Below are 53828 nucleotides of genomic sequence, written 5' to 3'. Positions count from 1 at the left end.
CCTCAAGGCGCTGCGACGCCAGAAGCAGGTGGATCCCCAGCGAACGGCCGAGCCGTCCGATCGCGACGAACAGGTCGATGAACTCCGGTCGCGAGGACAGCAGTTCGGAGAACTCGTCGATGATCACCAGCAGCGACGGCAACGGCTGCAGCGGCGTGCCGTCCGCGCGCGCCTTCTCGTAATCGCGCACCGACGCGTAATTCCCGGCTGCGTGCAGAAGTTCCTGCCGCCGCAGCAGTTCGCCGTTCAACGCGTCCGCCATGCGGTCGACGAGCGCGAGGTCGTCGGACAGGTTCGTGATCACCGCGCAGGTGTGCGGCAGGTTGGTCATGCCCGCGAACGTCGCGCCGCCCTTGAAGTCGATCAGCGCGAGGTTCAGCTTCTCCGACGAATGCGTGACGGCCAGCGCGGTGACCAGCGTGCGCAGCAGTTCGCTCTTGCCGGACCCGGTCGCGCCGATCACCAGCCCGTGCGGGCCCATGCCGCCCTCGGCGGATTCCTTGAGGTCCAGCTCGACCGGGCGGCCGTCGGGGTTCACGCCCAACGGGATCCGCAGCCGGTCGCGCGCCGGGCGCGGGGCCCAGGTGACGGTCGTGTCGGTGTCGCGCGGGTCGCCGATGCCGAGCAGTCCGGCCAGCCCGAACGTCGAGGACATCGGCTGTTCGCTGACCACCGCGCCGCCTTGGTGCAGCGGCGTCAGCATCCGGGCCAGCGCTTCGGCCGCGCCGTGGTCGAGCCGGTCCGGCATGCCGAGGAAGCCGAGCCGCGCTTCGGTGCCGTCGAGCACCACCATGCCGAGCTGATCCGGTGCGACGTGCAGGCTCAGCAACCGGTCGGTCGACGTCGCGCGCGGCTGGTCGCCGCCGATCTCCAGCACCGTGACGCCCAGCCTGCCTTCCTCGGCCAGCAGCCGCGGTTCGCCGTGGGAGTCGCCGCCGTCGACGACGAGCACGATGTGCGGCAGGTCCGCGGCCTCGCCACGACGCGAGAACGCCGGACGGTCGCCGAGATCAGGGCCGAGCAGCTTCGCGAGTTCCGCGGCGCCGCCGGCGAACAGCCGCCGCGGGCCGGTCGCGTCGGAGAGCACCGGCGCGGTGGCGTGCGGCAGCCACTTCGCCCATTCCCAGTCGTGCGAACGGTCCGGGGCGACGCAGAACGCCACGCGCAGGTCGGCCGGGGAGTGGAACGTCACCAGCTGCGCCAGCACCGCGCGGGTCATCCCGAGCACCTCGAACCGGCGGCCGGACAGCGTCGCGGCCGCGTAGGAACGCAGCGAGATCGAAACCGGCAGGCCCTCGACGGTCGAGAAGGTCTGGATGAAGTGCTTGAGGTTGGTGGAGGAAACCGGGTCCAGCTCTTCCAGCGGCGCGATCTGCGGCGCGCGCAACGGCGTCGCGAGCGGCTGCGGGCCGGTGGCCGCGCGCACCATCGCGAACGACCGGTCGCCGCGGCGGCGGTCCCAGTGCTGGTCGGTTTCGACGTAGGCCCACAGATCCGCCGGATCCGGCTGCTGCGCGATCAGCGTGGCGCGCTGGGAGTCGGCGACCGCGCGCACACGCGTGCGCAGACCGGCGAGATACCGCTGGTAGTCGCGGCGCTCCTCGTTGATCTGCGCCTTCTTCGCCATGCCGCCGCGGCCGAGCGACATCACGATCATGCCGCCCATCGCGGTGACGAACAGCGCGCCGAAGATCCAGGTCATCACCCCGCCGTCGCGTCCGATGTAGACGAACGACATCGCGCCCATGCCGAGCATCATCGGCAGGAACATCATGAGCTGCAGCACGCCGCCGGAGCCGCTCTTGGGCAGCATCGGCGGGGACTGCAGCATGATCTCCCCGGGCTGCTCGCCGAGCAGGCCGAGGCGGTCGCGGGCGGAACTCATGCCCCGTATTTTGGCCGTCTGCTGTCCGGTCGCGGTGGGTACTTTTGCCGTCCGCTCGCCCGGCGGCGCGAACCTAGGCTCTGCGCAGACGCCCCGCACCGGTGCGTCGTTCGCGGGAGACCGGGAGGGAGCGCCATGGGCACGACCGGCGAGTACCGGGCCGAGCCGGAGGCCATGCGCTCCACAGTTGGCAACGTGGGCGCCGTCATCGCCCACGGCATCAACGCCGTCGCGGACCTGGAAAAACTCGTCCTGCAGCCGACGACGTTCGCCAGCTTCGGCAGCGTCGTCGCGGCGGCGAACGAGGCGCTGCACTCGCAGCAGGTGACCGCGGTGCGCTCGCTGCTGCAAGTGCTGCAGGAGATCAACGGCCTGGTCAAGCACAGCGCGGATGCCTACCAAAGCGCCGACGAAGCAGTATCCGAGGGCTACGGCGGCGACCATGCTCGGTCTTCTGGGGCGTCGCTGGCGTCGATCTGGGGCGCCCCGCACGCCGCGCACCTGGCCGAGGCGGCGATCACCGACAGCGCCGGCGCGCACGGCGAACCGTCCTCGGTCGGCAACGTGCTGCGTTACCTCGGCGACGCCGACCTCGGCAGGCTCGCCGAGCATCCGCTGACCGACGCCCGGTTCCACGGCGTCGCGGACTTCAACGACTGGCTCGCCGGCGACGCCGACAACCAGGCGCGCGTCGGCCTGATCGAGGTTTATTCGGGCACCGCCCGCACCTTCGGCGACGTGCCCGGCGGCGTGCACAGCGGCGACGTCGTCGTGGTGGAGCCGCTGCTGCTCGCCGGCCGGCATCCGGTGATCGGCGTCGCCGGGGACGGCGGCGCCCTCTACAACCATGGCCTGCTCGATCCGGGCCTCGGCGGACTGGCCAAGGTCAGCGTGTACCGGCCCGCCTCCGTCTGACCCCGAACCCCGACCAAGTGAGGTCCGATGCTCTTCCCGAACTCCAGCGCGATGGACGCCACCGCTTCAGGCGGAGGCCCGATCACCGTGCTGCCGCAGATCGTCACCGGCCAGCCGGAGCAGATCGCGAAGCACGTCCTCGACCTGCTGCACAAGGCCGCCGAGCTGACCTCGCTCTACACCGAGCTCAGCAAGGCCGCCGACCAGCTCGGCAAGGTCTGGTCCGGCGGGGCGTCGGAATCGGCGCTGCAGAAGATCTCCCACTCGCTCGACCAGCTCACCAAGATCATCAACGTGATCGAGAAGGGCGCCGAACTGCTCGGCGTCTCGGGCACGCTGGTGAAGACGGCGCAGGAGGCGTACCGGTCGGTGGTCGCGGCGGTGAACCCGACTGTCGCGTCGCTGATGTCGAACTGGTGGACCTACGGGGCCGCGGTCGCGCTTTCCACTGCCACGAGCGCCACGCTGCGCGGATTCATCACCGCGGTCGGCGGACTGCTGAAGGCGCTCGGCGCGGGGGACCTCGCGAACCAGATCACCCAGGTCGCGACGATCATCGGCGACCTCGAAAAGCTGTTCCACCACGGTTCTTCCGACGCTGACGGCTCGGCGGGCAACGCGGCGTTCTCCGGTACGCCGGTCACCGCGCCGCAGATGCCCGCGCCGGTCGCGAGCGCGTCCGGGCAGGCGGCGATCGGCGGCAGCGGAGGGGGAGTGCCCGGCGGCAACCCGTCGTTCACGAACTACACGCCGCCCGCGCTGTCCACCGGCGGCTGGCCGGCCGGCAGCGGAACCGGCACTGGGGCTTGGCCGTCCGGCGGCGGTGCCGGGGCGGGGGCCAACCCGGGGAACAGCTGGATTCCCGTGGATCCGGCACCGGCTCCCGCGCCTTCGGTGCCGGGTCAGTCGACCGGTGCGCACGAGGTCGTGATCCACACCGACCTGAACACCGGGCAGTCGACCGTCGAGGCCCCGGCCGGGCAGGACGTGGACATCGATGTCGACGTCACCTACCAGGGCAAACACTTCCAGCAGCACGTCGACATCGACGCGAAGGGCGCGTAGCCGGTGGCCGTGGACGCGTCCGGCGTCGTCAGCTCGGTGCTGTCGAACTACCGGCAGGTGCTGGTCGAATACCAGCGCCGGGTCACCGGCGACCCGGCAGCGCTTGAGGCGGCGGCGAACCGCTGCGGCACCAACGCGTCCACGATTACCGGCAAAGCCACCGAAATCGCGGACGCTGCCACGGCATTGCACGCTGACTGGGACGGTGCTGCGTACACCGCGTACGCGACAGCAGCGTCCAATGTCGCGCATGCGCTGACCGAAGACGGCACGAAGCTGGCCGATCAGGGCAAGCGATTGTCGATGGCCGGACAGCTGTTGCGGTGGGCGCGCTCTGGGGCCGACTCGGTTGTTTCGCAGTTCGATCAGTACGGCGCGCAGCTGATCAACCAAGCACGGTCGGCGGATCCGAACGCGGTCGGCGCTTTTATCGCTGCGGCAAGGGATTTGGGCGAGCAGGCGGTCACGGCGGCCGGGCAGGTCGCCGACGAGCTGTCGGACGCGTTGGCGGAATCGTTCCCCGCGCCGTGGGCCGGGCCGATGAGCAAGCCGGGCAAGCTGGGCAAACGCGGCTACGGCCCGTTGTCCTGGGTCAGCGGCGACACGCTCGACGGACGCAAGCGGCCGCGTTCGGTGCCGTCGTGGTTCGGCAATTCCGGCTGGAAGAAGCTGACCTGGAACGGCCTCGAAGGCACCCGCGCGCCGAAGAAGGCCGACACGCCGTTCGGGCAGCCGAAGCAGAAGAGCGCGATCGCCCGCGCCACCGAGATCACCTACTCCAAGACCGCGCACGAGCAAGACGGTTTCATTCCGGAGTACGACGGGAAAATCTCCTCGCAAGGCTGGGACGCGAAGGCGTCCGGCCACGCGGAACTGGGGTTCCGGGAGGATATCGGGACCAGCGGAAGCTATGGCGCCGCGCACGGCAGCGCTCGCGGTTCGGCTTTCGCGGGCGGGGAGGTCAGCGCTTCGGGGCAGCTGGGACTGCACGGGCTTGGCGTGCACGCCAACGCTTTCGCCGGCGGCAAGCTGGAGGGCCAGGTCGCGGCGGATGTCGCCGGGGTCGGCGTCGGCGCGAGCGGGAGTGTCCAATATGGACTCGGCGCTCAGCTCGACGGCCAGTTCGTCTATGACAACGGGCATCTGAAGATGAACTTCAAGGCCGGTGCCGCGCTGGGGCTCGGCGCCGGGCTCGGCGCGAAGATCGACATCGACCTGCCGAAGGTCGGCGCGGCGGTCAGCGAATACGGCGGCGCGGCGGTCGACGCGGTCGGCGACGCCGCGAGCCAGGCAGCGAACGCGTTGGGCGGGGCTTGGGACGATGCCGCGCAGTATGTGGGCTCGTGGTGAGTGCCATGGCGGACCTGGTGACGCTCCCGCTGGGCTTCGACGTCCCGCAGGGCTGGACGCCGGTGCCGCCGATCGCACCCGGGCTGGTTTTCGTCGCGGTGCACCCGAAACCGGTCGCGGAGTTCACGCCGAACATCACGCTCGGCATCCAGCAGCGCCAGGATTCCCCGCCGATGACGGACATCGCCGACGAGGCCGTCGAACGGCTCGGCCGGACGATGGCGCTGCTGGACGTCCTCGACCGGCAGGAGGTCGGCGGCCCCGCCGCGCCCGGCTGCACCCAGACCTTGCGGATGCGCACCGGCGAAGGCCAGGATCTGCTGCAGATCCAGGTGTTCCTGACCGTGCCCGGTCCGGCCGGGCGGGTCGTGCTGGAACTGGTCTGCACGGCCGATCCGCAGGACGCGCGCACGCTCGTCCCCGACTTCCGGAAGTTCGTCGCCAGTGTGCACGTCCGCCGGGAAACCCCGCAGGAGAAGGAGAACGACGGTGACTGAACCGGATGCCGTGCCGGACATGGACGAGCTGCTCGCCCAGGTCCGCAAGCAGACCGAAGAGGTGCAGCGGATCCAGCGCACGGTCGAGGCGATGGAGGTCAAGGCGGCTTCGCGGCAGAACGAGGTGACCGTGACGCTGCGCGGCGACGGCCGGTTCACCTCGGTCGACATCGACCAGCGCGCGATCCGCGAGTACGACGCGCGCACGCTGTCGGAGATCGTCCTCGAAGCGGTGAACGCCGGCCTGCAGAAGCTCGCCGAGGCGAGCAGCGCGAAGTTCGCCCCGGTGATCGAGGCGTCCAGGTCCCAGCAGTGAGCGCGCCGGCCGTCGCCGGGTCGACCCGGCGCGTCACGATCGTCACCCCGCGCGCCAGGGTGGACGTCGCGCTGCCGCAGCAGAGCACGTTCGCCGAACTGGTGCCGCAGCTGGTCCGGCTCGCCGGGGCGGCCGGGCAGGCGCCGGCCGAGCATCCGGGCTGGGTGCTGGCGCGGCTCGGCGGCGCGCCGCTCGCGCTCGGGCTCACCGTGGCCGCCGCGCAGGTGCGCGACGGCGAGGTGCTCCACCTGACCCCGCGCGAACGTCCGCGCGGCCCGCTGTTGTTCGACGACGTGGTCGACTCGATCGCGAGCATCGGCGAATCCGCGTCGAGCGCGTGGGGGCCGAAGGTCGCGCGGCGGGCCGGGATCACCGCGGCCGCTCTGCTGTTGTTCGCGGGCGGGCTGCTGATCCAGGCGTCGCTGGCGGGCAGCGTGCTCGCGCCGATCGGCACCGGGCTGCTCGCGATCGTGCTGCTGCTCGGCGGCGGTGCGCTGAGCCGGGCGTACGGTGATTCGGGCGCGGGCGCGGCCGGTGCGCTGGCCGGGGTCGGCGTGGCATTCCTTTCCGGGATCTCGTTGCTGCCGCCGCATTCGGTGTTCTCGCTCTCCGCCGGACCGCTTGCCGCGGGGCTCGCCGCGGTGACTGTTTACGGGGTGCTGGCCGCGGTTTCGGTGGCGGACCGGCTGCCGTTCTTCGTCGCGATCGTCGGCTCGGCCGGGATCGGCGCGATCGCGACCGGCGTGGTGTTGCTGACCGGCGCGAAGCCGGTTGCCGCCGCGGCTGTCGCGGCAGTGCTGGCGACCGCGTTGGCGGCTGTCGCGCCGATGCTGGCGCTGCGGCTGGGCCGGATGCCGCTCCCGCGCGTGCCGGACGACATGGAATCCTTCCGTGCCAACGAACAACCGTCGCTCGGCGTGGAAATGGCCGGGCGGACGACGTACGCGCAGGCGTTGCTCACCAGTTTGCTGGTGGCGCTCGGGCTGGTGGTCGTCGGCTCGTCGATCGTGCTCGCCACCGGCGGGCCGTGGGAAGCCGGGCTGGCCGCGCTCGCCGGGACGGCGTGGATCCAGCGTTCGCGCGCGTATGCGGGCCGTACGCAACGGCTGGTGCTGGTCGGCTTCGGGCTCGTCGCGTTGCTGACCGCGGGTTTCTGGCTGATCGCGGGCAACCAGCGGATCGCGCTTCTCGCGGCCGGGCTGGCGCTGGTGCTGGCCGCGGTGGTGTCGTTGTTCTACGCGACGCGGGTCGCGCGCGGGGTGCGGTCGCCGTACTGGTCGCGGTTGCTGGATATTTCCGAGTTCCTGGTGCTGCTGTCGCTGGTGCCGTTCGTGGCGTTGATCGCCGGAGTGTACGAGGCGGTCAGCGGCTGAGCGGGCTGGCGGCTTTCAGCGTCCGAAGCACCGGCGCGGTTTCGCAGGAGCGGATGCCGGGCAGCGCGCCGAGCCGGTGGGTGAGGTAGCGGTGCAGGGCGGGGGGATCGGCGCAGAGCGCGTGCGCGAGGAGGTTCGTCGGCCCGGTGGTCGCGGCGACGACGGCTAGCTCGCGATGGGTGGCGAGTGCGGTGGCGACGGCGTCGAGATCGGCCGGGGCCACGGCCATCCACAGCAGCGCCTGCGTGGTCGCGCCGAAGAGCCGGGCGTCGATTTCCACGTCGAAATAGAGGATTTCCGCCGCGCGCAGGTCGGCGATCCGGCGGGCGACAGTCGCGGCGGACCAGCCGGTGACCGCTGCGAGTCCGGTTTGCCCGAGGCGGCCGTCTCGCTGGAGCGCGGTGAGCAAGGGCTCGTCGGCGGCGGTCGCTTGGGCAGGCGTGGCGCGGGTTTCCGGTTCCAGCCGACGGCGTTGGGCGTCGGTCAGGACTTCGGCGCGGCCTTGCCAGGCGGTCGGCCCGCCGTGGTACAGGTGCAGCAGCTGGTGCGCGGAGACGGCGGTGATGCCGGTCGTGCGCGGGATGTCGTTCAGCAGCAGGCCGTGCTCCGGGGCGGACCCGTTGGCGGTCTGCACGATGACGCAGATTTCCGTCCCGCCGCCGGCGAGTTTGACCCAGGTCGTGTCGGTGCGCCGGACGAGCGCGTCGGCGACCCGCTGTGCGACCGCCGGGACGACGGTGAGCCGCACGAGCCACTGCGTCTGCCCGGCGCGATGCGGCGCGGCGAGCCCGACGACGCGCAGTCCGGCTTCAGCACGCAGCCGCCGGTAGCGGCGCGCGACGGTCTGCGTCGAGACGCCCAGGACGGTGCCGATCCGCGCGAACGGGGCGCGGCCGTCGATCTGGAGCGCGTGGACGAGGGCGTGGTCGAGGTCGTCGAGCATGGCTTGATTCTGCATCACACTGTCCTGAGTGGAAGATTTCTGCTCGTTCGCGCTGGTGGCTGGAATCTTGCCTTGCCGCTGCCCAGGCTGGCGGCATGAACGATGCACGCCGCTGGGCCGCGCTGGCGGTCCTGCTCGTCGCGGAAGCGATGAACCTCCTCGACACCACCATCGTCCAGGTCGCCGCGCCCGCGGTGCACGCCGAACTGGGCGGCGCGATCTCCTTCTACACCGTCGGATACACGCTGCCTTTCGCGCTTCTGCTGATCACCGGCGGACGCCTCGGCGACCTTCTCGGCCGACGCCGCGTTTTCCAGTTCGGCATGGCCGGGTTCGTCCTCGCCTCGGCCCTGTGCGCGGCCGCGACCACGCCCGGGTTCCTGCTCGTTTTCCGCGCTCTGCAAGGGGCTTCGGCCGCCTTGGTGATCCCGCAGACGATCGGGCTGATCCGCGTCCTGTTCGACGGCTCGGCCCGCGCGCGGGCGCTCGGCATGATCGGCCCGGTGATGGGACTGGCCGCGGTGAGCGGTCCCGTCCTCGGCGGGCTGCTGACCGACGCCTGGTCGTGGCGGTCGGTATTCCTGGTGAACATCCCGCTCGGACTCGCCGTGCTCGCCGCGTCCGGCCTGCTCGCCGAAGACCGGTCCGCCGCCCGGCCGCGGCTCGACCTGCTCGGGACCGGCCTGGTCGTCGTGGGCGCCGGGCTGGTGGTCTACCCGCTCCTCACGCGGTGGAATGGGTTCCTCGTCGCCGCCGGAGCAGTTGTGCTCGCTGTTTTCGCTCTGCAGCAACGGTTTCGCGGCGGTCTGATCGAGAGCAGCCTCTTCCGCGGCTGGGGATTCCCCGCCGGGCTGCTGACGTCAGTGCTGTTCTTCGCGGTGATGACCGGCCTTACCCAAGTCGTCGTCCTGTTCCTGCAACTGACCCAGCACGCCGACGCCCGCACCGCCGGCCTCTCGTTGCTGCCGTGGTCGTGCGGCCTGGCCGTATCGTCCGTTGTGGCCGGACGCTGGCTCGTCCCGCGCCACGGCCCCCGGATTCTCTTTGCCGGCGTGGGATTCCTGGCCGCGGGCATCACCGGGATCGCGCTGGGCTGGCCGTTGCCGCTCCCGCTGGCGGTCGCCGGAACCGGGACCGGGTTGTTCACCGTGCCGTTCTTCACCGCTGCGCTGGCCCTCGTCCGTCCCTCGGAGACGGGGTCGGCGGCGGGCCTGCTGAACGCGGTGCAGCAGCTCGGCGGAACCATCGGAGTCGCGGTGCTGACCGCGGTTTTCCTCGCGACCGATCTGACCGTCGCGTGCTGGACGGCCGTCGGCCTGACCGTCGCGGCCGGGCTGACCGCGATCGGGCTCACTCGCGGAACGCGCGAGCCGTCCCGGGCCGGAGTGTGAAAGGGCGGCGGAGGTCGAGGCCGCTGCGTTCGCCGATCAGGCCGATCGGTGGATTCCAGCAGGCTGCGAGCGTGCAGAACGCGCTGGTCGAGCAGCCATTGCCACGGCGTGGTCCCGGTGGCTTCGTGGAAGCGGCGGACGAACGTGCGCGGGCTGAACCCGGCTTGGCGGGCGAGCTGCCCGAGGGTGAGCATGCCTCCAGTATCGCGCTTGACCTTGTCCTTGGGGCAAGGTGGGAAGCACGATGACGGCACCCTGCGCGCGCTCGCCGACGAGGGCGACGAGACCGCGCTGGAGCGCCTCGCCGACACCCGCGGCGACCTGGCCGAACTGCTCGACGAGGGCAGCGAACACGCCGGACGCTTGCTGACCAGCCGGGCGGTGGCGAACCGCGACCTGCGGGAGCTGCGGCGGCTGTCGGACGCGGGGAGCGGCGAGGCGGAGACGGAACTGGAGCGGCTCCTTCGCGCCGGCTGACTCGGGTTGTCAGGTCCGTGAAGGGAACCCCCTCACGGACGTTCCACACCACGGTTGAGGCCGTGGATCTTCCGCGTCACCGGAATCGCCAGCAGACAAGCCAGCACCCCCGACCCGAACAACACCGGATAGTTCGTGCTCGCGCTCGAACCGAACGACAGCAGCGCGGGCCCGTAGACCGGAACCAGTGAACTGGGCAGCGTGAGAGCGATGTTCACCACCCCCATCTCGCGAGCCGCCTCCCCGTCCCCGGACAGCAACGCGGCCGGGACCGCGAAATGGCCGCAGAAGTACCCGCCGAGGCCGACTCCCGCGATCGCGGCGCTGAGATAGAGCATCGGGACGCTCCGCGCGACGATCATGACCGCCAGCGCCAGTGCCAGCATGACCGCCGACGAGATCATCATCAGCCCGCGCCTGCCGAACCGGTCGGTGATCCAGCCGCCGGCCAGGCTCGCGGGCAGTGCGATGCCGAAGGCGATCAGGTTCACGACGAACGCTGAGTGCGCGATCTCGCCGCCGCCGACGCCCAGCACGTCGGACAGGTAGTAGACCAGGTACGTGGTGAAAGTCGAGAACCCGGCGGACAGCAGGAAAACCATCAGGCAGGCCCAGGCGAAGGGCGGGTTGTGCCGGGGCCGGAACGAGAACATCCTGGCGATGTCGCGCTTCGCGAACGGAGTGCGGGCGGCCGGGTCGAGGCGCCGGTCGGGCAGGACGGCGCACAGGATGACGACGGTGATCGGCGCGGCGATCGCGGGAAGCAGGAACATCCAGAACGGCGGCAGTCCGGCGACGGCCTGTGCGACGAAGCTGCCGCCGATCATCGCGATCGGGAAGCAGACGCCCATCAGCGCGCTCACCACGCCGCGCCGCTCGGGCGGGATCTGGTCGGGCAGCAGCGCCACCAGCGCGGCGAGTCCGGCGTTGAACAGGACCTGGGTCAGGCACCAGCCGAGCACGACCGTGGTCGTGGTCGTGGCGAACGCGACGACGAGCAGTCCCGCGGTGCCGCCGAAGATGCCGACGATCAGCCAGGGTTTGCGCATCCCGAACCGGGACGTGGTGCGGTCGGACAGATGGCCGAAGAGCGGATTGGAGATGACGGCGAGCAGTGCGCCGAGGCCGAGCGCGAGCGCGAGGGCCCCGACCTTGTGCTCGGGGTCGATCTGCTGGAGCCGGAGGGCGACGGTGACCGACGCCGGGGTGATGAGGGCGAAGTAGCAGCCGAGCAGCGCCGCGATGTAGGCGACGACGAACTTCGGGCCTGCGGTGCGAACGGACCGGTCCGCACTGACCGTGTGCGTCATGGCTTTCTCCGAGAGGGGATCGGTTCCGCGGGTCGCCGGGGCGACGCAGACGCCACCCGCGGTGGCGGTTCCGACGTTCTCGGGCGTGAGACAGCAAGGATGTTCGCTTCGGCGAAGCGCGCTGTCAAGCCCGGATTCCCTTCAGCGACCGGATCCCGGACGGCGAAAGCGTGTGTTCCACCGCCGACACGATCCCGCCCGCGACGCCAGCGTGCCTGCCGAGTTCGCTGTGCGTCAGCACCAGGTTCCGGGTGGCCAGCGGCAGCGCGCGCCGGTAGACGACGCTGCGGATCCCGGCGAGGACGTCGTCGCCCGCCGCGGTGATCAGGCCGCCGAGGGCGATCGTGCGGGGGTTGTAGAAGTGCACCAGCATCGCGACGACTTCGCCGATCGTTCCGGCCGCGGTGCGGATGTGCCGCACCACCGTCGGTTCCCCGTCGCGGAGTGCGCGGGCGAGGTCCTCAATGGACTCCAGTGCGGGCAGTTCGGCCTGGACGAGGCGGAGCACCGCTCCGGCGGAGGCCACGGCTTCGACACAGCCGACGTTGCCGCATTGGCAGACGGTGTGGTCGTCGCCGGGGACGCGGACGTGCCCGATGTCCCCGGCCGCGCCGTCGGACCCGCGGTGGATGCGCCCGTCCGCGAGCACGAGGCCGCCGCCGATCCCGGTGCCGATCTTGAGGAACAGCAACGGATTCGCCTCGGCGGGCCGGGCTCGCGCCTCGCCGAGCGCCATCAGGTTCACGTCGTTGTCGACGAGCACGGCGCAGGAAAGCCGTTCGCCCATCACCTGCCCGACCGGGAACCGGTCCCAGCCGGGCATGATCGGCGGCCGCACCGGGGAACCGGTCCGCGCGTCGACCGGGCCGGGCAGACCCATGGCGAGCGCCGTGACCTCGCCGGGCTCGACCTCGGCTTCGCGGAGCAGCTCGCGCAGCCGGTCGGTCAACGCGTCGAGCGCGGCTTCGGGGCCCTGCTCCAGCGCTAGCGGGAACTGCTGCTCGGCGAGGATCGTCTGCGCCGTGTCGGCGACGGCGACCCGGGTGCTGTGCGCGCCGAGGTCCGCCGCCAGCACCACTCCCGCCCGCGCGGCGAGCCGGAGCCGGTGCGCCGGGCGGCCGCGGCCGGCATGCGCCGCGGTGCCCGATTCGGCGAGGACACGGGAGCGCAGCAGCGAGTCCAGGTGCCCGTTCAGCGTGGACCTGGACATACCGGTGGAGCGGACGAGCGCCGCGCGCGTGTCCGCCGAACCGGACGCGACGAGCCGGAGGATCTGGCTGTGCGCCCGGTCGGCGGCGTCGTCCTCCGGGGCGGGCGGGGAGGAGAGCCGGACGGGAGCCCAATCGGTCATGATCCGGATGGTAGACCATTAATGGCCGCATTTTTGACTGAAAGTGCACTTATTTTTGACTTGATCCGACATAAACCCGCGACTTAGCGTGGGGCTACGACGGAGCAGGGCGTGAGACCCCCAGCCACGTTTTCGCAGGTGAAAGGACAGCAATGGCGGAGCAGGACCCCCAGGGAAAGCCTCGGCGAGGCGTCGCCGTGCTCGGCGCGGGGATGATCGCCGCCGTGCACCGCCGGGCCGCGCTGCTGGCGGGTGCGGAGGTGACGGGGGTACTGGCCTCGACCCCGGCGCGGTCCCGCGAGGTCGCGAGCCGATGGCAGGTGCGCGCCGGATACCGGGACCTCGCCGAGGTGCTCGACGACGACCGGGTCGACGTCGTGCACGTCTGCACTCCGAACGCCACCCACGCCGAGTACGCCGAAGCCGCGCTGCGGGCCGGAAAACACGTGATCTGCGAGAAGCCCCTCGGCGTTTCAGCCGGCCAGGCGCAGCGGATGGCCGGTCTCGCCGAGCGAAGCGGGCTGGTGGCCACCGTGCCGTTCGTCTACCGCTACCACCCGATCGTCCGCGAACTGCGGGCCCGGGTGCGGGCGGGCGAACTCGGCGACCGGCTGCTGCTGGTGCACGGGAGCTATCTGCAGGACTGGATGCTCTCGCCCGACGCGTCGGGCTGGCGGGTCTTCGCGGACTCCGGCGGGCCGTCCCGGGCGTTCGCCGACATCGGGTCGCACTGGTGCGACCTCGTCGAGTGGATCACCGGCGACCCGTTCGCCGAACTGACCGCCGCGACCTCGGTCGCCGTGCACGACCGGCCGGGCGCGGGCGGGGCCAGCTTCACCGGTTCCGGTTCGGGAGCCCGGGTCCCGGTGCGGACCGAGGACTCCGCGACGCTGCTGCTGCGCACCGAATCGGGAGTGCTGGCCTCGACGACGATCTCCCAGGTCGCCGCAGGACGGAAGAACCGGCTGTGGTTCGAACTCGACGGCTCCCTCGGCAGCGCGGTCTTCGACCAGGAGACGCCCGAGTCGATCTGGCTGGGCGGCGCGGACGAATCCCGGATCGTGGTGCGGGACAACGGAACCGGCTCTGCGGAACAACGCAGGCTGTCGCAGTTGCCCGCCGGGCACGCGCAGGGCTACGCCCAGTGCTTCGAAGCGTTCGTCGCCGACACCTACGCGGCCATCGACGGAGACGCGCCGGAAGGACTGCCGGGCTTCGCGGACGGGTTGCGTTCGGCGCGGCTGGTCGACGCGGTGCTGCGCTCGGCCCGTGAGGGATCGTGGACGAAGGTGGAACGATGAAACTCGGAATGCTGACCGCGTGCCTCCCCGGATGGGACCTCGACCGGATCGCGAAGTGGGCCGCGGGCGCGGGGTACGAAGCACTCGAAGTGGCCTGCTGGCCCTCGACCGGCGGCCGCGATTTCGAAGCCTCCCACCTGCCGGTGGCCGATTTCGGGCCGGAACAGGCGGAGCGGACCCAGGAGCTGATGGCGCGCCACCGCCTCAGCATTTCCGCACTGGCCTACTACGAGAACAACCTGCATCCGGATCCATTGCGGCGCGCGGAAATCCACGCTCATCTGCGAGCGTCGATCGACGCCGCGCAGGCGCTCGGTACCGGGCTGGTCGGCACCTTCGTCGGACGGGACCCGGGCCGGTCGGTCCGGGAGAACCAGGCCGAGGCCGAGACTGTCTTCCCGGCGCTGGTCGAGTACGCGGGGGAGCGCGGGGTCCGGCTGATCGTCGAGAACTGCGTGATGGAGGGCTGGCATCCGGACGGCTATCCGGGCAATCTCGCCTACTCGCCCGAGCTGTGGGAGTGGATGTTCGGGCTGGGCCTGTACCTGAACTGGGATCCCTCGCACCTCACCTGGATCGGCATCGACCCGGTGGAGACCATCGCCCCGTACGCCGGCCGCATCCTGCACGCCCAGGCCAAGGACGTCGAACTGGATCCCCGCGCCCGGCAGCGCTACGGCTTCTTCGGCAAGACCGCCAAGAACGACCCGTGGGAGACCGGCTGGTGGCGCTACCGGATCCCCGGCCTCGGCCAGGTCGACTGGGCGAAGGTCGTCGACCGGCTGCACGAGCACGGGTTCGACGGCACGCTCTCGGTCGAGCACGAGGATCCGGTCTGGGGCGGCACTCCCGGGCGGGTCACGCGCGGGCTCGAAATCGCGCACCGGACGCTGCGGCCGCACGTGATCGAAACCCCGGAGGAAGCGTGAACGACGTGCTCATCGTCGGCGGCGGGCTCATGGGCGCCGCCGTCGCCCGCGAACTGCGCGACGCCGGCCCGGCCGTCCGCATCGTGATCGCCGACGGCGGTCCGGTGATCGGCCCGACCCCGGGCCAGCACCTGCACGACGTCGCTGACGCTGAGATCTGGGAGCGCTACAACCAGCGCGTCGCCTCCGGCATCCAGGGGTTCTACACCGGCGTCGGGCCGACCGCGGACGTCGGCGGCTCCCTCGCCGATGTCGAGCCCGGCATGTACCACCTCACGTCGCTCGGCGAGGACGCCGCGGAGATGCCCGCCGCGTCGATCGCCTGGAACGCGGGCGGAATGGGCGTTCATTGGACGGCCGCCACCCCCGCTCCGTGGGGCGAGGAGATACCGTCCTTCGCGGACTCCGAAGAATGGCGGAGCGACCTCGACCGGGCAGCCGAACTGCTGCGGGTCAACCGGAATCCCTTCCCGGACACCGAGGCCGGGAGCGTGGTGACCGCGACGATCGAGAAGCTCTTCGCCGACGTCGACGCCCCCGGCCGCAGCGTCCAGCCGATGCCGATGGCGGCTCAGCGAGACGCCGCGGGGGTGCTTCGCCGCACCGGGCCCAACGTGATCTTCCCGCCGATCGCCGACGCCGCGACGGATCCGTGCTTCACCCTCCTGACCGAGACGCGCGCGATCCGGCTGATCCACGAGGGTGGCAAGGTGCGCGGCGCCGTCGTGCAGGACGTGCGGACCGGTGCCACGCGAGAGATCCGGGCAGCTGCCACTGTGGTCTGCGCCGACACCATGCGCAGCCCCCAGCTGCTGTTCGCCTCCGGGATCCGGCCGCCCGCGCTGGGCCGCTACCTCAACGAACACGCCTTCCTCACCGGACGCGTGCTCGCCGATCCGCGGCGGCTCGGGTTCGACCTGTCCGCGCTGCCCGCGCAAGCCGACGGCGAGATCATGATCGGGCACTACTGGCAGCCGCACAGCGGGGCCGCGCAACCGTTCCAGGCCCAGATCGGCGTCCAGGCGTTCACCGCCGAGGACGGCACGCGGCTGGCCTGCCAGGTCGGGACGAGCCTCTACATCCCGACCGAGATCAAGGCGGACAACCGGCTGGAGTTCTCCGCCGAGGAGACCGACGCGATGGGCATGCCGCGCATCTCCGTCCGGTTCGGCTGGTCCGGCCGCGACCGCGAGCTCATCGAGCAGGCCCGGCGCACGCAGCAGGCGCTCGGCGACGCGCTCGGCTCGTTCGACCCGGCGACCGAATCGGCGCTGCTGGACCCGGGATGCTCGCTGCACTTCACCGGAACGGTCCGGATGGGGCCCGCCGACGACGGGTCCAGCGTCTGCGACCCGGACTGCCGGGTGTGGGGCTTCGACAACCTTTTCGTGGCAGGCAACGGCGTCGTGCCCACCGCCCTGGTCTGCAACTCGACCTTGACCGGCATGACCACCGCCGTGCGCGCGGCCCGCGCCGTGACGGCCGCGCTCGGCTGAAGACGGGAGTTTCCATGACGCTCGACCGTTCCCAGTTCGCCATCAACACCCTGCAGTGGACCGACCTGGCCAAGGGCTGGGAGTACGACGACCCGGCTTTCCTCGGCAAGCAGCCGCGGGTGCTTGCCGAGGCCGCCGAATCCGGGTTCGCCGCGGTCATGATGGAAGTCCTCCCCACCCAGACCATCCGGGCCTATCGCGAGCTTCTCGCCGAGAACGGCCTGCGGGCGGCCCCCGGCTATCTGCAGGTCCCGCTGCCCGAATCGCACGGCGTGACGCTCGAACCGGGTTCGGCCGCGGAGTTCCGCTGGTTCGACGGCGTGCGCCGGCGCGCCGACGAAACCCACGCGCTCGGCCTCGACACGCTCTTCCTTTCCGCCGAGATGGTCACCGGCGGCGGCATGCCCCGCTTCGACGAGGCGGCGGGCGTGGGCCACGCCTTCGACCGGGCGCGGCTGGAGCGCTACACCGACCTCCTCGGCCGGGCGGCGGAAATCCTGACCGCGGAAGGGATCCGGCCCGCGTTCCACAACCACGTCGGCTCCTGGGTCGAGACGCGGGAGGAGATCGAGCACGTGCTCGCCGCGATTCCCGAGTCCGTGCTCGGGGCGGGATTCGACCTCGGGCACCTCTTCTGGGCGGGCGCGGACGTCCGCGGAATGCTGCGCGAGCACCGCGACCGGATCGCCGCCCTGCACCTCAAGGACCTCGACGTCGACCGCGTCCGCCGGCTGCGGGCCGAACCCGGGCCCTACACCCGTTCGACCGACGATCTGTTCCTCGAACCGGGACGCGGCGGCGTGCCGCTGCTCGAGTACCTCGGCGAACTGCCGGACGCGTTCGGCGGCTGGATCGTCGTGGAGGTCGACCGTCCGTCGATGGAACCGCTGGCCAGCGCACGGGCCAGCTGGAAGTGGGTCGAGAGCAACTTCCCGGCCGTCTGACGGCGGTGCCGCTCGCCCCGCTCGGAGCTCAGGTGAGGGCGAGCGGCAACGTCCGCCGCACCGCCGCCGCATGCCCGCCATGCAGCGGAACCACCGAAATCCCTTGCGGCACCGGCGCTTCCTCGGCCCTCGTGCCCACCCGGACGGTCAGCTCCAGCTTCTCCCGCCCGCCCGGCGTCCGCCGCAAAGTCGCCGACGTGGCGGTGAACGCCGCCTCCGGCACCGCCACCGCCACCGTCCGGGCGAGACCCCGTGAAGACCGTGGCGAGTAACACGCCTGCGTGAGCCCGCCCCACTTCCACGCGCGCCAGAAATCCCCGTCGGACTCCGGGTTTCCGGTCGAAACGCCCAGCGCCACCCGAAGTTCGTTGGTCAGCTCGCCAGCCTCCAGCACGGTCGACGGGTAGCCCGCCTCCGCGAGCGCCACCATCAAGCTCAACGCCGCACTCGCCGTGCTCCGCAGCGCCCCCAGCTCGCCGCCGCCGCGGGCGAGGGCGGCGATCGGCGCGTCCTCCGGCCGGTACCGCACCGCGAGCCAGCGCACCCGGTACACCTGCGAATCCCTTGGCACCGCCCACGTCAGCAGCTGCACGGCGGCCAGCGGGATGTCCGTGTTCTGGAATGTTGTGCGGAGGACGGCCAGCAGTTCGTCCGTCGAAGGCTCCCCGGCGCCAGGCGTGAGGCGGACGATCGCGCTCCAGCCGCCCTCGACCTCGGCGACGCCGAATCGGTTGCCCGCGCGGTCGACGTGCTGACGCACCTTCACCGGACCGGCGATGCGCAGCAAGGCGTCCGGGCTGTCGCGGCGGCTGTCGTGGCGACGCAGGCGATGCGCGAGCCACGTCCACGCCCAGCAGGCGAAATGCCGTCCGGCGACTCGCACCGACGTCGTCACCACCAGCAGTCCGGCCAGCGCGGCGACGGTGATCCGCATCGGCTGGGCCAGGCCGGGCACGGTCAACGCGAGCAGCAGCGCCAGCGCGGCGATCTCCCACCCGGCCGCCTGCACCGGGCGGATCGGCAGCAGCCACGGCCACGGCGCGGTGCCCGGAATCCCGGCGGTCCCGGGGGTGCGGGCATGAGCCGGGGCAGGCGGCGCGGACACGGACAACGCATTCCCCTCTTCCCCGGGCAGCGACCCGGCCCCGCGAACGCTAGCGTCCCCGCGCGGGCGCGTGGGCGTAAAAATTACCCTCGTGCGCGTCCGGGGAGCGCTCTAGCCTGCGCGGGAAGCGGATGTGATCTCCAGGGGGCCGGGACAGCGTGTGGACGCAGCGGGACCAGATCCAGGCGTATCAGTTCCTGCGCCGCCGTCTCGTGTCCGCGCTCGTCGCGGCGGACGCCAACCATCCGGTCTCGCCCAGCCGCCGTCTCGTGCTCGGCACGCTGCTCGGCGTCGGCGCGGCCCTGCTCGTGACCGCGGTGTTCGGGGTGATCGGCCTGGTCAGCCCGTCCGGCGGGAAGGACTGGCTGGCCGGCGGCAAGGTGATCGTCGAAGAGGACAGCGGGGCGCGTTTCGTGCTCGGCGCGGACGGCGCGGTGCACCCGGTCCTCAACTACGCGTCCGCCCGGCTGCTGGCCGGCGGCAACGGCCATGAGACCGTCACCGTGCCCGCCGAGAAGCTCGGCACGGCCCCGCGCGGTACCCAGATCGGCATCGTCGGCGCGCCGGATTCCTTGCCCAGCACGCTGATCGCCACCCCGTGGGCCAGTTGCAGCCGCACCACCCAGGACGCGCCCGCTTCGGCGGAACCGCTTGTCGCCGTGCTGCTGGAACCGGCCGCGTCCGGGGTCGAGCTGCCGCGCGATTCGGGCGTGATCGTCCGCGTCCCGCAGGGCGGCCGGTTCCTGCTCGCGGGCGGCCACCGGTACCGGCTGAGCGACGAAGCCGCGGCGGCCCTGCAATTCGACAGCTATCCGACGATCGCCGTGTCCGCGCGCTGGATCGACACCGTGCCCGCCGGCCGCGATCTCGGCGAGATCCCCGTCGACGGCGCGGGAAACCGCGGTCCGCGCGTCGGCACGCAGGAGACGCGCGTCGGCCAGGTGCTGTCGGTCGTCGACCCGATGGCCGGGCCCGCCGACGCCTCGACCTACTACCTCGTCCGCCCGGACGGTCTCGCACCCGTCGGCCAGACCGAGGCCGCGCTGCTCGTCACGACCCCGGCGAACGAACCGGCGTATCCGGGCCGTCCGGAACCGGCGCGGGTGCGCGCCGCGGACGTCGCTTCGGTGAAGAAGGTGAGCGAATCCCGCTCCGGCGGCGCGGATCCGGCGGCGTACCCGGACCGGATCCCCGGGAAAGCGCCGATCACCGGCAGCGCGGTGACCCTGTGCGCGCAGAACGGCCGCGTGACGGTCTCGGCGGACTTGCCGGTCCCGCCCGGCGCCCGCGCGCTGCCGGTGCAGAGCCGGACCGACGCCCGGGTCGCGGACGTCGTCTACGTTCCGCCCTCGCGCGGCGCGGTCGCGACCGATCCCGGGTCCGGCACGATTTATCTCGTCACGGACACAGGACGAAAATATCCGGTGGCGAACGGGACGGCGCTCGCGTCGCTGGGCTACGGTTCGGGGTCCGGGCATCCGGTCGCGGGCGGGCTTCTCGCGCTGATGCCGACCGGTCCCGCGCTGGATCCCGCCGCGGCCGGGCAGCCTGCGGGAACGGGGTGAGCGAGCCGGTGACCACGACAGCGCAGCGATCCAGCGACGTACCGGACCACCCCGAATCCCCGGCTCCCGGCCGTGTCCAGGTCGCCGTCATCGAAGACCACCCGCTGTACCGCCGTTCGGTGGAACGCGTCCTCGTCGAGGCCCCGGACGTCGAACTGGGCGCGGTGGTCGATTCGGTCGCCCGCTTCCACGTCGCGCGTCAGCCCGCCGGGAGCGTCGTGCTGCTCGACCTCGGCCTGCCTGGCGTCGCCGGCGCGGCCGCCGTGCTGGAGGTCGCCGAGCTGGGCCATCACGTGCTGGTCGTGTCCGCGCAAGCCGAGCCGGAGACGGTGCTGGCCGCGATCGCCGCCGGGGCCAAGGGATTCCTGTCCAAGGACGTCGACGTCGACGAGCTGCTGATCGCCATCCGCGCGGTCGCGGGCGGCGGCGCGTACGTGTCGGCCGTGGTCGCCGGAATGATCATCAAGGACAACACCGACCGCCCGGTCACGCGGCCGGAAATGGAGCTGTCGCCGCGCGAAGTGCAGGTGCTGCGGCTCGTCGCGGCGGGCGAACGGGACGTCGACATCGCGCGGATCCTCGGCATCGGCGTCCGCACCGTGCGCGGCTACCTCGACCGGATCCGCGACAAGACCGGCGAACGGCGGCGCCCCGGCCTGGTGAAGGAAGCGATCCGCCGCGGCCTGGTGGGGAAGGAAACAGTGACGTGAAAGCCGACGAGGGGCGGCGCCGGAGCGGACCCATCCAGGTCGGGGTGATCGAAGACCACCCGCTGTACCGGGACGCGGTCGCGCGCGTGCTGAACGAGGCCCCGGACGTCGAACTGGGCGCGGTAGCCGACTCCGTGGCCCGGTTCGCGGTGCAGGACCAGCCGAAGGGCAGCGTGGTCGTGCTCGACCTGAAACTGCGCGGCGTCCAGGACGCGGCCGCGGTGCTCGAAGTGGGGCAGATGGGGCACAAGGTGCTCGTGGTGTCCGCGCACGCGGAACAGCCCGAGGTCCTCGGCGCGATGCAAGCCGGGGCGAAGGGCTTCCTGTCGAAGGACGTGGACGGGGACGAACTGCTCCGCGCGATCCGGACGATCGCGGAGGACAACGCGTACGTCTCGCCGACCTTGGCCGGGATGATCATCCAGGACAGCGACGAACGGCACGCGGGGCCGAAGATCGTGCTGTCGGAACGGGAAAAGCAGGTCCTGCGCCTGGTGGCGGCGGGGGAGCGGGACGTCGACGTCGCGGAGATCCTGGACATCAGCGTCCGGACGGTGCGCTCGTACCTGGACCGGATCCGGGACAAGACGGGGGAGCGGCGCAGGGCGGGGTTCGTGCGAGTGGCGATCCGGGAAGGGCTGCTGCGCTGAGGGCGAGAGATCCGGCCCGGGCCTGCGACTACGACCTCGCGGTGTCGTTCGCCGGGGAAGGCCGCGAGTTCGTCGAGGCTGTCGTCCGAGAGGTGGCCGAAGCCGGTTACCAGGTGTTCTCCGACCAGGACGAGCAGGTTGCGCTCTGGGGCGAAGACCTGACCGAGTACCTGCCGAAGATTTACGAAGAACGCGCGCGGTACGCCGTGATGTTCGTTTCCCGGCATTACGCGGCCAAACCGTGGACGAGGTTCGAGCGTGCTGGTGCGGGCGATCGATCAGCCGGAACCGTATTTGCTTCCGGTGCGCTTGGCCGCGACCCAGTTCGACGGGGTCCGGGACAGCATCAGCTACCTGGACGGAAACCTCGTCGGGACGAGCGGCGTCGCGAGCGCGATCTGCACGAAACTGGCAGCGCCGCGGCGGCGGGTTCACCGGCTACGTTCCGCGCAACGAGCACGAAGCCACGGTGCTGATCGGCGAACGCCCCGCCGGATGGGAACTCGCGACAGTGATCAGCGTGACCAGGAACTTCGCCGCGGTGCTTTCCGGCAACGCGCATCTCTCCGCGTTCGGGGCGCCAGGCGAAGCCGGGGACGTGCCGAGAATAATTCACCTGGCCAGCCGGTACGTCGCCGTCTATCAGTCCTTCCTGGAATGGTCCTATCGGCTCCGCGGCTACGCCACCCCGTCGGATGAAGCGCACGAAGTCTTCGCCGCCCTCGCCCGCTACGCCGACCAGCTCGTGGAACGGCTGAGATCTTTCGTCTACGAGTTCCGCGACCGAGCCGGCGTCAGCCCGGTTCGATCGCGCCCTCGAAGCGTTCCAGCGCCACCAGCGGAGCTGATCCCCGCTACAACCGCCGGTTGGCCACCGCTCCGGTAGCCGCCCGCGCCTTCCCCGCGACCTCCGGATCGACGTCCACCACCAGCATCTCCGCCCCGGCCCCAGCCTGCGCCTGCACGCGGCCGAACCCGTCCGCCACCAGCGAATAGCCGATCCCCGTCGGCGCCTTCGGATTGACCTCCGTGCCGGTCGCGGCCGGATCAGCCTGCCCGCAAGCCGCCACCCAGCACCCGGAGTCCAGCGCCCGTGCCCGCACCAGGACCTCCCACTGCTCTCGCTTCCCGGCCCCCGCGCCCCAGGAAGCCGGAACCGCCACCACGTCCGCCCCGTCGTCGGCCAGCCGCCGGAACAGCTCCGGGAACCGCAGGTCGTAGCAGGTAGCGACCCCGAACACGGTCCCTTCGGCGGAGAACGTCACGACCTGCGAACCCGGCGCGACGGTATCCGATTCGGCGAATCCGAACGCGTCGTACAGGTGGATCTTGTCGTATCCCAGATGCTGCCCCAGCCCGGTGACCAGCAGCGTGTTCCGCACCCGCCCGTTGTCCGCCGGCGTGAACATCCCGGCGATCACCAGCACGTCGTGCTCCGCGGCGATCGAGGCCACCGCGGCGGCCCACGGGCCGTCCAGCTGCTGCGCGACCGGGGCGAGCGGGCGGCCGAAGCGGGCCATCGCCGCCTCCGGGAACACCACCACGCGGGCTCCGGCGGCGGCCGCGGCCGCCACGCCGGAGCGAACCGTTTTCAGGTTTTCGTCCGGGTCGTCGCCCGAGTTGAGCTGGCACAACGCGATCCGGGGCACACGAGCCTCCCTGGTCCGGGGACAGCGGGTCGGCATCGAGTATCCCTGCCGGGAGCGCGCGGGCCACCTCGTACCCTGGTGTCCATGTTGAACCGCACCGACCTGCGCGGGCAGGTCCCCTCCGCTGCCGAGCTCCGTGCCGCGCTTCCGCGCGCCGAGTACGACGTGGACGCGGCGCTGCATCAGGTCCGGCCGGTCGTCGAGGCGGTGCGAGACCGCGGGGTCGAAGCGGTCCTTGAGTTCACCGAGCGGTTCGACAAGGTGCGCCCGGAGACAGTCCGGGTGCCCGCCGAGGAGCTGTCGAAGGCACTGTCCGAGCTGGACCCGCAGGTCCGCGCCGCGCTGGAGGAGTCCATCAAGCGCGCCCGGAAGGTGCACGCGGACCAGCGCCGCCAGGACGTCACGACGCAGGTGGTCCCCGGCGGCACGGTCACCGAGCGCTGGGTGCCGGTCGACCGCGTCGGCCTGTACGCGCCGGGCGGGCTGGCGGTGTACCCGTCGACCGTGGTGATGAACGTCGTCCCGGCGCAGCTGGCCGGCGTGCGCTCGCTGGTCGTGTGCTCGCCGCCGCAGGCCGCGTTCGGCGGGCGGCCGCACCCGACGATCCTGGCCGCGGCCGCGCTGCTCGGCGTGGACGAGGTCTGGGCGGCCGGCGGCGCGCAGGCGGTCGCGCTGGTCGCCTACGGCGGCGTCGACACCGACGGCGCCGAACTGGCCCCGGTGGACATCGTCACCGGTCCGGGCAACATCTTCCTCACCGCGGCCAAACGCCTGGTCCGCGGCGTCATCGGCATCGACTCCGAGGCCGGTCCGACCGAGATCGCGATCCTCGCCGACGAGACGGCCGACCCGGCGCACGTCGCCGCCGACCTGATCAGCCAGGCCGAGCACGACCCGCTGGCCGCGAGCGTCCTGGTGACCACGTCCGAAGAGCTGGCCGGAGCGGTCGAGGCAGAGCTGGCCGCGCGCGTTCCCGCGACGAAGCACTCGGAGCGGGTCGGCCAGGCGCTGGGCGGAAAGCAGTCCGGCATCATCCTGGTGTCCACTGTGGACGACGGACTGCGCGTCGTGGACGCGTATGCCGCGGAGCACCTGGAAATCCAGACCGCGAACGCCCGCGAAGTGGCCGCGCGGGTACGCAACGCCGGGGCGGTTTTCGTCGGCGCGTACGCCCCGGTTTCGCTGGGCGACTACTGCGCGGGCTCGAACCACGTGCTGCCCACCGGCGGGTTCGCCCGGCATTCCTCGGGCCTGTCGGTGCAGAGTTTCCTGAAGGGGATCCACGTCGTGGACTACTCCGAGGACGCCCTGCGCGAGATCGCCCCCCGCGTCGTCGCGCTCTCCGAAGCCGAAGACCTGCCCGCGCACGGCGAAGCCGTCACCGCACGTTTCGAAGGAGACGGCCGATGACCGAAGCCACCCCCGGCGGCGAGGTCACCCTCGCCGAACTCCCGCTGCGCGAAGACCTGCGGGGCCGCACCCCGTACGGCGCGCCGCAGCTGGACGTCCCGATCCGGCTCAACACCAACGAAAACCCGTACCCGCCGCCGCCCGAGCTGGTCGACGACGTCGCCGAGGCCGTGCGTGCCGAAGCCGCGTCGCTGCACCGGTACCCGGACCGCGACGCGGTGGCGCTGCGCACCGATCTGGCGGACTACCTCACCGTGTCCACCCGGGTCGTGCTTTCCGAGGCCAACGTGTGGGCGGCGAACGGGTCGAACGAGATCCTGCAGCAGATCCTGCAGGCGTTCGGCGGTCCCGGGCGCACCGCGCTGGGCTTCGAGCCGTCGTACTCGATGCACCCGATCATCGCCACCGGCACGCGCACCGACTGGCTGCCGGTGCCGCGCCGCGCGGACTTCTCGCTCGACACCGAGCAGGCGGCCAAGGCGGTCGCCGAGCGGAAGCCGGACATCGTGTTCGTGACCAGCCCGAACAACCCCACCGGCGGGTCGATCCCGCTGGAGCAGCTGCGCGGCGTGCTCGACGCGGCTCCGGGGATCGTCGTGGTGGACGAGGCGTACGCGGAGTTCTCTTCGCAGGCCAGCGCGATCGAGCTGATCGCGGAGTACCCGGCGAAGCTGATCGTGTCGCGCACGATGAGCAAGGCGTTCGCCTTCGCGGGCGGACGGCTGGGCTATCTCGCCGCCGCGCCGGCCATCGTGGACGCGCTGCAGCTCGTCCGGCTGCCCTATCACCTTTCCGAACTCACCCAGGCGGCCGCCCGCGCCGCCCTCCGGCACGCCGACGCCACCCTCGCGTCGGTGCACCGGCTCTCCGCCGAACGCGACCGCGTCGTGGAAGCCTTGCTGGGCTTGGGATTCACCCCGGTGCCGAGCGACGCCAACTTCGTCCTCTTCGGACAGTTCGGCGACGCGGCGGCCAGCTGGCAGTCCTATTTGGACCACGGCGTGCTGATCCGGGACGTGGGCATCGAAGGGCACCTGCGGGTGACCGTGGGCACCCCGGAAGAGAACGACGCTTTCCTCGAAGCGAGCAAGGAAGTCCAGCGATGAGCCGCGTCGGCAAGGTGGAGCGCACCACCAAGGAATCGTCCATCCTGGTCCAGCTGGACCTCGACGGGACCGGGCAGGTGGAGATCGCCACCGGGGTGCCGTTCTACGACCACATGCTCACCGCCTTCGGCGTGCACGGCTCGCTGGACCTGAAGGTCGACGCGACCGGCGACGTCCACATCGACGCGCACCACACCGTCGAGGACACCGCGATCGTGCTCGGCCAGGCGCTGCGCCAGGCCCTCGGCGACAAGAGCGGCATCCGCCGGTTCGGCGACGCGTGGATCCCGATGGACGAAACCCTCGCGCACGCCGCGATCGACGTCTCCGGCCGGCCGTACTGCGTGCACGTGGGAGAACCGGAGCAGTTCAACGCCTTCGCCATCGGCAACAACTACCCGTTCGTCCTGACCCGGCACGTCTTCGACTCGCTGGCGTTCCACGCGCAGATCGCCCTGCACGTCCGGGTCATCCACGGCCGCGACCCGCACCACATCGCGGAGGCGGAGTACAAGGCCGTGGCGAGGGCGTTGCGGGCGGCCACGGAACCGGATCCGCGGGCGGGCGGGATTCCGTCCACGAAGGGCGTGCTTTAGCGGTTCACACGCGGAACACCGTGCGCGGCGCGGCGTAAGCCACCGGACCGGGAAAGTGTTCGGCGGCAAGGCGAACCGCGTCGCGTGCGGTGACCGTGTGGCCCAGATGCGTGAGCACCAGCCGTGCGGCTCCGGCAGCCGCGCGGCCCGCTTCCGCCGGAGTCAGGTGTTCCGCGGACGGCTCGATGCTGTCCGCCTCGCACAGGAACAGATCCGTCCCCTTCGCCAACGCCGAGAGCGCCGCGCACGGCCCGGTGTCCCCGGAGTACGCGAAAGTCCGCTCCCCGTCGGTGATCCGCACCCCGAACGCCGGAAACCCGTGCGACACGGCCACCGTCTCCAGCCGCAGCCCGCCGGCCCGGGTCCGATGCCGGTCGTGCAGTTCCCGGACGGCGAACGCCTCCTCGATCGGCGCGCGGCCGGTGTTGCTCAGGAACGCGGAGATCCGCGCCGCTGTCCCCGGCGGGCCGTAGAGCGGGATCGGCCGCCGCGGGCGCAGATCCGCGAACAACAGTGCGTACACCGCCGGCAACAGATCCGCGACGTGGTCCGCGTGCAGATGCGAGATCCAGATCGCGTCCAGTTCCGCCGGCGAGACGTGTTCCTGGAGGGCAGCGAGGGTGCCGGGCCCGGCGTCGAGCCAGACCGCGGTGTCCTCGTGGCGCACCAGGTACCCGGAGCACGGGGCGTCCGGGCGCGGGTACGGCGTCGCGCTGCCCAGTACCGTCACGGTGAAAGCCATGTGGCACGCTAACCCCTGTGAGCAAAGAGCTGATCGCGGTCCTGCTGCTGGCCCTCGGCGGCTTCCTGGCCGGCGGGGTCTACTCGCTGTGGAAGACCGCGAAGTTTTTCGCCGTGGTGCTGGGCATCGCGGCGGTGCTGGCGATCGGCGGGGCCATCGCCTGGCTCGTCAGCTGAGCGCCGACCGCGTCCGGTCCCGGAAACCGGCGGAGCCCCGGCTCACAGGACGGAGGTCATCCCGCCGTCGACGCAGACGATCTGACCGTTGACGAAATCCGACGCGGGCGAGCAAAGAAACAGCAGCGTGCCGACGAGGTCCTCGGCCCTGCCCCAGCGCCCGGCCGGGGTCCGCGTCCGGATCCACGCGCTGAACTGGTCGTCGGCGACCAGCGCGGCGTTCAGTTCGGTGTCGAAGTATCCGGGGGCGAGGCCGTTGACCTGGATTCCGGAGGGGCCGAGGTCGGCGCACATGCCCTTGGTGAGCATTTTGAGCCCGCCTTTGGCCGCGGTGTAGGGCGCGATGCCGGGGCGGGCGAGTTCGCTTTGCACCGAGCAGATGTTCACGATTTTCCCGCGGCCGCGCGCGGTCATCCGGCGGGCGGCCTCCCGGCCGGCGAGGAACGCACTGCTGAGATTGGTTTCCAGGATCCGGTGCCAGTCTTCGGTCCGGAATTCGGTGAACGGGGCCCGGTGCTGCACGCCGGCGTTGTTGACGAGGATGTCGAGCGGGCCGGCGCGGCGTTCGATGCGGTCGAGGCCGGCGGCGACCGCATCGGGATCGGTGACGTCGAACGCTTCGGCCAGCACGGTCGCGCCGGTGTCGCGGACCATCGCCCGGCGGGTTTCGTCCACCGCGGCCGGGTCCCGGCCGTTGAGGACGACGACGCAGCCCGCTTCGGCGAGGCCGTGGGCGAACGCTTTTCCGAGGCCGCGGCTGGATCCGGTGACCAGGGCGACTTTCCCGCGAACATCGAAAACCGGGTGGCTCATCGCGGCGCCTCCGAAACTCCGGCGGCGCGGGCCGGGCGCCACAGCCGGGACCCCGCTCCGGCGCGGCCGATCCGGAACGAGCCGAGGGCGAAGTCCGGACATGCCGCCGCCCGTCCGCCCGGCCGCCTGCCGCGCAGACTCGGCACGCGAGGTCCCATGCTTCGCTCCTTGCTGTCGGACTCCTCGCCCGGCACGGTATCCGGAACACGGACCGCGACGACACCTGGGCGGCCTGCTTCGGCAGCGACGACCCGCGCGAACGCCCGCGCAGCCACGGGGGTTTGGTTTGGTGAGGTTGGTGTTGTTCGGTCCCGCTCGTCGCGGCGCGGGTCCGGATCGCTGAGGCGAATCCCGCTCGCTGAGAGACGGCCCCGAAGCCCGCGCCACCAATCTCCCGTCCGCATCGCGGAGCGGGAATCGGCGCGCCACCGGCCCGGCCGCATACCGCCTCGATGCGCCTGCACACGAGCACCGGCACCAGCCCGCAACGCAGACCTGCCAGGTCTGGCTTCTTCCCTCGGCACCGGCCGTAGCCGCCCGGCTCGCGTACCCCGCCGATGCCGGATCATGCGCGCTGGTCTAGGAAACGGCGGTCGCCAACGGCTGATAGATGCCCGCGGACAGCGTCGAGTGCTTCTTCCAGCCCAACGTCTCATACAGCGCACGTCCGGCATCGCTGGCCGCGAGAACGCCGAACACCGCGCCTTCGCCGAGCGCGCGGTCGGCGATGGTGCGCAGCACCAAGCCGCCAAGGCCGCGCCGCCGGTGCGCCTCCTCGGTCGCCACCCGGTCCACGACCACCGCGTCGCCGACCACTGCCATCTGGCCCTTCGCCGCCTGCTCGCCCGCCGCGTCCAGCACCCGGAAGAACGTGACCGCCCCGCTGGTCTCCACGGTCACCGTGTAACCCTCCGGTGCCACTGGGTCCGTGGCCAGCAGATCCGTCGCCATCAGATGCCCGGTGTGCTCCCAGCCGACCACCCAGCCGTCCGGGAGCCACGGCTCGATCGTCTCCGGTTCGGCGAGCGTCTTCAGCCACGTCCGAGGTTCGCTGACCGCCCCGGCGGCGGCGCGGACCAGCGATTCCTCGGCTTCCGGCAGGACATGCCTGCCCGCTTCCGCGGGATTGCCCGGCACCTCCACGTAGAGCCCCCACGGCTGCTCGATCGGCACCGGCGTCGCCCGCGACAGCGCCCATCCAGCCACCCAGGCCCGTACCGTTTCCTCGATCATGCGATCAGGGTACGAACCGGCACCGGCGAAAAGCACCGGAAATAGTCAGACCCGGGTCAGCTCGCGTTCGTCGTCGCCGGGAGTGCCGAGTTCCCGGACCAGGCCCTCGCCCTCCACGTCCACGTTCGGCAGGATCCGGTCCAGCCACTTCGGCAGCCACCACGCGCCTCGCCCGAGCAGCGACATCACCGCGGGCACGATGGTCATCCGGATCACGAACGCGTCCACCAGCACCCCGAAGGCCAGCGCGAACCCGATCGACTGGATCAGCGTCGATTCGGCCAGCACGAACCCGGCGAACACCGAGATCATGATCAGCGCGGCCGCCACGACGACGCGCGCCCCGTGCCGGAATCCGGTCACCATCGCTTCCTGCGGCTCGGCGCCGTGCACGTGTTCCTCGCGCATCCGGGTCACCAGGAACACCTGGTAGTCCATCGCGAGCCCGAACAGGACGCCGATCAGCAGGATCGGCAGCATGCTCATGATCGGGCCGGTCGAGGCGACGCCGAGCAGATCGGTGAGCCAGCCCCACTGGAACACCGCGACCACCGCGCCGAACGTCGCGACCACCGAGCCGAGGAATCCGAGCGTCGCCTTCAACGGCACCACGACCGACCGGAACACCAGCATCAGCAACAGGAACGCCAGCCCGACGATCAGCGCGAGGTAGGGCAGCATCGCGTCCGACAGCTTCTGCGAGACGTCGATGTTGGCCGCGGTCTGGCCGGTCACCGCGAGGCTCCCGCCGGTGTTTTCCCGCAGCGGCTCGGATTGAGCGCGGATCGCGGACACGAGGTCCTCGGTCTGCGTGCTGCTCGGGCCGCTCTTCGGGATCACCGTGAGCACCGCGGTGTCCCCGGCCGGGTTGACCTTCGGCGGCGTCACCGCGGCGACGTCCGGCAGCTTGCCGATGTCGGCGGCGGCCTGCTTCAGCGCGGCCGGGTTGTGGTTCGGTCCGGTGTCGACGACGACCAGCAGCGGTCCGTTCGCACCCTCGCCGAAGCCCTTGCTGACCAGGTCGTACGCCTTGCGCTGGGTGGTGTCCGGCGCGGCGGTGCTGTCGTTGGGCAGGCCGAGCTGCATGCTCAAAGCGGGAATCGCGACCACGGCCAGTCCGACGAGCGCGGTCAGCAGCACCGGAACCCGGTGCCGCGCAACGAAACGCGCCCAGCGTTCGCCGTGTGTCGGGCCTTCGGAGCGGCGGCGCACGCGGATCTTGGTGCTGGCGACCCGGGCGCCGGCGAAACCGAGCACGGCGGGCAGCAGCGTCAACGCGATCAGCACGGCGATCACGACGGTCGCCGCGGCGGCGATGCCCATCTGGCCGAGGAACGGAATGCCGACCACAGTCAGCCCGGCGAGCGCGATGATCACGGTGAGCCCGGCGAACACCACGGCGGAGCCAGCGGTGCCGACAGCTCGGCCGGCCGCTTCCTCGGGTTCGCGGCCCTCGGCTAGTTCGTGCCGATAACGGGAGACGATGAAGAGCGCGTAGTCGATGCCCACCGCGAGCCCGATCATCAACGCCAGCACCGGAGTGTTGGAGTTCAGCTCCATCGAACCGGACGCCAGCATGATGCCCGCCATCCCGACCCCGACGCCGACCAGCGCGGTGAGCAGCGGAATCCCGGCGGCCAGCAGCGAGCCGAAGGTGATGATCAGGACGACCGCCGCGACCGCGACGCCGAGCCCTTCGGTGGCCCCGGTCGCCGGGATGCCCTGCACCGCGTCGCCGCCGTACTCGACCTGATAGCCCAGCTGCTTGGCGTGATCGCCGGTGGCCAGCAGCGCCTGGCGGTCGCTGTCGCTGAGTTCGAAGCCCTTGATCTGGTAGCTCACCTGCGCGAGCGCGACCCGGCCGTCGGGGGAGACCGACTTCGCCTGGAACGGGTCGACGACCGCGGCCACCTTCGGCGCGGACTTCAGCTTGCCCACCACGGACTCGACGGCTGCCTGGCCCGCCGGGTCGCTCACCTGGCGCCCGTCCGGGGCGGCGATCGCCACGCGCGCGGTGCCGCCGCCCGCCGCGGCCTGCGGGAAGTGCTCGGCCAGCCGGTCGATCGCCTGCTGGGATTCGGTGCCCGGGATGGTCACCGAATCGGACAGCTTGCCCGACAGCGTGAGCGCGCCCGCGCCCACCGCCGCGAGGACAAGCGCCCAGACCGCCGCCACGAGGGCCCGGCGGCGGAACGACAGCCTGCCGAGCCGGTACAGGAAGGGTGCCACGAGTCGTCTCCGTTTCGCGCCCGAAGCGGGCTCTCCGCACTGGGAATCGCCCTTTCGAAGCTAGCCGTTCGGCAAGGGGCTGCCAAGCCGATCGGCTAGGATGTGACTAGCCGCACGGCAAGTTTCGGGCTAGTCGCTCGGCAAGTACCATGATGTGCTGCGGAGCAGCGCACTCCGCTCGATGAGGAGGGCGCGATGACGACCGTCGAACCGGTCGCGGACACCCGGACCAGGCTGCTCGCCACTGCGCTGCGGCTGTTCTCGGAGCACGGCGTGGAGGGCACCTCGCTGCAGATGATCGCCGACGAGCTGGGCGTCACCAAGGCCGCGGTGTACTACCACTTCAAGACGAAGTCGGAGATCACCGAGGCGGTCGCGGAACCGGGCATCCGGGAACTGGACGAACTGGTCGTCGAGGCGGCGAAGCACCGCCGCCACGGTGCGCGCGTGGACCATCTGCTGGACGGTTTCGTCGATCTCGTCGTGCGGCACCGGGTGCTGGTCGCGCTGTTCTCCAGCGATCCGGGCATCGACGCGGCGCTCGCGAAGTCGAGGCACGGCGTCGAAGGGTTCAAACAGGCGCTGATCTCGATCGTGGCCGGCGGGCCGGAGCCGGACGTGACCGCTCGCGTGGCGGCGATCGTGGCGTTCACCGGCATCGCGATGGCGGGCGGAGCGCCCGATCTGGCCGAGGTGGACGACGAAACGCTGCGCCAGGAGCTGATCGGCGTAGGCAGGCGGCTGCTGGGCAGGCCGCGCCGCCGGGTCTGCTGACCTCCCGCCCGCGTCTCAATTGCTGAGAATTCTGTTGCAGTATCTGGGACGAGGCTCTTAACCTCGAAGCATGTCTTCGGATCGCGCTTACGGGCAGGGGCACGCGGAAAGCGTTGTACGGTCGCAAGTTTGGCGAACCGTCGACAATTCGGCGGCCTACCTCGCGCCGGAGCTGCTTCCCGGGCGCAGCGTGCTGGACGTCGGCTGCGGGCCCGGGACGATCACGGTCGACCTCGCCCGCCGGGTGGCCCCGGGCGAGGTCGTCGGCATCGACGTGTCGGACGCCGTTCTGGAGCAAGCGCGGGCGCACGCGCAGAGCGAAGGAGTGTCCAACGTCCGGTTCGAACGCGCCGACATCACCGCGGCCCCGCCAGCCGGCCGGTTCGACGTCGTGCACGCGCACCAGGTGCTGCTGCACCTGACCGAACCGGTGGCGGCGCTGCGGCACATGCTGGCGCTGGCGAAGCCCGGCGGTGTGGTCGCCGCTCGCGACACCGACTACGCCGCCGCGTTCTGGTGGCCGGCGGACTCGCGGCTGGACCGCTGGCTGGAGGTGTACCGCGCGGTCGCGCACGGCAACGGCGCCGAGCCGGACGCGGGGCGGCGGCTGCTGGCCTGGGCGCACGCCGCCGGCGCTCGCGACGTCACGCCGAGCGCCTCGATCTGGTGCCATTCCACCCCGGAGGAACGCGCGTGGTGGGGCGGCATGTGGGCGGAACGGATCCTGGATTCCAAGATCGCCGAGCAGGCCGTGGCGGGCGGGCACGCGTCCGCTGAAGACCTCCGCGAGATCTCCGCCGCGTGGCGTGCGTGGGCGGCCGACCCGGACGGCTGGTTCTCGATCCCGCACGGGGAAATCCTGTGCCGCGTCACCGAAACCGGCTGAGGCTCCCTCCGCAACGCCCGCGCCCGCTCCCGGGAAAACTCGCTGAGGCGACCGGTTACGGCAGCCGGGAGTCCTTCAGCGCTTCGGCGGCGCGCAGTTCTTCGGCGCTCAACTGATCCGCGGAAACCCGGACGACGGAGCGGAAACGGCGGCACACCGGGCAGCGCTGCAACCGGCGATCGCCGAGCCGGACCGCCTTGAACGACACCAAGGGCAGCCAGATCGTGGAGAAATAGTGGCCTTGGCCGCACTGGACGATCGTGTAGTCCGGCATAGCCACCTCCTTCGGCGCGACCCGCTCAGTATGCGTTACTCGGACACCGCCAGAAACTCGGCGGGAATCGCCGAAACGCTCACCTGAAACCCGTGCCCGCGCGGCCATTCCCCGGCCGTCACCGTCAGCGCGACCGGTTTCCCGTGCCGCGAACTTCCGCACCGTCTCGCGGGTCGCCGGCAAAAGCTCCGCGTGCCGCTTCAACCGGCGCAGTCCCGGGGAAGAGGATTTCCGGCGGCGGCGCGTCCGGCAGTTCCAGATCCACGCGGACGCTGTGCCCCTGGCTGGCGCGGATCAACGTCTCTGTCTCGCCAAAGGCGAACCGCTGTCTGCCGCAGTTCGCGGACGGGAACCGATTCCTTCAGAAGGAGAGGGTGAGGCCGAGCCCGCCGGGGCCGTGGCGCGGGTGCCGGGACAGCCGCTGGGATACCCGGGTTCGATCTTTCTCGTTCGTTTCCGTCCGTAGCAACCCACACCGAAGCGCTGGCGCGCGCCGGAATTCAGATGCCGCCCTCCAGGACGGGACGGAGCTTGCTGGCCCCCGGCCCGAACCGGGAGAGTTCGTCGTCCGCGTTGTACAGGCCGCAACTGCGCAGCGAAAGACATCCGCAGCCGACGCATCCGGTCAACCGGTCCCGCAGCCGCTGCAGCGCGTCGATCCGGGCGTCGAGTTCGGTCTGCCACTCGCGCGACAGCCGGGCCCAGTCCGCCTTCGTCGGCGCGTGGTCGGCGGGGAGCGTCTCCAGCGCCGCGCTGATGTCCTCCAGCGACAGCCCGACCCGTTGCGCGGCGCGGATGAACGCGATCCGCCGCAGCACCGAACGCGCGTAGCGGCGCTGGTTGCCCGCCGAGCGCTCGGACGTGATCAGGCCGCGCTCCTCGTAGAACCGCAGTGCCGTGTGCGGGACTCCGCTGCGTTCCGCGACCTGGCCGATGCTCAGCTTGTCCGCCAACCTCGTCATTGCTTCAGGTTAGCGCTTGACCTTCAGTTTGGTCGAGGTTGCATGGTCGAGGCCATGACCACGACCACGCACGAGCCGGGTTACGCGGACCTGCCCCGGCTGATCTCGCTGATGACCGGCGACGACAAACACCACGCGGCCGCGGAGTCCACAGTGGACGTCCTGTGGGTGCTGTTCGACCGGGTGCTGGACCTCGGCCCGGAGACCGCCCGGCGACCAGGGCGCGACCGGTTCCTGCTGTCCAAGGGGCACGGGCCGATGGCGTACTACGCGGTGCTCGTCGCGAAAGGCTGGCTGGACGAGGACGAACTCGCCGGCTGGAGTTCGGCGCGTTCGCGGCTCGGGCACCATCCGGACCGCGTCCGCGCGCCCGGCGTCGAAATCTCCAGCGGTTCGCTCGGGCACGGCCTGCCGATCGCCGTCGGCGCCGCGCTCGGCCTGCGCGCCCGCCGGTTCCGTTCGCGCATCGTCACCCTGGTCGGCGACGCCGAACTCGACGAAGGCTCCAACCACGAGGCGATCGCCGTCGCCGCACGGCTCGGGCTCGGCACGCTGACCACGGTGGTCGTGGACAACCAGTCCTCGACGCACGGCTGGCCAGGCGGCATCGCGCGCCGCTTCGAAACCGAGGGCTGGGCCGTGCGCACGGTCTCCGGCCGAGACCACGAAGCACTGTACGACGCGTTCACCACCCCTCATCCGGGCCGGCCGCTCGCGGTCGTCGCCGTCGTGGAACCGAAAGGCGCGCACTGATGCCGAACATGCGGGACACCTTCCTGGCCACCGCCGAAGAAATCGTCAACACCGACCAGGACGTCGCGATCGTCCTCGCCGACATCTCGGCCGCGGCGCTCGCCGAGGCCGCTCGACGGCATCCGGACCGGGTGATCAACGTCGGGATCCGCGAGCAGCTGCTGGTGAGCACCGGTGCCGGTCTCGCGCTCGCCGGGCTGCGGCCGATCGTGCACACCTTCAACGCGTTCCTCGTGGAGCGCGCGTTCGAACAGATCAAACTGGACCTCAGCCACCAGGAACTCGGCGCGGTGCTGGTGTCCTACGGCGCTTCCTACGACATGCCGATGGAGGGCCGCACGCATCAGGCTCCCGGGGACGTCGCGCTGATCGATTCCCTGCCCGGCTGGTATGTGCACGTGCCCGGCCATCCCGAGGAGGCGCGGCGGCTGCTGCTCGATTCGGTGCCCGGGGACAGCCGGACCTACCTGCGGTTGTCCGCACAGGAGAATTCCGAGCCGCACCTCGGCGTCGGGCTCCAGACGATCCGCCAGGGCACGCGCGGCGCGGTGATCGCGGTCGGGCCGATGCTGGACCGGGTGCTGGAGGCGGCCGAGGGCATGGACGTGACGGTGCTCTACACCTCGACGGTGCGCCCGTTCGACGCGGAGGGGCTGCGCGCCGCGGTGCCCGGCGTGGCCGACGTGGCGCTGGTGGAGCCGTATCTCAAGGGAACTTCCGCGCATTGCGTCGCCGACGCGCTCGCGGACCGGCCGCACCGGCTGCTGAACCTTGGCACCCGCCGGGACGCCGAGGTGCGGATCTACGGCACGCTCGCCGACCACGATCTCGTGCACGGGCTCGACGCGGGTTCGATCGCGCTGTCCCTCAAGGAATTCTTCACCGGATGAGGAGGCACTTCGGGCAGCGGGCGACCGCCCGGGGTCACCAGCCGCTGTCGGCGCGCCGCACGGGGTTCGCCGTGCGCGCGGTCGACCGGCGCGCGCGGTCGATCTCCGCGCGGGTCTTCTGCAGCGGGATGGTCAGCTCCCTGAACTGCGGGAACGGCACGCTGTCGATGTCTTCCCGCCATGCTTGGAACATCCGGCAGAGCAGATCGGACTCGGACATTTCGTCCTCTTCCCGGGTCCGGGGGTGCCGGCGGCACCCGCACACAGCCTGGTGGATACCCGTTCGGGGCGAGAACGAAACGGGCTCGGAACGAAATTGCCCGGGAGGCTAGGCTCGGGTTGTGTCTCGTGTGGTGATCCTCGATTACGGCTCCGGAAACCTCCGCTCCGCCGAACGCGCCGTCGCGCGCGCGGGCGCCGAGACGGAAGTCACCGCCGACCCGCATGCCGCGCTCGAAGCCGACGGCCTCGTGGTGCCCGGCGTCGGCGCGTTCTCGGCGTGCATGAGCGGGCTGCTGGGCGTGCACGGGCACCGGATCATCGGCAAACGGCTGGCGGGCGGACGCCCGGTGCTGGGCATTTGCGTCGGCATGCAGATCCTGTTCTCGCGCGGCGTCGAGCACGGCGAAGAGACCGAAGGCACCGGCGAATGGCCGGGCACGGTCGAGCGCCTGCACGCCGACGTGCTCCCGCACATGGGCTGGAACACCGTCCGCGCGCCCGCCGATTCGCAGCTGTTCGCCGGGATCGACGCCGGCGAACGGTTTTATTTCGTGCACTCGTACGCGGCGCGGAAGTGGGAACTGGACTCCGGTCTCGCCGGGCAGCAGCCCAGGGTGACCTGGGCGAACCACGGCGAGGACTTCGTCGCGGCGGTGGAGAACGGGCCGCTGTGGGCGACCCAGTTCCACCCGGAGAAGTCCGGGGACGCGGGGGCGCAGCTGCTGCGCAACTGGCTGGGCACGCTCTGAGCAACCCTCGTGAGTGGTCACCCCGGTGAGAACCGGGATCAGCACTCGCGAGGCGCCAAGCATCCCCCGGAAGGTGCGCCCGGCCCCGCCGCTTAGGCTGTGCGCGTGACTTTCACGCTCCTTCCCGCAGTTGATGTTGCCGACGGCCAGGCGGTCCGACTCGTCCAGGGCGAGGCGGGCACCGAGACCTCCTACGGCAGCCCGCTTGAGGCGGCGCTGCAGTGGCAGCGCGACGGCGCCGAGTGGATCCATCTCGTGGACCTCGACGCGGCGTTCGGCAAGGGCAGCAACCGCGAGCTGCTCGCCGACGTCGTCAAACGGCTCGACGTGCAGGTGGAGCTGTCCGGCGGCATCCGCGACGACGCGTCGCTGGAGGCGGCGCTCGCCACCGGCGCGCGCCGGGTCAACCTCGGCACCGCGGCGCTGGAGGACCCGGACTGGACGGCGAAGGTCGTCTCCGCATACGGCGACCGCGTCGCGATCGGGCTCGACGTGCGGATCACCGAGGCCGGGCACCGGCTGTCCGCGCGCGGCTGGACCTCCGACGGCGGCGACCTGTGGGAGGTCCTGGAGCGGCTCGACCGCGACGGGGCCAGCCGGTACGTCGTCACCGACGTGAGCAAGGACGGCACCCTGCGCGGCCCGAACCTGGAACTGCTGCGCGAGGTCACCGCCCGCACCGACGCACCGGTGATCGCCTCCGGCGGAGTGTCCAGTGTGGACGATCTGCGCGCGCTCGCCGGGCTGGCGTCGGACGGCGTCGAAGGCTCGATCGTCGGGAAGGCCCTGTACGCGGGTGCTTTTACTTTGCCGGAGGCTCTCGCCGCCGTCCGCTGACCGCCGGAATCGTTGGCGAGCAACGGAAATCACGCCGGTACTGCGGCCCGCCCTCCGCGGCAGCTGGGCTCGGGCGGGATTTCGCGGTGACCACGGGCTTTTCGGCCGTCGTGGCGGGTACCGCTGGGTGTAGGCCGAATCGTCGCGGCGGCGGGTCAGTCCGTCACGCCACGGCGTCGGCGAGAGCAAGAACGTTGCCTCACGGGTGCCGCGGGGACGTTCTCGACGTGCCAGAACACGACCGCGCCCGCGGGCTGCCCGACGCTGGCGAGATCGGCGGTCCAGGACAGTTCGCTGGTGGTGTACGAGCTGTGGATGATGCCGAATTCGTGCTGGTAGTCGCCGATGCGCCACTCCAGGTACGGCGCGACGCCGAGAAGGTCGGCGTACCAGCGCCTCGAAGCATCTCTGAGTTGCGGGACTAGCTTCTTCGCCAATGTGCTCATCTTCTGAGCACATTGCCGGAGAGAATCGAACCCGTGCGCGCTGACCGTCTCGTCGCTGCTGTCCTGCTGCTCCAGGCCCGCGGCCGGGTGACCGCTGCCGAACTGGCCGAGGACTGGAGATCTCCGTGGCCACGGCCCGCCGCGACCTGGAGGCGTTGGCGGCGCCTGGGATCCCGGTTTATCCGCAGCCCGGGCGCGGCGGGGCTGGTCGCTCGCCGGCGGGGGCCCGCACCGGCCTCAGCGGGCTGAGCGCGACCGAGTCCCTGGCGTTGTTCTCGATGCTGGGCCCGGCGGTCCGGAACTGTCGTCCGCGCGCTGCTCGCCACGTTCCGGTCCGGCGGGGATCGCGAACCGCCCGCGCTCGTCCAGTGCGGCGGCGCAAGGCCGGTGAGCCGATCCCCACGGCCTCGCCGACAAGGACGGCGTCCGGTATCTCATCGCTGGAACGCTTGCGGGACAACGGACTTTCCGCGTCGACCGGATGTCGGCGGCGGCCACGGACCTGCCTTCGCAGCGGCCGGACGACTAGTGGGCCCGATGGAGCAGCGGCGCTCGCTCGTGTCGGCCACGGTGCTGATCGACGCGCGGTACTTGCCCGTGCTGCGGTCGCGTTTCGGGCGGCATCGCGAGGTCCGCGCCGGACTCGCCCGCATCGGGCGGGAGCTGAGTCGATTACCCGCCAGGTAATCGACTCCATTCCCGGGAACGGACAGGATTGCTCGGCAGGAACGAAATCGACCCGAGGAGCCGGACATGACCGCCTACGCCATCGCCCACCTGCGCCAGCCCGGAACCGTGGCCGCCGAGGTCTACGAGTACCTGGAGCTGATCCAGGGGACGCTCGACCCGTTCGAGGGCCGGTTCCTGGTCCACGGCGGACAGACGCGCGTGCTGGAAGGCGCCTGGCCGGGCGCGACCGTCGTGATCGAATTCCCCGGCTTCGCCGCCGCCGAGGAGTGGTACGCGTCGGCGGCCTACCGCAAGATCCTGCACCTGCGCACCGACCACCTGGTGGGCGACGTGATCCTGGCCGAGGGCTGCGGGCCGGACCACGATTCCGCCGCGATGGGCGCCCGGCTCCGTGCAGCGGCCCGGTGACTCACTCGGCGAGCTTGACCGCGATCCCGATCGTCCGCTCGGGCCCGCCGCGGAGCCGGCTGAAGAACATCGTCACGCGTCCGACGAGGCCGTAGTCCCGGGCGATCACCCCGCGAATGCGGTCGGAGCCTGCGGTGCCGAGCAGCCGGGCGGTGCCGTTCACCTCGGCGCCGTGCACCCGGCGGCCGCGGACGTCGCAGGCTTGCAGCCGGACTTCGCCGTTGTTGCGGATCCGTTTGACCTTGCCCGCGTTGCGTTCGGAGAACAGGACCAGTTCGCCGCCGTCACGGGTAATCCACACCGGGGTCGGGACCGCGCGGCCGTCGCGGCGGAAAGTGGTCAGCAAGACGTACTTCTCGGCGCCGAGACGCTCCAGTTCGGACATAGCCCTACGGTAGACGGCGGCGCAGCCCTTGGCAGTGGGTCGGCATGCCGGATCCGGCGAGGAGAAACAGCACGAAAGAGCTGACCTGCCACAGCGTCACGCCCAGGCCCGACCACGGCATGAGTTCGCGCGACCGGCAGGTCAGCTGCTCGCCCGCGGTGAGCTGGGCGAGGTAGCCGGCCCCGACGCACCAGGTGCCAGAACGGTGCCGATCCCGACGGTGTACGCCACTCGCGAAAGCGTGCTCCGAGACTCCCCCAGTTCGGGCAGGGCTTCACGGTAGTGGTCAGCGGGTGCCCAACCACGCGTATTCCGGTGCCGGATCGAGCACGATCCCGTCTGCCACCGCGACGAGCTGCTCGCGGGGCGACCGGCCGGAAACGGTCAGCCAGCGCCCGGCCGGCAATCGCACGGTGACCTGCGCGTCGGCCGGTCCGGAGGCGGGCACGTAAGCGCCGGGGAGGCCGCGCACCCGCACCGGCCCGGATCCGCCGAGCGCCGGGGAACCGCCGCTGATCGTCACGCGCACCTTGCCGCTCGGGCCGCTCGCGTCGAGCACCGTCGTCGCGTTGTCGGAGCTGCTGCCGCGCACTGTCGTGGCTTCTTCGTGCAGACCGGCGGGCAGCGGCCCGAACCGTGCCTCGCCGCGGACCCGGACTGGTTCGACGGTCACGGAATCGGCTATTCGCTCGGCTGTCTCGCGCGCGTCCGGGACGCCCTCCACCTTGGCGGTCAGCACATAGCGGTTGTCCGGCATCCAGGTCAGCGTGGCGATCGTGTCGCTCGGGCCGGTCACCATGGCGACCCGCCCGTGCACCACGACCTGGTCCCTCACCGCTGAGATGCGCAGTGCGGTCTGTGCCCATTCCGGATCGGCGGTGGAGTGCGCCGCGAGTTCCACCCGGCTCGCGCCGGACTGCCATTGCCGCACCTGCGCGGTGGCCCCGAGTCCGCCGGAGCGGTACTGCTCGGTGAAGCCGTCCGGCAGCCAGCCCGGCGTGTACGCGAGCACCGGCCGTCCGGCGGCGGGCGTGAGCTGCGCGGGCGCTTCGGTGACCGCGTCGACCACCAGCGGCACCCCGGCGGCAACGGCGATCACCGCGGCGGCCGCGGCGGCGAGCGCGAGGCGGGGACGGCGCCGGCGTTGCCGGGCCCGCGCGAGCGCGTTGAGCACCTGGTTGCCGTCCGGTGCCCGCTCGGCGAGCCGTTCGAGGCTGTCGCGCACCAGCGTCTCGGTCTCGTTCGAGGGGGTCATTCTCCTGCTCCGGTGGTGAGGGCGGCCGGCAACGAGGGCATCCCGGCGCGCAGAGTCGCCAGCGCGCGCGAGATCTGGCTGCGCACGGTCGAGACGCCGCAGCGGAGGAAATCGGCGATTTCGGCGTCGGTGTAGTTCTCGTAGTAGCGCAGGACGACCGCGGCGCGCTGTTTCCGCGGCAGCGTGGCCAGCAGGGCGAGCATTTCGTCGCGTTCGTCGTAGGCGGTGCTGGGATCGGCGGTCGGCGGCCCGAGCGCATCGAGCACCGTATGGTTCGACGGGACCACGCGGCGGGCGGCGCGGCGGCGCCACGACAGGTACTCGTTGGTGATCATCCGGCGGACGTAGGTGGGCGGCGATTCGATCTTCGACCAGCGTTGCTGCGCGCGCAGGAGCACGTCCTGCACGATGTCCTGCGCCAGATGCGGGTCGTCGGCGAGGACGGTCGCGTAGCGCAGCAGCCCGTCGAGGCGTTCCGCCACGAAATCGTCGAAACCGGTCGTCACGATCATCAGACGCGCGAGGGGCCGGTTGTGATGCTTCGGATCCGAAAATTAGTGACGAAGCCGTGGCGGCCGGCTTGACCGAGCGGCCGACTAGGCTGGCGGCATGGCTGTGGCGGTTCGGGTGATTCCCTGTCTCGACGTCGACGCGGGCCGGGTCGTGAAGGGCGTCAACTTCGCTGACCTGCGCGACGCGGGCGACCCGGTGGAGCTGGCGCGCCGGTACGACGCCGAAGGCGCCGACGAGCTGACCTTCCTCGACGTCACCGCGTCCTCAGGCGACCGCGAAACCACCTTCGACGTGGTCCGCCGCACCGCCGAGCAGGTCTTCATCCCGCTGACCGTCGGCGGCGGCGTGCGCTCCACCGACGACGTCAACCGGCTGCTGCGCACCGGCGCGGACAAAGTGAGCATCAACACGGCCGCGATCGCGCGCCCGGAGCTGCTGCGCGAGGCGTCGCGCCGGTTCGGGGCACAGTGCGTCGTGCTGTCCGTGGACGCGCGGCGAGTGCCCGAGGGCAGCGAACCGACCGCGTCCGGCTTCGAGGTCACCACGCACGGCGGCCGCCGCGGCACGGGCATCGACGCGGTGGAGTGGGCCGCGCGCGGCGAGGAACTCGGCGTGGGCGAGATCCTGCTCAACTCGATGGACGCGGACGGCACCAAAACCGGCTTCGACCTCGAACTGATCGACCTGGTCCGCAAGGCGGTGCGGGTCCCGGTGATCGCCAGCGGCGGCGCGGGCGCGACCGAACACTTCCTGCCCGCGGTGGAAGCGGGCGCGAACGCGGTGCTCGCGGCGAGCGTATTCCACTTCGGACAGTTGACGATCGGCGACGTGAAGGGCGCGCTGCGCACCGGCGGGGTGGTCGTGCGATGAGCCTCTCGCCGGAACTCTCCGCACGCCTCAAGCGCAACGCGGACGGACTGATCGCCGCGGTCGTGGTGGACCACGCGACGTCCGACGTGCTGATGATGGCCTGGATGAACGACGACGCGCTGGAATCCACGCTCACCACGCGCCGCGGCACCTATTGGTCACGCAGCAGGCAGGAACTGTGGGTGAAGGGCGAGACCTCGGGGCACGTCCAGCACGTCCGCGAAGTCCGCGTCGACTGCGACGGCGACACCGTGCTGCTGCGAGTGGACCAGACCGGTCCGGCGTGCCACACCGGGGAGCGCACCTGCTTCGACACCGACGAACGGCTGCTGCTCGCCGACGAGGACGCGTGATGACCGTCGTCGCGAACGTGCTGATCGGGCTGGTCGCCCTGATCCACCTGTACATCGTGGTGCTGGAGATGGCCCTGTGGACTACGCCACGGGCGCGGGCGGCGTTCGGGACCACCGAGGAATTCGCCCGCGAGAGCAAGACGCTCGCGGCGAACCAGGGGCTGTACAACGGGTTTCTCGCCCTCGCGCTGATCTGGGGCCTGATCGCGGCCGACCCGGCGGGTTTTCAGCTGAAGCTGTACGGGCTGGCCTGCGTGATCGTGGCCGGTTTGTACGGCGCCGCGACTGCGTCGAGGCGGATCCTGGTCGTGCAGGTGCTGCCTGGTGCGCTGGCGCTGGTCTTCCTGCTGGCCTCGTGAGCGCCTGTCCCGGTTCGCACCGGGATCGCCGCGCACGAGGGTCGCTCAGTCGATGTTCCCGGTGAGGTAACGCTGCAACGTCGGCGCCACCGCCGTGACCAGCGTGTCCACCTCCGCCGAGACCATCGGCGCGAACCGCGCCACGTACCGGATCAACCCGATCCCCACCAGCTGCGAAGCGCACAACGCCACCCGCAGCTCCTGGCGATCGCCGCCGAGGTCGCTCAGCAGTCCGGTGAAAAACTGCGAGAAGAACTCGCGCAGCACGCTGCTCGCCGCCTCGTGGCTGGCGATGCTGCGGATCAGCGCCTGGAACGTGTCGCCGCCGACGCCGTCCCAGCGGGTCAGGAAGGTGCGCACGATCCGGACGCCCAGTTCCTCGGCCGGGCCGTCGCGCAGGATCGGGACCAGTTCCGCCGGTTCGAACGGCAGCTTCAGCACCGCTTGCGCGAACAGGCCTTCCTTGCCGCCGAACCAGTGGTTGACCATGGCCGCGTCGACGCCGGCGCGCGCGGCGATCGAGCGGACCGTCGCGCGTTCGTAGCCGTTCTCGGCGAACACCGCGCGGGCCGCTTCGAGCAGCGCCGCGCGGGTGTCCTGACCAGCGGGGCGGCGGCCGCGGCGGCGGCCGGTAGTGTCATCGGTGCTCACCGGACCATCTTGACCGGTCGCCGCCTCGAATTCAACAGTCATTGAATTGAGAGCCCGCTGACCGGCTGACGCGGCCGTAGCGGCACAATGAGGCGCATGGTCAGCTCAGCAGCCACGTCCACGGCCGGGCCCGGCCCGGTCAGCCCGTCCCGCGCCGAGTTCCGCGCGCTGGCCGAGAGCCGCCGCGTGATCCCCGTGGTGCGCCGCGTCCTCGCAGACGGCGAGACCCCGCTCGGGATTTACCGCAAACTCGCCGCCGACCGGCCCGGCACGTTCCTCTTCGAATCGGCCGAGAACGGGAAATCGTGGTCGCGCTGGTCGTTCGTCGGCGTGCGCAGCCCGGCCGCGCTGACCGTGCGCGAGGGCAAGGCGGTCTGGACCGGCACCCCGCCGGACAACCTGCCGGCCGAGGGCGACCCGCTGCAGGTCCTGCGCGCGACCGTCGAGGCGCTGCACACCGAACCGCTGCCGGGCCTGCCCCCGCTGACCGGCGGGATGGTCGGCTACCTCGGCTACGATTCCGTGCGCTGGCTGGAAAAGCTGCCCGAGCTGGCCGAACGGGACCTCGACATCCCCGAGCTGACCATGCTGCTCGCCACCGATCTCGCCGCGTTCGACCACCACGAGGGCACCGTCACGCTGATCGCCAACGCGGTCAACTGGGACGACTCCGCCGAACGCGTGGACGCCGCCTACGACGACGCGCTGGCCCGGCTGTCCGCGATGACCGAGCAGCTGCGGGTGCCCGCGCCGCCGACCGTCGCGACCTTCGACCGGCCCGCGCCCGAGTTCCGCCGCCACCGCAGCAAGGAAGACTTCCACGCCGCCGTCGACAAGGCGGTCGAGGCGATCAAGGCCGGCGAAGCGTTCCAGGTCGTGCCGTCGCAACGATTCGAGATCGAGACCGGGGCCGACGCGCTCGACGTGTACCGCGTGCTCCGCACCTCCAACCCGAGCCCGTACATGTACCTGCTGCGGCTGGAGGGCTTCGACATCGTCGGCTCCAGCCCGGAATCGCTGGTGACCGTCCGCGACGGCCGCGCCACCACGCATCCCATCGCGGGCACCCGCTGGCGAGGCGCGGATCCGGAGGAGGACGCGCAGCTGGCCAAGGACCTGCTCGCGGACGAGAAGGAACGCGCCGAGCACCTGATGCTCGTCGACCTCGGCCGCAACGACCTCGGGAAGGTCTGCAAGCCGGGCACCGTGCACGTGGTCGACTTCTTCCAGATCGAGCGCTACAGCCACGTCATGCACATCGTGTCCACGGTGACCGGCGAGCTGAAGGACGACGCCACGGCGTTCGACGCGGTCGCGGCCTGCTTCCCGGCGGGCACCCTTTCCGGCGCGCCCAAGGTCCGGGCGATGCAGCTGATCGAGGAGCTGGAACCGGTGCGCCGCGCGCTGTACGGCGGCGTGGTCGGCTACCTGGACTTCGCCGGCGACGCGGACACGGCGATCGCCATCCGCACCGCGCTGATGCGCGACGGGACCGCTTACGTGCAGGCGGGCGGCGGCGTGGTCGCGGACTCGGTCCCGGACTACGAGGACACCGAATCGCTCAACAAGGCCCGCACCGTGCTGTCCGCGATCGCCGCGGCGGGCACGATGATCCCGGCGGGGGAGCTGGATCCGGCCGAGGACGCGGCCGGTGTCTGAGCGGTCCGGCGAGGCGGAACCGCGGCGCGGCGGCGCCGGGGCGGAAGCGGCGGGCCCGGAAGCTCGGTCCGCGGGCGGCGGGAAAGCGAAGCGTCCACTGTGGACGATCATTCTCGCCCTCCTGCTCGGCGCGCTGGCGCTGTGGGGAGCGTCCCGGATGGTGTGGTTCGCCGAATTCCGCGACGAGGGCGTGCGCGGCACCGTGCTGTACACCGAACCCGGCGAACAGCGCGCCACCGCGCTCGTGCCGCTCGCGCTCCTCGCGCTGGCGGGCGTCGCCGGGGCGGTCGCGACCGGCGGCTGGCTGCGCCGGGCGCTCGGGATCGTGCTGGTGCTCGCCGGTGCGGCGGGCGTCTGGAACGGCGTGGACGGGATCGAGTTCGGCGGCTTCGCGCCCGGGCTGCCCGGCACGGAAATCGTGCTCGGCCACCTGATCGCCGTGCTCGGCGGAATTCTTGTCGCGCTCGGCGGGTTGGCAGCGATCACGTGGGCGGGAGCCGCGCGCAAGCTCGGGGCCCGGTACGCCGCGCCGGGAGCCGCCAAAGCGGCGCGGAAGGATCCGGACACCGAGCTGTGGGAGGCCTTGTCGGAGGGGGAGGACCCGACCGATCCGCCGGATCCCCGTCGCTGAGCAACCCGGGACCGGACGGTCATCGAGCGGGGGTTAGCATCGTTTCGGCGGGAAGGGGAAGGTTTTTGTGAGCGAGCTTGCGAGTCAACCCAGGAATGCGGCAACGGGTAGGGGCGTCCGATGAGCGTGCTCGAAGACATCGTCGCCGGCGTGCGCGAGGACCTCGCACAGCGGGAATCCGCGCTGCCGTTCGACGAACTGAAGGCCAGGGCGGCCAAGGCCGCCCCGCCGCGTGAGGTGATGTCCGCGCTGCGCGAATCCGGCATCGGCGTGATCGCCGAGGTGAAGCGGCGCAGCCCGTCCAAGGGCGACCTGGCCGCGATTCCCGACCCGGCCGCGCTGGCGCGGGACTACGAGGACGCCGGCGCGCGCGTGATCAGCGTGCTCACCGAGCAGCGCCGCTTCGGCGGCTCGCTGGCCGACCTCGACGCGGTGCGCGCCGCGGTCGACATTCCCGTGCTGCGCAAGGACTTCGTCGTCAGCCCGTACCAGGTGCACGAGGCCCGGCTGCACGGCGCGGACCTGGTCCTGCTGATCGTCGCCGCGCTGGAGCAGAACGCGCTCGCCGCGCTGCTCGACCGCGTCGAATCGCTCGGCATGACCGCGCTCGTGGAGATCCACAACGCCGAAGAGGCCGACCGCGCGCTCGAAGCGGGCGCGAAGGTCATCGGCGTCAACGCGCGCAACCTGCACACCCTCGAAGTGGACCGCGACGTGTTCTCCCGCCTCGCGCCCGGCCTGCCGATGGACGTGTTCAAGGTCGCCGAGTCCGGCGTCCGCGGCCCGGGCGACCTGATGTCCTACGCCGGCCACGGCGCGGACGCGGTGCTCGTCGGCGAGGGCCTGGTGGCGTCGGGCGACCCGAAGGGCGCGGTCGTCAAGCTCGTCACCGCCGGTTCGCACCCTGCCTGCCCGAGGCCCTCGCGGTGACCGAACGCGGCGAGCACGACCCGGACGAACGCGGCTACTACGGCCCGTACGGCGGCCGGTTCATGCCGGAAGCGCTGATCGGCGTGGTCGACGAGGTCGCGGCGGAGTACGAGAAGGCCCGCCACGACCCCGCGTTCACCGGCGAGCTGAACCGGCTGCTCACCGAGTACGCGGGCCGCCCGTCGCTGCTGACCGAGGCCAAGCGGTTCGGCGAGCAGGCCGGCGGCGCCCGGGTGTTCCTCAAGCGCGAGGACCTCAACCACACCGGTTCGCACAAGATCAACAACGTGCTGGGCCAGGCGCTGCTCACCGTGCGGATGGGCAAGAAGCGCGTCATCGCGGAGACCGGCGCGGGCCAGCACGGCGTCGCCACCGCCACCGCGTGCGCGCTGCTCGGCCTGGACTGCGTCGTGTACATGGGCGAGGTCGACACCGAGCGGCAGTCGCTGAACGTGGCGCGGATGAAGCTGCTCGGCGCCGAGGTAGTGCCGGTGAAAACCGGGTCGCGCACGCTGAAGGACGCGATCAACGAGGCGCTGCGCGACTGGGTCGCCAACGCCGAGGACACGCACTACCTCTTCGGCACCGCCGCCGGCCCGTCCCCGTTCCCGATGATGGTGCGCAACTTCCACCACGTCATCGGCGAGGAGGCGCGGGCGCAGATCCTGGAGAAGGCCGGTCGGCTGCCGGACGTCGTCGCGGCGTGCGTCGGCGGCGGGTCCAACGCCATCGGCATTTTCTCCGGGTTCTACGACGACCCGTCGGTGCGGCTGGTCGGCCTGGAGCCGGGCGGCGAGGGCATCGAGGGCAACCGGCACGGCGCGACGCTCACCAAGGGCAGTCCGGGCAACCTGCACGGCGCGATGTCGTACCTGCTGCAGGACGAGGACGGCCAGACGGTCGAATCGCATTCGATCTCCGCCGGGCTCGACTACCCGGGCGTCGGCCCGGAACACGCGTGGCTCAAGGACTCCGGCCGTGCCGAATACCGCCCGGTCACCGACGCGGCCGCGATGGACGCCTTCCGGCTGCTGTCGCGCACCGAGGGCATCATCCCGGCGATCGAATCGGCGCACGCGCTCGCCGGTGCCCTGGAACTGGGCCGCGAGCTGGGCCCGGACGGGCTGATCGTGGTCAACCTGTCGGGCCGGGGCGACAAGGACATGGACACCGCGGCCCAGTGGTTCGGGCTCGTGGACGGGGAGGGCAAGTGAGCGGCCTCGACGAGCTGTTCGCGGCGACGCGGGCGGAACACCGGGCCGCGCTGGTCGGCTACCTGCCCGCCGGATTCCCGTCCGTGGCCGGTTCGAAGGACCTGCTCGCCGCGACGATCGACGGCGGAGCGGACCTGGTCGAGGTCGGCGTCCCGTACTCCGACCCGGTGATGGACGGCCCCACCATCCAGGCGGCCGCGGAAGCGGCGCTGGCCAGCGGGTTCCGCCTGAAGCAGCTGTTCGAGGTCGTGGAATCGGTGTCCGCGCGCGGCGGTCGCGCGGTGGTGATGACGTACTGGAACCCGGTGCACCGCTACGGGGTGGACGCGTTCGCGCGCGACCTGGCCTCAGCGGGTGGCCTGGGCTTGATCACGCCGGATCTGATCCCGGACGAGGCCGGCGAGTGGACGGCCGCGTCCGCGGAGCACGGCTTGGACCGGATTTTCCTGGTCGCGCCGTCATCGTCGTCGGAACGCCTGGCGAAGACCACGGCGGCCTCGTCGGGCTTCGTGTACGCGACCGCGGTGATGGGCGTGACCGGTGCCCGCGACGCGGTGGGGGTGCACGCGGAAGACCTGGTGCGGCGGACTCGCGAGCACACGGAGCTGCCGATCGGCGTGGGCCTCGGGGTCCGGTCGCGGGAGCAGGCCGCGCAGGTGGCCGGGTTCGCGGACGCGGTGATCGTCGGATCCGCGCTGGTCACGGCCGCGGCGGACGGTCCCGATGGCGTGGCGAAGCTGGCTTCTGAGCTGGCGAAGGGCGTGCGCGAGGCGGTCGCTCCAGCCTGATCTCGGGTCGACGGTCGGAAACTGTCGGTGGTCGTTCGTACTCTCTCGGTATGCAGAAGAACCGAGGGGGAGTGCGACGGCTCTGGCAGACTGGACTTGGCAAGAGAGATCAAGCGCGGGTGGAGGTGACTTCTCATGTCAGCACCTGCTGAGCACGACACCGGCCAATCCTCGGCCCCGTGGCTGTCGGAAGTGCTTGCTCTGCCGGAAGAGCAGCTTCTCGGCACCCGGATCGAAGCGGTCGACGGGGCACTCCTCATGAGCCCAGCCCCGACCTCGTCGCACCAGCGGTTGCTGCAACGGCTCCAACGGGCAATGGCGCCCGAGCTGCCGGACGATCTTGAACTGCTTCCGGGAGTCAATGTTCGCTGCGGTGAAAGCCGGTTGTTGAGCCCGGACTTCGTGATCGTCACCTGCCCGGACGTGGCCACGACCTGGTATCCGGCGTCCGAGGTGCTGCTGGCCGCGGAGATCGAATCGGCGTCCACCAGGGTGCAGGACCGGATCTTCGAGAAAGCCCTCTACGCCGAAGCGCTCATCCCGTACTACCTGCTCGTCGACCCGGAGCAGGAAGCCGCCACCCTGTACGCGCTTGCCGACGGCGACTACCTGCCGCACGCGAAGAGCGAAGGCGGTGTACTCACCCTGGCCGAACCGTTCCCCGCGGAGCTGGATCTGCGCGCCTGAGCGGCCAGTTGTACGCATCGTGTACGCCCTCCGCGCACAGTGCGGCGCATGGCTTTCGACATCGGACAAGTTCCCCGGAGGACGTTCCTGCGCGGGGTGGCCGGCGTGAGCGCTGCCGCGGCGGCGGGCCTTGTGCTGCCTGGTCTCGCGGACGCCGCCGACGCGCCGCGCATCTACAGCTGTGCCGAATGGGGTGCGCGCCCGCCCGCGGATCCGCTCACCACGCTCGACCACCCCGCCGATCGCGTGCTCATCCACCACATCGACTGCCCGAACAGCACCGACTACTCGCTCGAACACGCGTTTCAGGTCGCGCGCGACGACCAGGCCGACCACATCGACAACAACGGCTGGTCCGACACCGGCCAGCACTTCACGGTCTCCCGCGGCGGCTACCGCCTCGAAGGCCGCCACGGCAGCCTGGACGCGTTGCGCAGCGGCAAGAAGATCGTCCGCGCGGCGCATTGCCCCGGCCAGAACGACAATGCGATCGGCATCGAGAACGAGGGCACCTACATGCAGGTCGCCCCGCCGAAGGCGCAGTTCGATTCGCTGGTGGTGTTCGTGGCGTACGTGTGCCGCCAGTACGGCATCCCGGTGAAGGAAATCAAGGGACACCGCGACTTCTACAACACCGACTGCCCGGGCGACAAGCTGTACGCGATGCTGCCGGAATTGCAGTCCCGGGTGGCGGCCTTGCTCCAGTGAACGGGTTCAGTGCAGGAAACGCAGTGCCCGGCACAACTCCGCGGGCTCCAGCGATCCCAGTTCGGCCACCTCGGCGCGGCGCAAGTCTGTCAACGTGGTGGCCAGCTGGGGCCCGAACGCCGTCCGCAGCACCTCGTCGGCCTCGAACGCGTCGACCGCGTCCGACAACGACTCCGGCAACCGGGCGACTCCGGCGGCGGCGGCGTCCGCAGGGGAGAGCGAGCCAGGATCCACGCTGACCGGTTCCGGCAGGCGCGCCTCGGCGTCCATGCCCGCCTGCCCGGCGAAAAGCAGGCCCGCCACCACCAGATACGGGTTCGCGGTGAGGTCGAAGCACTTCACCTCCAGGTTCGCCGCCGTGTCGCGCTGTCCGGCCGCGCCGCGGATCAGGCGCAGCGGTGCTTCGCGGTTTTCCAGTCCCCACGCGGTGAACACGCCTGCCCAATGGTGCGGTTCCAGCCGCAGATAGCTGACCACCGACGGTGCGCCCACCGCCAGCAACGCGGGCAACCGGCGGAAAATCCCCGCACCGAAGGATTCCGCGGTCGAGCTCAACCCGAACGCTCCGGTCCCTCCCGCGCACAGATTCCGTTCGCCGTCCCCAAGACTCAGGTGCACGTGCCCGCCATTGCCGACTCCGCCGGGTTCGAACTTCGGCGTGAACGACGCGCGCAACCCGTGCGCAGCGGTCACCGTCCGCACCGTTTCCCTGGTCAGCACGGCTAAATCGGCTGCGCGCAAGGGATCCGCCGCCGCGATCGACAGCTCGAACTGGCCAGCCGCGTATTCCGGGTGGACCTGCTCCACGTCCACGCCGCAACGCTCCAAAGCGGACACGAGAACGCGCAGATACTCGTGGTTCGCGCTCAACCGGGAGTATCCGTAGGCCGGTCCGGGCAGCGGGACGCCGTCCGCGTCGGTCGCGATCCACTCCAGTTCGAACGCCATCCGTGCGGTCAGGCCGCGGTCGGCGAGCTGGGCCACAGCGGTCGCGGCGAGCGCCCGTGTGTCTTGCGGGTGCGACTGTCCGTCCTGGTCGTAGCGCCAGGCCGGGGCCCAGGCCCAGCCGGGTTGTGCGGCGAGGACGGTGAGCGCGTCGAGGTCAGGGTGCAGCCGCAGGTCGCCGACTGGGCCGAGGGAGTGCTCCCCGCTCGCGATGCTGTCGGTAGCGAGGAAGAAGTCGAACGAATTGGACGCACCGACGCCCCAAGCCGCGACGGTCGCCAGCTTCGCCACCGGCACCGCTTTGACTCGCGAAATCCCGGAGTTGTCGACGAAACTCAGCGCGACGAGTTCGACGCCCGCCTGCTCCATCCGGCCCGCAGCGGCAGCGCCGAGTTCCGCGAGCCGGTCGCGGTCGAGTTTCGTGAGGGTGGACGACAAGGCGCGCTCCTTCACTGCCGGGCGAGGTTCAGCCAGTCGGCGCTGGTTGTGCGCGCCGCCTCGGATGTTCACTGTGTACTCCGCGGGGAAAGGAGCGCATCCGTGTCCGGAGACCGTCCCGAATTGCGGCGCACCCTGTCAGTCTGGCAGGCCGTCGGGTTGTCCGTCGCGCTCATGGCACCCAGCATGGCCGCGAACATCAATCCACAGCAAACAGCCGCGGCCGCCGGACGCGCGGTGCCGCTGGCGTTCCTGCTTTCGGCGGCGGGAGTGCTGCTGGTCGCGTACGGCTTCGTCCAGCTCTGCCGGCACTACCAGCACGCCGGATCGGTCTACGCCTTCGTCGGCGCCACCCTCGGCCCGCGCGCGGGCGTGGTGTCCGGGATCGGCCTTCTCGGCACGTACACCTTCTACGCCGTGGTCACCAGTTCCGCCGCGGGCGTGCTGGGCACGGCGTTCCTGACGCAGGTCGGGATCTGGCCGCATCCGCCGTCGTGGGGCCCGTTCGTGCTCACCGCGGTCGCGCTGATCGGCAGCTGGCTGCTCGCAGTCGCCCCGGCCCGCCGCGGCACCAGCACGTTGCTTGCCGTCGAGGGCGCGACCATCGCGCTCATCCTGCTGGTCACTGTGGTCATCCTGGTCCGCTTGATCGCGGGCGACGCTCCCAGCGGCCGGTTCACGCTCCAGGTTTTCGTGCCGGACAACGGAATCTCCGGCATTTTCCTCGGCGCGGTGTTCGGTTTCCTGTCGTTCGCCGGTTTCGAGGCCGCCGCGACGCTCGGCGAGGAAACCCCGCGACCCGCGCCGCAACATCCCGCGCGCGATCCTCGGCACGGCCATCTTCGGCGGTGCCTACTTCGTCCTCGTGACTGCCGTCGAAATGATGGCCTTCGGCAGCGACGCCACCGCGTTCCACGATTCCCCGTCGCTGCTGGGCGACCTGGGCAGCCGCTTCGCCGGCCCGTGGGTCGGCGACGTCATCAGCGCGGGCGCCGCGATCAGCGCGTTCGGCTGCTGCCTCGCCTGCGTCGTAGGCGGCTCGCGCCTGCTGTTCGCCCTCGGCCGCGACGCCTTCGACGGCCGCGGCATCGGCCGGATCTCCGCCAAGGGCATCCCCGCCGTCGCCGTGACCGTGGTCGCGCTGGCGGCGGCGCTGATCATCCTGGTGTGCGCGGTGTTCTTCGGCGCGACCGCGGACGACACCTTCTCGTGGGCCGGATCCATCGGAACCTTGCTCCTGCTGGTGATCTACCTGCTCACCACCGTCGGCGCGATCCTGTTGTTGTTCGTACGGCGGCGGATGCGCGTGCCGTGGTGGCATTTGGTGTTCCCGATCGGGGCGCTGGTCCTGCTCGGCTACACCGTGTACGTCAACGTCGTGCCGTATCCGGCCGAGAACCCGGCGCGATGGTTCCCGGTGGTGGCGGGAGGGGTGCTGGTGCTGGCTGGTGCCGTGGTGGCCTCAGCGCCCGGATTCGCCCGTAGGGTGGGGGAGAGGCTCGCTGAAGGAGACGCATGACCGATCTGCTGGATTTCGTCGCGGACCTGCCGCTGGTCGATCACCACTGCCACGGCCTGCGCACCCGCGACGTCGACCGCGACGGGTTCGAGCGGATGCTCACCGAGGCGGACACCGTGTCGCCGCTCGGGACGTCGCTGTTCGATTCGCTGATCGGCCTGGCCGTGCGCGAACGCTGCGCTCCGGTCCTCGACCTGCCGAAACACGCCCCGGCCGACGACTATCTCGCTCGCCGCGCCGCGCTGGGCGCAAGAGAGGTCAACCGGCGGTTCCTGCGCGGCACCGGCAGCACGGATTACTTGCTGGACGGCGGTTTCCTGCCCGAATCCCTCACCGCCACAACGGACTTCGCCGAACTGGCCGACGCCCGCGCGCACGACATCGTCCGGCTGGAACAGGTCGCCGAAGACGTCATCCGCGGCACCAGCGCCGCCGGTTTCGCCGAGGACTTCGCCGCCGAACTCGACCGTCGCACTGCCACCGCGGTGGGCGTGAAGTCGATCGC

60 protein-coding genes and 3 pseudogenes (2 of these 63 running past the window's edge) are annotated in these 53828 nt (G+C 71.2%); 42 read left to right on the top strand and 21 right to left on the bottom strand.

Translation table 11 applies throughout. The annotated features are described in order from the left end of the window. Window positions 1–1885: the beginning of a type VII secretion protein EccCa gene (gene eccCa, locus BM362_RS34720; RefSeq protein ID WP_093576042.1), read on the bottom strand. Its footprint begins 2060 nt before the window's first position; only the first 1885 of its 3945 coding nucleotides appear in the window; the start codon lies at window positions 1883–1885; its stop codon lies off the left edge, out of view. 135 nt (window positions 1886–2020) lie between these two features. On the opposite strand from eccCa, the gene BM362_RS34715 reads away from it, so the two are divergent. The 6 genes from BM362_RS34715 to eccD are packed head-to-tail and all read left to right on the top strand — an operon-like array spanning window position 2021 to window position 7401. Continuing rightward, window positions 2021–2800: a WXG100 family type VII secretion target gene (locus tag BM362_RS34715; RefSeq protein ID WP_093576041.1), complete on the top strand. Its 780-nt coding sequence runs from the start codon at window positions 2021–2023 to the stop codon at window positions 2798–2800. A gap of 27 nt (window positions 2801–2827) precedes the next feature. After that, entirely contained in the window at window positions 2828–3865 is a 1038-nt protein-coding gene (locus BM362_RS34710) for a WXG100 family type VII secretion target (protein WP_093576040.1), read from the top strand. 3 nt (window positions 3866–3868) lie between these two features. Continuing rightward, the gene (locus BM362_RS34705) at window positions 3869–5215 is read left to right on the top strand and encodes a WXG100 family type VII secretion target (protein WP_093576039.1); all 1347 of its coding nucleotides are present in this window, start codon (window positions 3869–3871) and stop codon (window positions 5213–5215) included. 5 nt (window positions 5216–5220) lie between these two features. Further along, entirely contained in the window at window positions 5221–5712 is a 492-nt protein-coding gene (locus BM362_RS34700; RefSeq protein ID WP_093576038.1) for a hypothetical protein, read from the top strand. Next, window positions 5705–6028 carry a YbaB/EbfC family nucleoid-associated protein gene (locus BM362_RS34695; protein ID WP_067577898.1) on the top strand — a complete coding sequence of 108 codons (324 nt, stop codon included), beginning with the start codon at window positions 5705–5707 and terminating at the stop codon, window positions 6026–6028. The genes BM362_RS34700 and BM362_RS34695 overlap by 8 nt, the downstream gene beginning before the upstream one ends. Beyond that, window positions 6025–7401: a type VII secretion integral membrane protein EccD gene (gene eccD, locus BM362_RS34690; protein ID WP_093576037.1), complete on the top strand. Its 1377-nt coding sequence runs from the start codon at window positions 6025–6027 to the stop codon at window positions 7399–7401. Before BM362_RS34695 ends, eccD begins: the two co-directional genes overlap by 4 nt. Here the strand turns inward: eccD and BM362_RS34685 are convergent. Continuing rightward, the gene (locus BM362_RS34685) at window positions 7391–8359 is read right to left on the bottom strand and encodes an Lrp/AsnC family transcriptional regulator (protein WP_093576036.1); all 969 of its coding nucleotides are present in this window, start codon (window positions 8357–8359) and stop codon (window positions 7391–7393) included. The two genes, eccD and BM362_RS34685, sit on opposite strands and share 11 nt — an antisense overlap. Window positions 8360–8439: 80 nt before the next feature. Here BM362_RS34685 and BM362_RS34680 point away from each other — a divergent pair, with 80 nt between their 5' ends. Beyond that, window positions 8440–9735, top strand: coding sequence for an MFS transporter (locus BM362_RS34680; RefSeq protein WP_093576035.1), 1296 nt, complete (start codon window positions 8440–8442; stop codon window positions 9733–9735). A gap of 53 nt (window positions 9736–9788) precedes the next feature. Here BM362_RS34680 and BM362_RS50790 read toward each other — a convergent pair. Beyond that, window positions 9789–9929, bottom strand: a pseudogene (locus BM362_RS50790) (helix-turn-helix domain-containing protein); the annotation flags it as partial. Between the two features lie 16 nt (window positions 9930–9945). Here BM362_RS50790 and BM362_RS34670 point away from each other — a divergent pair. Continuing rightward, window positions 9946–10212: a hypothetical protein gene (locus BM362_RS34670; RefSeq protein WP_232791529.1), complete on the top strand. Its 267-nt coding sequence runs from the start codon at window positions 9946–9948 to the stop codon at window positions 10210–10212. Window positions 10213–10244: 32 nt separating this feature from the next. Here BM362_RS34670 and BM362_RS34665 read toward each other — a convergent pair whose 3' ends face one another. Continuing rightward, the gene (locus BM362_RS34665) at window positions 10245–11522 is read right to left on the bottom strand and encodes an MFS transporter (RefSeq protein WP_067577891.1); all 1278 of its coding nucleotides are present in this window, start codon (window positions 11520–11522) and stop codon (window positions 10245–10247) included. Between the two features lie 124 nt (window positions 11523–11646). After that, a complete protein-coding gene (locus tag BM362_RS34660) occupies window positions 11647–12873 on the bottom strand; it encodes an ROK family transcriptional regulator (protein ID WP_093576034.1) in 1227 nt (408 codons plus the stop codon). A 152-nt stretch (window positions 12874–13025) separates the two neighbouring features. Here BM362_RS34660 and BM362_RS34655 point away from each other — a divergent pair, with 152 nt between their 5' ends. The 4 genes from BM362_RS34655 to BM362_RS34640 are packed head-to-tail and all read left to right on the top strand — an operon-like array spanning window position 13026 to window position 17543. Then, window positions 13026–14174, top strand: a complete 1149-nt coding sequence (locus tag BM362_RS34655) for a Gfo/Idh/MocA family protein (protein ID WP_093576033.1) — start codon at window positions 13026–13028, stop codon at window positions 14172–14174. After that, window positions 14171–15103: a sugar phosphate isomerase/epimerase family protein gene (locus BM362_RS34650; RefSeq protein WP_067577887.1), complete on the top strand. Its 933-nt coding sequence runs from the start codon at window positions 14171–14173 to the stop codon at window positions 15101–15103. The genes BM362_RS34655 and BM362_RS34650 overlap by 4 nt, the downstream gene beginning before the upstream one ends. Further along, window positions 15100–16599, top strand: a complete 1500-nt coding sequence (locus BM362_RS34645) for a GMC oxidoreductase (RefSeq protein WP_244287378.1) — start codon at window positions 15100–15102, stop codon at window positions 16597–16599. The genes BM362_RS34650 and BM362_RS34645 overlap by 4 nt, the downstream gene beginning before the upstream one ends. A gap of 14 nt (window positions 16600–16613) precedes the next feature. Next, window positions 16614–17543 carry a sugar phosphate isomerase/epimerase family protein gene (locus BM362_RS34640; RefSeq protein ID WP_093576032.1) on the top strand — a complete coding sequence of 310 codons (930 nt, stop codon included), beginning with the start codon at window positions 16614–16616 and terminating at the stop codon, window positions 17541–17543. Window positions 17544–17571: 28 nt separating this feature from the next. Here BM362_RS34640 and BM362_RS34635 read toward each other — a convergent pair whose 3' ends face one another. Beyond that, entirely contained in the window at window positions 17572–18654 is a 1083-nt protein-coding gene (locus BM362_RS34635; protein ID WP_093576031.1) for a type VII secretion protein EccE, read from the bottom strand. Between the two features lie 152 nt (window positions 18655–18806). Here BM362_RS34635 and eccB point away from each other — a divergent pair, with 152 nt between their 5' ends. From eccB to BM362_RS34610, 5 genes are all read left to right on the top strand, one after another. Beyond that, window positions 18807–20213, top strand: a complete 1407-nt coding sequence (gene eccB, locus BM362_RS34630) for a type VII secretion protein EccB (RefSeq protein WP_067577883.1) — start codon at window positions 18807–18809, stop codon at window positions 20211–20213. Window positions 20214–20302: 89 nt separating this feature from the next. Beyond that, window positions 20303–20923: a response regulator transcription factor gene (locus tag BM362_RS34625; RefSeq protein ID WP_232791542.1), complete on the top strand. Its 621-nt coding sequence runs from the start codon at window positions 20303–20305 to the stop codon at window positions 20921–20923. Further along, a complete protein-coding gene (locus BM362_RS34620) occupies window positions 20920–21573 on the top strand; it encodes a response regulator (RefSeq protein ID WP_067577881.1) in 654 nt (217 codons plus the stop codon). The genes BM362_RS34625 and BM362_RS34620 overlap by 4 nt, the downstream gene beginning before the upstream one ends. Before the next feature lie 41 nt (window positions 21574–21614). Continuing rightward, window positions 21615–22049: a TIR domain-containing protein gene (locus BM362_RS34615; RefSeq protein WP_167545558.1), complete on the top strand. Its 435-nt coding sequence runs from the start codon at window positions 21615–21617 to the stop codon at window positions 22047–22049. Beyond that, entirely contained in the window at window positions 22043–22459 is a 417-nt protein-coding gene (locus tag BM362_RS34610; RefSeq protein WP_093576029.1) for a hypothetical protein, read from the top strand. Before BM362_RS34615 ends, BM362_RS34610 begins: the two co-directional genes overlap by 7 nt. On the opposite strand, the gene BM362_RS34605 is transcribed toward BM362_RS34610, so the two are convergent. After that, the gene (locus BM362_RS34605; protein ID WP_067577875.1) at window positions 22428–23222 is read right to left on the bottom strand and encodes a carbon-nitrogen hydrolase family protein; all 795 of its coding nucleotides are present in this window, start codon (window positions 23220–23222) and stop codon (window positions 22428–22430) included. The genes BM362_RS34610 and BM362_RS34605 overlap by 32 nt on opposite strands. Before the next feature lie 84 nt (window positions 23223–23306). Here BM362_RS34605 and hisD point away from each other — a divergent pair, with 84 nt between their 5' ends. The 3 genes from hisD to hisB are packed head-to-tail and all read left to right on the top strand — an operon-like array spanning window position 23307 to window position 26334. Continuing rightward, window positions 23307–24632 (top strand): histidinol dehydrogenase, encoded by a 1326-nt coding sequence (hisD, locus tag BM362_RS34600; RefSeq protein WP_093576028.1) that lies wholly within the window; start codon window positions 23307–23309, stop codon window positions 24630–24632. Then, window positions 24629–25738 carry a histidinol-phosphate transaminase gene (locus BM362_RS34595; protein WP_093576027.1) on the top strand — a complete coding sequence of 370 codons (1110 nt, stop codon included), beginning with the start codon at window positions 24629–24631 and terminating at the stop codon, window positions 25736–25738. Before hisD ends, BM362_RS34595 begins: the two co-directional genes overlap by 4 nt. Next, window positions 25735–26334: an imidazoleglycerol-phosphate dehydratase HisB gene (hisB, locus tag BM362_RS34590; RefSeq protein ID WP_067577869.1), complete on the top strand. Its 600-nt coding sequence runs from the start codon at window positions 25735–25737 to the stop codon at window positions 26332–26334. The genes BM362_RS34595 and hisB overlap by 4 nt, the downstream gene beginning before the upstream one ends. A gap of 4 nt (window positions 26335–26338) precedes the next feature. Here hisB and BM362_RS34585 read toward each other — a convergent pair whose 3' ends face one another. Beyond that, a complete protein-coding gene (locus BM362_RS34585; protein WP_067577867.1) occupies window positions 26339–27076 on the bottom strand; it encodes an MBL fold metallo-hydrolase in 738 nt (245 codons plus the stop codon). 17 nt (window positions 27077–27093) lie between these two features. On the opposite strand from BM362_RS34585, the gene BM362_RS47855 reads away from it, so the two are divergent. Continuing rightward, on the top strand, window positions 27094–27252 hold the full coding sequence (locus BM362_RS47855; RefSeq protein WP_162836028.1) for a hypothetical protein: 159 nt from the start codon (window positions 27094–27096) through the stop codon (window positions 27250–27252). A gap of 42 nt (window positions 27253–27294) precedes the next feature. Here the strand turns inward: BM362_RS47855 and BM362_RS34580 are convergent, their stop codons facing one another. The 4 genes from BM362_RS34580 to BM362_RS34570 form a co-directional block, all read right to left on the bottom strand. Then, complete coding sequence (locus BM362_RS34580; RefSeq protein WP_067577865.1) at window positions 27295–28065, bottom strand: SDR family oxidoreductase; 771 nt, start codon at window positions 28063–28065, stop codon at window positions 27295–27297. Further along, window positions 28062–28223: a hypothetical protein gene (locus tag BM362_RS47850; protein WP_157904835.1), complete on the bottom strand. Its 162-nt coding sequence runs from the start codon at window positions 28221–28223 to the stop codon at window positions 28062–28064. Before BM362_RS47850 ends, BM362_RS34580 begins: the two co-directional genes overlap by 4 nt. A gap of 421 nt (window positions 28224–28644) precedes the next feature. Further along, window positions 28645–29298: a GNAT family N-acetyltransferase gene (locus BM362_RS34575; RefSeq protein ID WP_093576087.1), complete on the bottom strand. Its 654-nt coding sequence runs from the start codon at window positions 29296–29298 to the stop codon at window positions 28645–28647. Between the two features lie 45 nt (window positions 29299–29343). Continuing rightward, a complete protein-coding gene (locus tag BM362_RS34570; protein ID WP_067577863.1) occupies window positions 29344–31527 on the bottom strand; it encodes an MMPL family transporter in 2184 nt (727 codons plus the stop codon). Window positions 31528–31722: 195 nt separating this feature from the next. Here BM362_RS34570 and BM362_RS34565 point away from each other — a divergent pair, with 195 nt between their 5' ends. Together BM362_RS34565 and BM362_RS34560 are read left to right on the top strand one after the other, a co-directional pair. Further along, window positions 31723–32301 (top strand): TetR/AcrR family transcriptional regulator, encoded by a 579-nt coding sequence (locus BM362_RS34565; protein ID WP_067577861.1) that lies wholly within the window; start codon window positions 31723–31725, stop codon window positions 32299–32301. Window positions 32302–32371: 70 nt separating this feature from the next. Further along, window positions 32372–33187: a class I SAM-dependent methyltransferase gene (locus tag BM362_RS34560; RefSeq protein WP_067577859.1), complete on the top strand. Its 816-nt coding sequence runs from the start codon at window positions 32372–32374 to the stop codon at window positions 33185–33187. A 55-nt stretch (window positions 33188–33242) separates the two neighbouring features. On the opposite strand, the gene BM362_RS34555 is transcribed toward BM362_RS34560, so the two are convergent. After that, on the bottom strand, window positions 33243–33461 hold the full coding sequence (locus BM362_RS34555) for a hypothetical protein (protein ID WP_067577857.1): 219 nt from the start codon (window positions 33459–33461) through the stop codon (window positions 33243–33245). A 500-nt stretch (window positions 33462–33961) separates the two neighbouring features. After that, the gene (gene soxR, locus BM362_RS34545) at window positions 33962–34423 is read right to left on the bottom strand and encodes a redox-sensitive transcriptional activator SoxR (RefSeq protein WP_037809633.1); all 462 of its coding nucleotides are present in this window, start codon (window positions 34421–34423) and stop codon (window positions 33962–33964) included. A 54-nt stretch (window positions 34424–34477) separates the two neighbouring features. Between soxR and BM362_RS34540 the strand changes: the two genes are divergently transcribed. Together BM362_RS34540 and BM362_RS34535 are read left to right on the top strand one after the other, a co-directional pair. After that, the gene (locus BM362_RS34540; protein ID WP_067578149.1) at window positions 34478–35176 is read left to right on the top strand and encodes a thiamine pyrophosphate-dependent enzyme; all 699 of its coding nucleotides are present in this window, start codon (window positions 34478–34480) and stop codon (window positions 35174–35176) included. Next, the gene (locus BM362_RS34535; protein WP_093576026.1) at window positions 35176–36066 is read left to right on the top strand and encodes a transketolase family protein; all 891 of its coding nucleotides are present in this window, start codon (window positions 35176–35178) and stop codon (window positions 36064–36066) included. The genes BM362_RS34540 and BM362_RS34535 overlap by 1 nt, the downstream gene beginning before the upstream one ends. 34 nt (window positions 36067–36100) lie before the next feature. Here the strand turns inward: BM362_RS34535 and BM362_RS34530 are convergent, their stop codons facing one another. Continuing rightward, complete coding sequence (locus BM362_RS34530) at window positions 36101–36286, bottom strand: hypothetical protein (protein WP_093576025.1); 186 nt, start codon at window positions 36284–36286, stop codon at window positions 36101–36103. Between the two features lie 130 nt (window positions 36287–36416). Between BM362_RS34530 and hisH the strand changes: the two genes are divergently transcribed. Next, complete coding sequence (gene hisH, locus BM362_RS34525) at window positions 36417–37037, top strand: imidazole glycerol phosphate synthase subunit HisH (RefSeq protein ID WP_067577851.1); 621 nt, start codon at window positions 36417–36419, stop codon at window positions 37035–37037. Window positions 37038–37142: 105 nt separating this feature from the next. Beyond that, on the top strand, window positions 37143–37874 hold the full coding sequence (gene priA, locus BM362_RS34520; RefSeq protein WP_067578147.1) for a bifunctional 1-(5-phosphoribosyl)-5-((5-phosphoribosylamino)methylideneamino)imidazole-4-carboxamide isomerase/phosphoribosylanthranilate isomerase PriA: 732 nt from the start codon (window positions 37143–37145) through the stop codon (window positions 37872–37874). 155 nt (window positions 37875–38029) lie between these two features. On the opposite strand, the gene BM362_RS34515 is transcribed toward priA, so the two are convergent. Then, a complete protein-coding gene (locus BM362_RS34515) occupies window positions 38030–38320 on the bottom strand; it encodes a hypothetical protein (protein WP_198545202.1) in 291 nt (96 codons plus the stop codon). Between the two features lie 33 nt (window positions 38321–38353). Here BM362_RS34515 and BM362_RS50785 point away from each other — a divergent pair. Beyond that, window positions 38354–38965 (top strand): annotated as a pseudogene (locus tag BM362_RS50785) (helix-turn-helix transcriptional regulator); the annotation flags it as partial. A gap of 108 nt (window positions 38966–39073) precedes the next feature. Continuing rightward, on the top strand, window positions 39074–39418 hold the full coding sequence (locus BM362_RS34505) for a DUF1330 domain-containing protein (protein ID WP_093576024.1): 345 nt from the start codon (window positions 39074–39076) through the stop codon (window positions 39416–39418). Between the two features lies 1 nt (window position 39419). On the opposite strand, the gene BM362_RS34500 is transcribed toward BM362_RS34505, so the two are convergent. The 3 genes from BM362_RS34500 to BM362_RS34490 all read right to left on the bottom strand — a co-directional run bounded on the left by BM362_RS34500 (window position 39420) and on the right by BM362_RS34490 (window position 41570). Beyond that, entirely contained in the window at window positions 39420–39803 is a 384-nt protein-coding gene (locus BM362_RS34500; protein ID WP_093576023.1) for a PPOX class F420-dependent oxidoreductase, read from the bottom strand. Window positions 39804–40089: 286 nt separating this feature from the next. Further along, window positions 40090–41058, bottom strand: a complete 969-nt coding sequence (locus BM362_RS34495; RefSeq protein ID WP_093576022.1) for a hypothetical protein — start codon at window positions 41056–41058, stop codon at window positions 40090–40092. Beyond that, window positions 41055–41570 (bottom strand): SigE family RNA polymerase sigma factor, encoded by a 516-nt coding sequence (locus BM362_RS34490; RefSeq protein WP_037809651.1) that lies wholly within the window; start codon window positions 41568–41570, stop codon window positions 41055–41057. The genes BM362_RS34495 and BM362_RS34490 overlap by 4 nt, the downstream gene beginning before the upstream one ends. A 97-nt stretch (window positions 41571–41667) precedes the next feature. On the opposite strand from BM362_RS34490, the gene hisF reads away from it, so the two are divergent. The 3 genes from hisF to BM362_RS34475 are packed head-to-tail and all read left to right on the top strand — an operon-like array spanning window position 41668 to window position 43153. Beyond that, window positions 41668–42441 carry an imidazole glycerol phosphate synthase subunit HisF gene (gene hisF, locus BM362_RS34485; RefSeq protein ID WP_093576021.1) on the top strand — a complete coding sequence of 258 codons (774 nt, stop codon included), beginning with the start codon at window positions 41668–41670 and terminating at the stop codon, window positions 42439–42441. Continuing rightward, window positions 42438–42794 carry a phosphoribosyl-AMP cyclohydrolase gene (gene hisI / locus BM362_RS34480; protein WP_093576020.1) on the top strand — a complete coding sequence of 119 codons (357 nt, stop codon included), beginning with the start codon at window positions 42438–42440 and terminating at the stop codon, window positions 42792–42794. Before hisF ends, hisI begins: the two co-directional genes overlap by 4 nt. Further along, a complete protein-coding gene (locus BM362_RS34475; RefSeq protein ID WP_067577839.1) occupies window positions 42794–43153 on the top strand; it encodes a DUF1304 domain-containing protein in 360 nt (119 codons plus the stop codon). The genes hisI and BM362_RS34475 overlap by 1 nt, the downstream gene beginning before the upstream one ends. Window positions 43154–43198: 45 nt before the next feature. On the opposite strand, the gene BM362_RS34470 is transcribed toward BM362_RS34475, so the two are convergent. Beyond that, window positions 43199–43804, bottom strand: a complete 606-nt coding sequence (locus BM362_RS34470) for a TetR/AcrR family transcriptional regulator (RefSeq protein ID WP_067577837.1) — start codon at window positions 43802–43804, stop codon at window positions 43199–43201. 96 nt (window positions 43805–43900) lie between these two features. Between BM362_RS34470 and BM362_RS34465 the strand changes: the two genes are divergently transcribed. From BM362_RS34465 to BM362_RS34435, 7 genes are all read left to right on the top strand, one after another. After that, complete coding sequence (locus BM362_RS34465) at window positions 43901–45463, top strand: anthranilate synthase component I (protein WP_093576018.1); 1563 nt, start codon at window positions 43901–43903, stop codon at window positions 45461–45463. Between the two features lie 109 nt (window positions 45464–45572). Beyond that, entirely contained in the window at window positions 45573–46094 is a 522-nt protein-coding gene (locus tag BM362_RS34460; protein ID WP_093576086.1) for a Trp biosynthesis-associated membrane protein, read from the top strand. A 120-nt stretch (window positions 46095–46214) separates the two neighbouring features. Then, a complete protein-coding gene (trpC, locus tag BM362_RS34455; RefSeq protein ID WP_067577834.1) occupies window positions 46215–47024 on the top strand; it encodes an indole-3-glycerol phosphate synthase TrpC in 810 nt (269 codons plus the stop codon). Then, a complete protein-coding gene (gene trpB, locus BM362_RS34450) occupies window positions 47021–48238 on the top strand; it encodes a tryptophan synthase subunit beta (RefSeq protein ID WP_093576017.1) in 1218 nt (405 codons plus the stop codon). Before trpC ends, trpB begins: the two co-directional genes overlap by 4 nt. Continuing rightward, window positions 48235–49026, top strand: coding sequence for a tryptophan synthase subunit alpha (gene trpA / locus BM362_RS34445; protein WP_067577830.1), 792 nt, complete (start codon window positions 48235–48237; stop codon window positions 49024–49026). Before trpB ends, trpA begins: the two co-directional genes overlap by 4 nt. A gap of 135 nt (window positions 49027–49161) precedes the next feature. Then, window positions 49162–49713 carry a Uma2 family endonuclease gene (locus BM362_RS34440; RefSeq protein WP_093576016.1) on the top strand — a complete coding sequence of 184 codons (552 nt, stop codon included), beginning with the start codon at window positions 49162–49164 and terminating at the stop codon, window positions 49711–49713. Between the two features lie 48 nt (window positions 49714–49761). Further along, window positions 49762–50421 carry a peptidoglycan recognition protein family protein gene (locus BM362_RS34435; RefSeq protein ID WP_067577827.1) on the top strand — a complete coding sequence of 220 codons (660 nt, stop codon included), beginning with the start codon at window positions 49762–49764 and terminating at the stop codon, window positions 50419–50421. Window positions 50422–50427: 6 nt separating this feature from the next. Here the strand turns inward: BM362_RS34435 and BM362_RS34430 are convergent, their stop codons facing one another. Continuing rightward, complete coding sequence (locus BM362_RS34430; protein ID WP_208865427.1) at window positions 50428–51735, bottom strand: type I glutamate--ammonia ligase; 1308 nt, start codon at window positions 51733–51735, stop codon at window positions 50428–50430. Window positions 51736–51978: 243 nt separating this feature from the next. Between BM362_RS34430 and BM362_RS49520 the strand changes: the two are divergent. The 3 genes and pseudogenes from BM362_RS49520 to BM362_RS34420 all read left to right on the top strand — a co-directional run. Continuing rightward, window positions 51979–52548 (top strand): annotated as a pseudogene (locus tag BM362_RS49520) (APC family permease); the annotation flags it as partial. A gap of 121 nt (window positions 52549–52669) precedes the next feature. Further along, window positions 52670–53323 carry an amino acid permease gene (locus tag BM362_RS49515; RefSeq protein WP_425285749.1) on the top strand — a complete coding sequence of 218 codons (654 nt, stop codon included), beginning with the start codon at window positions 52670–52672 and terminating at the stop codon, window positions 53321–53323. Beyond that, a protein-coding gene (locus BM362_RS34420; protein ID WP_093576014.1) for an amidohydrolase family protein crosses the window boundary here: on the top strand, window positions 53320–53828 show its 5' portion. The gene runs 628 nt beyond the window's last position; 509 of the gene's 1137 nt are visible here — the first part of the coding sequence; the start codon lies at window positions 53320–53322; its stop codon lies off the right edge, out of view. Before BM362_RS49515 ends, BM362_RS34420 begins: the two co-directional genes overlap by 4 nt.

Origin of the sequence: Amycolatopsis rubida (genome assembly GCF_900115345.1) — a bacterium.
Classification (GTDB): domain Bacteria; phylum Actinomycetota; class Actinomycetes; order Mycobacteriales; family Pseudonocardiaceae; genus Amycolatopsis; species Amycolatopsis rubida.
This window is presented reverse-complemented; position numbering and strand designations above follow the sequence as displayed.

Bases quoted from the DNA above. Each gene is read 5' to 3' on its own strand.
- BM362_RS34560 (WP_067577859.1), top strand. From the start codon at position 32,372: ATGTCTTCGGATCGCGCTTACGGGCAGGGGCACGCGGAAAGCGTTGTA.
- BM362_RS34655 (WP_093576033.1), top strand. From the start codon at position 13,026: ATGGCGGAGCAGGACCCCCAGGGAAAGCCTCGGCGAGGCGTCGCCGTG.
- BM362_RS34650 (WP_067577887.1), top strand. From the start codon at position 14,171: ATGAAACTCGGAATGCTGACCGCGTGCCTCCCCGGATGGGACCTCGAC.
- BM362_RS34465 (WP_093576018.1), top strand. From the start codon at position 43,901: ATGGTCAGCTCAGCAGCCACGTCCACGGCCGGGCCCGGCCCGGTCAGC.
- BM362_RS34575 (WP_093576087.1), bottom strand. From the start codon at position 29,298: ATGATCGAGGAAACGGTACGGGCCTGGGTGGCTGGATGGGCGCTGTCG.
- soxR (WP_037809633.1), bottom strand. From the start codon at position 34,423: ATGACGAGGTTGGCGGACAAGCTGAGCATCGGCCAGGTCGCGGAACGC.
- BM362_RS34535 (WP_093576026.1), top strand. From the start codon at position 35,176: ATGCCGAACATGCGGGACACCTTCCTGGCCACCGCCGAAGAAATCGTC.
- BM362_RS34515 (WP_198545202.1), bottom strand. From the start codon at position 38,320: ATGAGCACATTGGCGAAGAAGCTAGTCCCGCAACTCAGAGATGCTTCG.
- BM362_RS34440 (WP_093576016.1), top strand. From the start codon at position 49,162: ATGTCAGCACCTGCTGAGCACGACACCGGCCAATCCTCGGCCCCGTGG.
- hisF (WP_093576021.1), top strand. From the start codon at position 41,668: ATGGCTGTGGCGGTTCGGGTGATTCCCTGTCTCGACGTCGACGCGGGC.
- BM362_RS34680 (WP_093576035.1), top strand. From the start codon at position 8,440: ATGAACGATGCACGCCGCTGGGCCGCGCTGGCGGTCCTGCTCGTCGCG.
- BM362_RS34435 (WP_067577827.1), top strand. From the start codon at position 49,762: ATGGCTTTCGACATCGGACAAGTTCCCCGGAGGACGTTCCTGCGCGGG.
- BM362_RS34530 (WP_093576025.1), bottom strand. From the start codon at position 36,286: ATGTCCGAGTCCGATCTGCTCTGCCGGATGTTCCAAGCATGGCGGGAA.
- BM362_RS34490 (WP_037809651.1), bottom strand. From the start codon at position 41,570: ATGATCGTGACGACCGGTTTCGACGATTTCGTGGCGGAACGCCTCGAC.
- BM362_RS34665 (WP_067577891.1), bottom strand. From the start codon at position 11,522: ATGACGCACACGGTCAGTGCGGACCGGTCCGTTCGCACCGCAGGCCCG.
- BM362_RS34430 (WP_208865427.1), bottom strand. From the start codon at position 51,735: ATGGAGCAGGCGGGCGTCGAACTCGTCGCGCTGAGTTTCGTCGACAAC.
- BM362_RS34640 (WP_093576032.1), top strand. From the start codon at position 16,614: ATGACGCTCGACCGTTCCCAGTTCGCCATCAACACCCTGCAGTGGACC.
- BM362_RS34565 (WP_067577861.1), top strand. From the start codon at position 31,723: ATGACGACCGTCGAACCGGTCGCGGACACCCGGACCAGGCTGCTCGCC.
- BM362_RS34710 (WP_093576040.1), top strand. From the start codon at position 2,828: ATGCTCTTCCCGAACTCCAGCGCGATGGACGCCACCGCTTCAGGCGGA.
- trpC (WP_067577834.1), top strand. From the start codon at position 46,215: ATGAGCGTGCTCGAAGACATCGTCGCCGGCGTGCGCGAGGACCTCGCA.
- BM362_RS34500 (WP_093576023.1), bottom strand. From the start codon at position 39,803: ATGTCCGAACTGGAGCGTCTCGGCGCCGAGAAGTACGTCTTGCTGACC.
- BM362_RS34555 (WP_067577857.1), bottom strand. From the start codon at position 33,461: ATGCCGGACTACACGATCGTCCAGTGCGGCCAAGGCCACTATTTCTCC.
- BM362_RS34715 (WP_093576041.1), top strand. From the start codon at position 2,021: ATGGGCACGACCGGCGAGTACCGGGCCGAGCCGGAGGCCATGCGCTCC.
- BM362_RS34475 (WP_067577839.1), top strand. From the start codon at position 42,794: ATGACCGTCGTCGCGAACGTGCTGATCGGGCTGGTCGCCCTGATCCAC.
- BM362_RS34595 (WP_093576027.1), top strand. From the start codon at position 24,629: ATGACCGAAGCCACCCCCGGCGGCGAGGTCACCCTCGCCGAACTCCCG.
- BM362_RS34540 (WP_067578149.1), top strand. From the start codon at position 34,478: ATGACCACGACCACGCACGAGCCGGGTTACGCGGACCTGCCCCGGCTG.
- hisD (WP_093576028.1), top strand. From the start codon at position 23,307: ATGTTGAACCGCACCGACCTGCGCGGGCAGGTCCCCTCCGCTGCCGAG.
- BM362_RS34685 (WP_093576036.1), bottom strand. From the start codon at position 8,359: ATGCAGAATCAAGCCATGCTCGACGACCTCGACCACGCCCTCGTCCAC.
- BM362_RS34700 (WP_093576038.1), top strand. From the start codon at position 5,221: ATGGCGGACCTGGTGACGCTCCCGCTGGGCTTCGACGTCCCGCAGGGC.
- hisI (WP_093576020.1), top strand. From the start codon at position 42,438: ATGAGCCTCTCGCCGGAACTCTCCGCACGCCTCAAGCGCAACGCGGAC.
- BM362_RS34495 (WP_093576022.1), bottom strand. From the start codon at position 41,058: ATGACCCCCTCGAACGAGACCGAGACGCTGGTGCGCGACAGCCTCGAA.
- BM362_RS34585 (WP_067577867.1), bottom strand. From the start codon at position 27,076: ATGGCTTTCACCGTGACGGTACTGGGCAGCGCGACGCCGTACCCGCGC.
- BM362_RS47850 (WP_157904835.1), bottom strand. From the start codon at position 28,223: ATGGGACCTCGCGTGCCGAGTCTGCGCGGCAGGCGGCCGGGCGGACGG.
- BM362_RS34660 (WP_093576034.1), bottom strand. From the start codon at position 12,873: ATGACCGATTGGGCTCCCGTCCGGCTCTCCTCCCCGCCCGCCCCGGAG.
- BM362_RS34580 (WP_067577865.1), bottom strand. From the start codon at position 28,065: ATGAGCCACCCGGTTTTCGATGTTCGCGGGAAAGTCGCCCTGGTCACC.
- BM362_RS34505 (WP_093576024.1), top strand. From the start codon at position 39,074: ATGACCGCCTACGCCATCGCCCACCTGCGCCAGCCCGGAACCGTGGCC.
- hisB (WP_067577869.1), top strand. From the start codon at position 25,735: ATGAGCCGCGTCGGCAAGGTGGAGCGCACCACCAAGGAATCGTCCATC.